A 45,878-nucleotide genomic window follows, 5' to 3' on the forward strand; every position below is an offset into this window, starting at 1 on the left:
GGGCGCGGCGGCGGCTGCGGCCTTGATGGCGGGGAAGTCCAAGAGGGCTTCCCGTGCGGCCACATCCGCGCGGACCCCGTCGAGAATCGAGTCGAGTACCGTCATCTGGCTCGAATCCTTTCTGGGGAGACGGACTTGCTGCCTGAGAATCCCCCCAGGCGCTGTCTCACCGATGCTGACAAAGAATAAATGGCCTTACCTCTTGTCTTGCCGCCGGGGTTCAGCTCCGCGGCCGACCTGCGGTCGCACCATGCGGGGAACCCACGGGACGTGGTCTGGGCGGTCACGTCAGCCCGCACCGCCGTCCGCCGCACGGTCGCGCGGGTTCGACGCGGCGGTGTCGGGCGAATCGGGCTCGTCTCCCTCGCGCGCAATCGGATTCACGTTTTCGCGCGATTCGGACACCGCGCGGTCGCCCGAATCCGGCATCGCGCCGGGCGTGTCGTCCGTCGGATCGGTGCCCGCGTCCAGCGCGTCCCACAGCACCCGCTCGGAGAGTTGCCCGGAGTCGTCCGCGGCGCGCCGCTTGGTCACCTCTTCGGTGGCGGCCTCGCGACGGACCACCGGACTCTCGTACTTGCCGGAGAGCCTGCCCGACTCCCTCGGCATCCTGGCGAGCAGGACACCGGCGGCGAATGCGGCGAACGCGGCGGCCAACGTGAGCACCGCGGGCAACGGGGCGGTGGTCACCTCGGTGACCGTAGCGCGGCCGGGCAACTCGGCCAGCGCGGCGGCGCGTTCCGACGTCGCGCCCTGTCCGGTGAGCAATGCGAAGGCGGGCACGGCGGTCACCGCGGCGACGAGCGCGACGAGCACACCGACCATCCGGCGCAGCCATCCCTTGGTGGCGAGCAGCGCGGCGATGGCCGCGAGCAGCACCAGTGCCAGCGGGGTGAGCGCCCCGAACCAGACGCTGCCGTTCAGCTCGTCGGTGCGCGGTTCGGTGAGCCCGTCCGAGGACGACACCGTCACCCAGGTCAGCCTCGACGAGCCCCACATCAGCGCCGCGGCGAGCGCGAGAAGCACGATGGCCCCGACCGGGTACCGACGTCCTTCGGCGCGTCCGGGGGGCGCGACCGCCTCGGCCGCGGACGACTCGTCGGGTTCGGCCGAGGCGCGCGGATGTCGGTCGGGTTCGTTGCTCATAGGGTTCCGCCGTCTCGGTTCGCCGCATCGGCATCGCCCGTGGGCGCGGCATCGGCTTCGGAGGCGGAACCCGCGGCGCCGTACGCGCGCACGGTCTCGGCGGCGGCGACGGCCTTCAGCACCGCCATCGCCTTGTTGCGCGATTCCACGTCCTCGTAGTCCGGGTCGGAGTCGGCGACCACGCCCGCGCCCGCCTGGACGTAGGCGACGCCGTCCTTGAGCAGGGCGGTGCGGATGGCGATCGCGGTGTCGGCGTCGCCCGCGAAGTCGAGGTAGCCCACGACACCGCCGTAGACGCCGCGCCGCGTCGGCTCGAGTTCCTCGATGAGTTCCATCGCGCGCACCTTCGGCGCACCCGAGAGCGTGCCCGCCGGGAAGCAGGCGCTCACCGCGTCCAACGCGACCTTGCCCGGCTTCAGCCGTCCCGACACCGTCGACACCAAGTGCATGACGTGGCTGTAGCGCTCGATATGCCGGTACTCGGTGACGCGCACCGTGCCCGGCTGGCAGACCCGCCCGAGATCGTTGCGCCCGAGATCGACGAGCATCAGGTGCTCGGCGTTCTCCTTCTCGTCGGCGAGCAGGCCCTTCTCCAGCAGCAGGTCGTCCTCCTCGGTGACGCCGCGCCAGCGAGTGCCCGCGATCGGGTGCGTGGTCGCCACGCCCTCCTTCACGGTCACCAGCGATTCCGGGCTGGAGCCGACGATGGAGAAGGCGGTGCCACCCTCGCCGTCGGGGACGTGGATCAGGTACATGTACGGACTCGGGTTGGAGGCCCGCAGCATCCGATACAGGTCGAGCGGCTCACCGTGGTAATCCATCTCGAACCGCTGGGAGAGCACGACCTGGAACGCCTCGCCCGCCTCGATCTCCTTGACCAACCTGCGCACGCCCGCGCCGAATTCGTCGGAGGTGCGCTGGCGGCGGTACTGCGGCTCGGGCTGGTCGAAGACCGAGACGGTGGACTGGGCGGGCGCGGCGAGCGCCTCGGTCATCCGGTCCAGCCGCGCGACCGCGTCGTCGTAGGCCTCGTCGACCCGGTCGGCGGTGCCGTTCCAGTTCACGGCGTTGGCGATCAGGGTGATGGCGCCCTCGTGGTGGTCGAAGGCGGCCAGGTCGGTGGCCAGCAGCAGCACCATCTCGGGCAGTCGCAGGTCGTCGGCGGCCAGGTTGGGCAGCCGCTCGATGCGGCGCACCGCGTCGTAGCCGAGGTAGCCGACCATGCCGCCGGTCAGCGGCGGCAGATCGGGCAGCCGCTCGGTGCGCAACAGTTGCAGCGTCTCGCGCAGCGCGAGCAGCGGGTCGCCGCCGGAGGGAGCGTCCACCGGGATGTTGCCGAGCCAGGCCGCTTCGCCGTCCACCACGGTCAGCGCCGACGGGCTGCCCGCGCCGATGAACGACCAGCGCGACCAGGACCGTCCGTTCTCGGCGGACTCGAACAGGAAGGTGCCCGCCCGATCGGCGGCCAGCTTGCGATAGGCCGACAGCGGAGTTTCGGAGTCCGCCAGCACCTTTCGGGTCACGGGGACCACCCGGTGTTCCGCGGCGAGCAGATGGAACTGTTCGCGGGTCGTGGTGGTGGGAGTGGACGCGCCAGGCATTCCTCCATCATCCCAGGGCGGACGCTCGGACTTCGTCCGGCCCGGTCCAAGGCCGCCATCGGCGCGTCGCCGGCGACTCGCGCACCCGTGAGCCGTGGGCGCGCGCGTCCCTACTCTCGCCGCGTCGGCTTCGAGCGACCCACCTCCCGGCCCGGCGATCGGCGGCCGAACGGACAGTACCGAGCGTCCAGTACGCCCGGTACTGTTCTGATCTATGCGCAAAGGCCAGCTCGCCCCACAGTTCGAGCTCCCCGATCAGTCCGGCACCGTCCGCTCCCTCGACGAATTGCTCACCGAGGGACCGCTGGTGCTGTTCTTCTACCCGGGCGCCAATACCCCGATCTGCACCGCGGAGGCATGCCACTTCCGTGATCTGTCCGCGGAATTCACCGCGCTCGGGGCGTCCTGCGTCGGCATCAGCACCGACGCCGTGGACACCCAGGCGGGCTTCGCCACCAAGCAAAGACTCGACTATCCCCTGCTATCCGACCGCGACGGCGCGGTGGCCGCGCAGTTCGGCGTCAAGCGCGGACTGCTCGGCAAACTCGCGCCGGTGAAGCGGCAGACTTTCGTCATCGACACCGACCGCACCGTGCTCGAAGTGATCACTGGAGAGTTGCGGGCCGACGCGCACGCCGACGAAGCGCTGGCCTTCCTGCGCGAGCGCGTCCGCTGAGCGTTTTTCCTCCTTCGCTCCGGCCGTGCGCGGCCGGAGCGGACACCGTCCGGTAGCGCCGACGAGGCGAAACGCCGACGCGCACCGCCGTCCGGAGACCGACCGGTCGGCCTACGCTGAACCCATGACTTCGAGCGAGGTTCGGCCGGACGGCAAATCCAGCGCGTCCGTCTGGCGCAATCGGATCATCGGCGGCGTGGTCCTGTTCGTGGCCCTCGTCGTCACCTACCTCATCCTGGCCGCCTTCATCCCGCGGTGGTGGGCCCAGCGGCTCGCCGAGATGGTGAACGGCAGTTTCGCCAAGGGCATCGGCTGGGGACTGCTCCTCGGCGGCATGTGCACCCTCGTCCCGCTGTTGTTGCTGCTGTTCGCGGTGCTGATGTGGCGCAAGCGGGCCGGCAAGTTCCTGGCGGGCGCGGCGGCGGTGCTGGCCGTCCTCGTGGCGATACCGAATCTGATGACACTGACCATCGTGCTCGGCGGCAACAACGCCGCCCACGCGGGCGAGCGCATCCTGGACGTCGACGCGCCCGCGTTCCGCGGCGCGTGTCTCGTCGGCGCGGTGCTCGCGGTGCTGTTCTTCCTCGGCGCTGTGTACCTCGCCACGCGCCGCGGAATGCGGCGCAGGAAGGCCGCGTCCGCGACCGCCCCCGCGCCGGACACGACCCCGACACACCACGACCACCTGTGAATGAACTCACGACATCGGTGATCTGTATGACCCTCGAGCGAAGTCGTGGCAAACTCGTCGACGCGAGTGACCGTGACTACGCTTCTCAATAATCGATAGGCTCCCTAACTACCCCCACGTCACTTGGCTCGAAAGAAGGCGCATAGTGACGAAGTGGCTGGATCCCGTGGAACAACGGGCTTGGCGCGCGGTCGTGGCGCTGATGACGCGGCTGCCGAGCGCCTTGGATACCCAATTGCAGCGCGAATCCGGAGTCACTCATTTCGAGTATTGGGTTCTGACGTTGCTTTCCGAGGAACCGGGACATCGGCTCCAAATGAGTGACCTTGCCCACAAAGCAAATGCCTCGCTATCGCGGCTGTCCCATGTGGTTTCCAAGCTGGAGCGATTGGGCTGGGCGCAACGCTCGTCGACGGTGGGTCGCCGCGGCGTCCAAGCGGTCCTCACCGACGACGGCTATCTCAAGGTCGTGGAGGCGGCGCCCGGCTATCTGGACGCGGTGCGGCGCTTGGTTTTCGACGGGTTGGACGCCACGCAGAAGGCGCAGCTCGCCGATCTCAGCGAGATCCTCGCGCAGCGGCTCACCGAGGTGATCGGTCAGCTCGCCTCGACCGACGGCGCCGCCCGAGGTGACCGGTCGACCGAGTGAACGCCTGATCCGTCAGCTGGGTTCGCCGAGCAGCACGTCCGAATCGAAGCAGGTGTGGGTGCCGGTGTGGCACGCCGCGCCCTCCTGGTCCACGACGAGCAGGACGGTGTCGCCGTCGCAGTCCAGCCGCACCTCGTGCACGTACTGGGTGTGACCGGAGGTCTCGCCCTTGACCCAGTACTGCTGGCGCGAGCGCGAATAGTACGTCGCCTTGCGCGATTCCAAGGTGCGAGCCAGGGCCTCGTCGTCCATCCAGGCGACCATCAGCACATCCCCGGTGCCGCGCTCCTGCGCGACGGCCGCGACGAGCCCCGCGTCGTTGCGCTTGAGGCGGGCGGCGATGGCGGGGTCCAATGTCATGTCACCGTTATAACAGGGCCGTCGCGGCGTCGGTCCGGCGCGTGCGGCGCAGCGCTGCGAGTACCTTGCGCCGCTGGTCCTCCGGCCACCAACACCCGAACGTCCTCGCCGGCTCGCGTCCGGCGGGACCGTGCACTCAGCGAACGACGATCTTCTCCGCGCGCATGGAGTCCTTGACCTGGCCGATGGTGAGGTCACCGAAGTGGAAGACGCTGGCGGCGAGGACGGCGTCCGCGCCAGCCTGCACCGCGGGGGCGAAGTGTTCGACGGCCCCGGCGCCACCGCTGGCGATGACCGGCACCGAGACGGCGGCCCGGACCGCGCGGATCATCGGCAGGTCGAAGCCGGTCTTCGTGCCGTCGGCGTCCATCGAGTTCAGCAGGATCTCGCCGACCCCGAGTTCGGCGCCGCGCACGGCCCATTCGACGGCGTCGATGCCGGTGCCGCGCTTGCCGCCATGCGTGGTGACCTCCCAGCCGGAGGTGGTGTCGGGCTGGCCGTCGGGCACGGTGCGGGCGTCGACGGAGAGCACGATGCACTGCGAACCGAATCGCTCCGACATCTCCCGCAGCACCTCGGGCCTGGCGATCGCGGCGGTGTTCACCGAGACCTTGTCCGCGCCCGCGCGCAGCAGCCGGTCCACGTCCTCGACGGTGCGCACGCCGCCGCCGACGGTGAGCGGGATGAAGATCTGCTCGGCGGTGCGGGTCACCACGTCGATCATGGTGCCTCGGTCGCCGGTGGAGGCGGTGACGTCGAGGAAGGTCAGTTCGTCGGCGCCCTGGGCGTCGTAGAGCGCGGCCAACTCGACGGGATCGCCCGCGTCGCGCAGGTTCTCGAAGTTGACGCCCTTGACCACCCGGCCCGCGTCCACGTCCAGACACGGGATCACGCGTACGGCCAACGTCATCGGCTCATCCTTCCTCGGCGGTCGACGGATCGGCGACCGTGCAGATCATCTCGAGCAGTTCTTCGTGCACCCCGGGCGCCGCCGCGAGCACGGAGCCGGAGGTGATGGTCCACGGCTCGCCCGCCAGGTCGGTCACCACGCCGCCCGCCGCGCGGACCAGCGCGACGCCCGCCGCGTTGTCCCACGGGTGATGGCCGAACACGATCGCGCCGCCGAGCACCCCGGCGGCGGTGAAGGCCAAGTCGATGCCGGTGGAGCCGTGCATGCGCACCCGGGAGGACAGCCTGCTGAGCGGACCGAGCAGATCGAAGCGGAAGCGGCCGGGGATGCGTCCGTCGGAATCGACGTTGAAGGCGCCGAATCCGATCATCGAGTCGGCCAGCTTCGCGGACGGCAGCGGCGCGAGCGGTTTGCCGTTGAGCAGCACCGGCCCGCCGCGCATCGCGGCGTAGCGCTGCCCGAGGATCGGCAGCCAGGTCAGTCCGAGCACCGGTTCGCCGTCGCGCACCAGCGCGAGCAGCATGCCGGAGAGCGGGTGACCGGAGGAGTAGTTGAAGGTGCCGTCGATCGGGTCGAGCACCCACGCGGTGCCGGCGGTGAGCTGCGGACCGCCGAATTCCTCGCCGTGCACCTCGATTCCGGTGCGCAGCGCCAGGCCCTCGGAGACGGTCCGTTCCAGCTCCAGGTCGAGTTCGGTGGCGAAGTCGTTGCGGCCCTTGGTGACCGCGCTCGGCGCGCCGAGCCCCTCGACGAAACGCCCACTGGCGTCGTCGAGGATCTCGCTCGCCACGGCGAGCAGTTCGGGAAGCTCCGCGATCAGGTTGGCAGCCATCGGTTTTCGGATCAGCGCACCGCGGCGAGCGCCTCGGGCAGGGTGAACCGGCCCGCGTACAGCGCCTTGCCGACGATCGCGCCTTCGACGCCGTCGGGCACCAGCCCGGCGATGGCGACCAGATCCTCGACGGTGGAGACGCCGCCGGAGGCGACCACCGGGGCGTCGGTCGCCGCGCACACGTCGCGGAGCAGGTCCAGGTTCGGGCCGGTCAGGGTGCCGTCCTTGGTGACGTCGGTGACCACGTAGCGCGAGCAGCCGTCGCGCTCCAGACGTTCGAGCACCTCCCACAGGTCGCCGCCGTCGCTGACCCAACCGCGGCCGCGCAGCCGGTGCTCGCCGTCGATGATGCGCACGTCGAGGCCGACGGCGATGCGCTCGCCGTGCCTGGCGACGGCGCTGGCGCACCACACCGGATCCTCCAGCGCGGCGGTGCCGAGGTTGACGCGGGCGCAGCCGGTGGCCAGCGCCGCCTCGAGGGATTCGTCGTCACGGATGCCGCCGGACAGCTCGACTCGCACGTCGAGTTCGCCGACCACCTCGGCGAGCAGTTCACGGTTGGAGCCGCGGCCGAACGCCGCGTCCAGGTCGACCAGGTGCACCCACTCGGCGCCCGCCTCCTGCCAGGCCAGTGCGGCGTCGCGGGGCGAGCCGTAGCTGGTCTCGCTGCCCGCCTCCCCCTGGACCAGGCGCACGGCTTCTCCATTGGCGACATCGACGGCAGGCAGCAGCACAAGACTCACTCCGAGCAGCATAGTCGGCCACTCCCCGCGCCCTACCTCCGGCCTGCGGAAACGCACCGGGTTCGGCGGCGGTCAAGATCGCGAGTGATCGTCCAGTATCCGGGTGAGCAGGCCGACCAGCTGGCGGCGCTCGGCGGCGGACAGCGCGGCGAGCAACTCGTCCTGCGCGATGTCGAGGCGCCCGTCCAGGTCGTCGAGATGGCGAGCGCCGGGGCGGGTCAGGGTGACGATGTTGCGGCGGCGATCACCGGGGTCGGGGCTGCGTTCCACGAAACCGCGGTCGGCCAGGTCGTTGAGCGCCGCGACGATGTCGCTGCGGTCGATGCGGGTGCGGCGGCCGAGATCGGCTTGGCTCGCTGGACCGAATTCGCGCAGCGTGGTGAGCAGGGCGTAGTGGTGTCGGCGCGATCCGGTGTCTTCCAGCGCCCGTTCCGTCGCCCGGTCGGCCACGATGGCGACCTGGTTGATCAGCCGGGTGGGCAGCGCGCGCAGCCTGCCCGCGACGCCATTGTGCGCGATCTCCATGGCACCAATCTAGCAACCCACTTGTTGGCGGGACCCACATTCGATATCGTTGGCCATGCCAACGTTGGAGTCGCCAACATTTGATACGAAAGGCCATCGACATGAAGAAGATCCGCCTCGTCCTCCCCCTCGCCCTGTTGCCGATCGCGGCGCTCGCCGCCTGCTCGTCCACCGCGACGGCCGCCGACGCCGAGCGGCGGGAAATCCGAGAATTGTTGGACCGCAGCCACATCACCGCACTCGTCGACCGCCTCGGCCACGCGCTGGACGAAGGCGCGTTCGAGGACTTCCGGCAGATCTACACCGCCGACGCCAGCGCCACCACGCCCGGCGGTACGGCGCAGGGGGTCGACGCGATGATCGCGCAGGCGGGACGAAGTCACTCCGCGGACAAGAAGGTTCAGCACTTCATCAGCAATGTGATCGTCGATCTGCGCGGCGACACTGCCGCCGTCCGCGCCAATCTGCTGGCCACCTTCGCACCGGTGGTCGAGGGCGCGCTCACCGAACCGAAGTACACCCTGGGTGAGATCTACAGTTTCGACGCCATGCGAACTGCGGAGGGATGGCGGCTTTCCCGGATACGAAGCACGCCGCAGTGGGCGATCGGTACGCGGTTCTAGCTCCGCAGCCCCGCGAAGCGCCCCACCGCAGGGTTGCCCGTCCTCGGGTCAGAGCGCCCGAAGTCGACGGTAGTCGAATGGTTGCGATTCGATCTTGAAAAGCCGCCATATGACTACCGTCGAATCCATTTCACTATCGACGGTAGTCAATCGAAGGTCAGCGCTTACGGCTCACAACGAGTCGATCCAGTTACGCAACAGATGAGCTCCCGCGTCGCCGGACTTCTCCGGGTGGAACTGCGTGGCGGACAAGGCACCGTTCTCCACCGCGGCGAGGAACGGCACCCCGTGCTCGGCCCAGGTGAGCTTCGGCGACGCGAAGTGCTCGCTCGGCGGAAGGTCCCAGGTCTGCGCGGCGTAGGAGTGGACGAAGTAGAACCGGGTATCGGCGTCCATGCCCTTGAACAGCACGCTGTCGGAAGGCGCCGACACGGTGTTCCACCCCATGTGCGGCAGCACCGGCGCGGACAACCGCTCCACCACGCCCGGCCATTCGGCGCACCCGTCGGTCTCCACGCCGAACTCCACGCCGCGCTCGAACAGGATCTGCATGCCGACGCAGATGCCGAGCACCGGACGCCCACCGGCCAGGCGCTGGCCGATGATGCGTTCGCCGCGCACCTCGCGCAGCCCCGCCATGCAAGCCGCGAACGCGCCGACGCCGGGCACCACGAGACCGTCTGCGGCCAGCGCGATCTGCGGGTCGGCGGTCACCTCGACGCGCGCACCAGCGCGCACCAGCGCCCGCTCCGCGGAGTGCAGGTTGCCGGAGCCGTAGTCCAGCAGGGCGACGGATTTCGTTGTCACAGCGTTCCCTTCGTCGACGGCACACCGCTCACCCGCGGGTCGAGCTCGACGGCGGCGCGCAGCGCCCGCGCCACGGCCTTGAACTCGGCCTCGGTGACGTGGTGCTGGTCGCGGCCGTAGAGCACCCGCACGTGCAGGGCGATCCGGGCGTTGAGCGCGATCGACTCGAAGACGTGGCGGTTGAGCACCGTGGAGTACGGCGCGCCCGGCTCGGAGCGCCCGCGCACCGGGCTGCCCGGGATCACCGCGTGCAGCAGGTGTTCCGGCTCGCCGGTGTGCACGCAGTACGGCCGACCCGACACGTCGACCGCCGCGTGCGCGAGGGTCTCGTCCATCGGGATGAAGGCGTCGCCGAAGCGGCGGATGCCGGACTTGTCACCCAGCGCCTTGCCGAGCGCCTGCCCGAACACGATGGCGGTGTCCTCCACCGTGTGGTGCGCCTCGATCTCGATGTCGCCCTCCGCGCGCACGGTCAGGTCGAAGCTGGCGTGCGCGCCGAGCGCGGTCAGCATGTGGTCGTAGAACGGGACGCCGGTGGAGATCTCGGTCTTGCCGGTGCCGTCCAGATCCAGTTCGACGACGATGCTGGATTCCTTGGTGATGCGCTCGACCCGCGCGGTCCTTGTCATCGGTGCTTCCTCCACGGGGTTCATCGGGGCGTGAGTTCGCTGCCTGCCAGCTCGCCGCTGACGCGCAGGAACTCGTCGTTCTCGGCGGCGAGGCCGATGGTCGCGCGCAGGTAGCCGGGGATGCCGACGTCGCGGATCAGCACGCCGCGGTCCAGGTATCGCTGCCAGGCCCGGCCCGCGTCGGCGAACCGGCCGAACAGCACGAAATTGGCGTCGCTGGGTACCACCTCGAAGCCCAGCTGGCCGAGCGCGGCCGCGACCCGGTCGCGCTGCGCCGCCAATTCCGCGACGCTGCCGAGAGTTTCGTCCGCGTGCCGCAGGGCCGCGCGCGCGGCGGCCTGGGTGACCACCGACAGGTGATAGGGCAGCCGCACCAGCAGCATCGCGTCGATCACCGCGGGCGCGGCGACGAGGTAGCCCAGGCGGCCGCCCGCGAACGCGAAGGCCTTGCTCATGGTGCGGCTCACCACCAGCTTCGCCGGGAATCGGTCGATCAGCGCGATCGCACTCGGCGCCGCCGAGAATTCGCCGTAGGCCTCGTCGACCACGACGATGCCGGGCGCCGCGTCGAGGATCCGCACCAGGTCGTCCTGCGGAATGCTGTGTCCGGTGGGGTTGTTCGGGCTGGTCACGAAGACCACGTCCGGCCTGCGTTCGGCGATGGCCGCCAGCGCGTAGTCGATGTCGAGGGAGAAATCGGCGTTGCGCTTGGCCTCGACCCACTCGGTGTCGATGCCCTCGGAGATGATCGGGTGCATCGAGTAGGAAGGCACGAAACCCAGTGCGCTGCGGCCCGGTCCGCCGAAGGCCTGGAGCAGCTGCTGCAGGATCTCGTTGGAACCGTTGGCCGCCCAGACGTTCGCCGTATCCACCGTGACGCCGGTCTGGCGGGTGAGGTAGTTCGCCAGGTCGGTGCGCAGCGCCACCGCGTCGCGATCCGGGTAGCGGTGCAGATCCGCGGCGGCGGCGCGGATGGACTCGGCCACGTCGTCGATGAGCGCGCGGCTCGGCGGGTGCGGGTTCTCGTTGGTGTTCAACTGCACCGGAACGGTCAATTGCGGTGCGCCATAAGGCTTCTTGCCGCGCAGGTTCTCGCGCAGCGGCAGATCGTCCAGGCCGATCGCGGACCCGGGCGCAGTGAGCTGACCGGTCATGACAGGGTCTCGAATCGCACCGTGACGGCCTGGCCGTGCGCCGGAAGATCCTCGGCGTTGGCCAGCGCGACCACGTGCCCGGCGACATCCTTCAGCGCCGCCTCGGTGTACTCGACGACGTGGATGCCGCGCAGGAAGGTCTGCACGCTGAGTCCGGACGAGTGCCGCGCGCAGCCCGCGGTGGGCAGCACGTGGTTCGAGCCCGCGCAGTAGTCGCCGAGGCTGACCGGCGCGTACGGGCCGACGAAGATCGCGCCCGCGCTGCGCACCCGGGCCGCGACCGCGGACGCGTCGGCGGTCTGGATCTCCAGGTGCTCGGCCGCGTAGGCGTCGACCACGCGCAGGCCCTGGTCGATGTCGTCGACGAGCACGGTGCCGGACTGCTTGCCGGTCAACGCCTCTCGCACCCGGTGCCCGTGCTTGACCACCGTCATCTGGGTGCTCAGCGCGGCGTCCACCGCGTCGGCGAGCTCGACGCTGTCGGTCACCAGCACGCTGGCCGCCAGCACGTCGTGCTCGGCCTGGCTGATCAGGTCGGCCGCGACGTGCGACGGATCGGCGGTGGCGTCGGCCAGGATGGCGATCTCGGTGGGACCCGCTTCGGCGTCGATGCCGACCAAGCCGCGGCACAGCCGCTTGGCCGCGGTGACGTAGATGTTGCCCGGGCCGGTGATCAGGTCGACCGGCTCGAGTTCCGCGCCGTCGGTGTCGACGCCGCCGTAGGTGAGCAGCGCGACGCCCTGCGCGCCGCCGACCGCCCACACCTCCTCGACGCCGAGCAGTTGCGCGGCGGCCAGGATGGTCGGGTGCGGGAGCCCGCCGAACTGGGCCTGCGGCGGCGAGGCGACCACCAGCGAACCGACGCCCGCGGTCTGCGCGGGCACCACGTTCATCACCACGCTGGACGGGTAGACGGCGTTGCCGCCGGGCACGTACAGCCCGACCCGCTCCACCGGCACCCACCGTTCGGTGACCGTGCCGCCGGGCACCACCTCGGTGGTGGTGTCGGTGCGGCGCTGATCGGCGTGCACCGCGCGAGCCCGCGCGATCGACTCCTCCAGCGCGGCGCGCACCGCGGGGTCCAGCTCGTCGAGCGCCTTGACCAGCTCGGACCGCGGGACGCGGACGGTCGCCGGAATCACACCGTCGAACCGCTCACCGAACTCCAGCGCCGCCGAGACACCATGGTCGCGGACCGCCTCCACCACCGGACGCACCTGATGCAGCACCGAGTCCACGTCGACTCCCCCGCGCGGCAGCGCGGAGCGCAGCTCGGCAGCGGAAGGAGTACGACCGCGCAAGTCGACGCGGGCGAGCTCGATGCGGGATGTCATGTCGGTGTCGATCCTTGTCTGGAGCTGGTCACAACAGGAAAGTTGCCGCTACCAGCCTAGTGGACGCCGCCGGACGCCAGTCCGCCGCTAGCCCGCGCACGGCCGGAGCGAAGGCGGAGATACACCGGTGGGATCGCCGAACGCGACGCTCACCCGCAGCGGCGGCGCAGCTCGGCGACTCCCTCACCTTCGAGATCGTCGAGCGCCGCCACGCGCCCGACCACCGCGAGAGTGAGCGCCTCCGCGGGCCCGCGTACCTCCGGCCCGCTGCCGTCGGCCCAGTCCAGGTCCGTGGCCACCAACCGCAAGCCCTTCCTGCGTTGCCCCGGCCGGACGAACGGGTCGGGATGTTCGACCAGGTAACGCAACCGTTCGGCCGGGATCGCACGGGTGCGGCCGAGCGGGCGGCGAATGTCCTGCTGGTGCACGAACAGGTCGGCAAGCACCAGGGCGGGACCGGACCGGGACAGCTTGCCCGCGGCGTTCTCGAACTTGTCCATCAGCTGGTCGGTCGACAGCGTCCGCGCCTTCCGGACGAGCCGATCGTTGACGCGGTCGATCGAGAGCCCGCACCGGATGACGATGCCCCCGTAGGTCAGCGGTGCGATCGTGTCGTACAGCAGATGCCCGACCACGTCCCGCACCGTCCACCCCGCGCACAGCGACGGCGTCTCCCATTCCTCCGCGCGCAGATCGCGCAGCAACGCGATGAGTTCGGCGCGTTCCTCCGCCAGCATCCCCCTGATCGTCATGCCGGAAGCCTACTCGGCCGCGAGCCTGCGGAGCTATAGGCAACCGCGCCAAGCCCTTTCAGGCGACCAGCCGTTTCACCCGATCGGCTCGGCCGAGATCCAGCCGAGCACCCGCACCGAAACCTCGCTGCGCGGCGAACGCGGCTGACGCGTTGCGACTCAGCGGGTTTCGCTGTCGATGAGCAGTCGCCCGCCGCTGTCCACGACACGCAGCACCAGCTGCTTGGACTCGCCCTCCACCGTCAGGTTGCCCAGTCGCATGTCCACCGAGCCGTCGGCGTTGTTGGAGCCGGTGGCCGCCTGGATGCTGGAGAACGTGTCGACGATGCGCGAGCCCCAGTAGTCGCGGAACGCCTGTTCACCGCCGTAGGCCTTCTGCGCCGCCGGGGTGAGCAGCGACCAGGACCCGCCGGGGTTGCTGTAGAAGTCGACGATCAGCTGACCGGCCGGTCCCCACTCGACGGTGCCCGCGCTCGGCGTGCGGCCCAGCGCCGGTGCCGTCGTGGTCGTCTTGCCGGAGGCCGTGGCGCTCGCCGACGGCGGAGTCGCCTGCGCCGCGGGAGAATTCGAGTCCGACTGGTTCAGGCTGCCGATCAGCAGCGCGGCGACGGCCACCACCGCGCCGACGACGCCGCCGATGAGCACCGCGCGGCGCTTGCCCGCCGAGGAGCCGGACGCCGGACGCGGCTGGGCCGCCGTCCTAGGATGCGCGGCCGTGTTCGGGTGGGCGGCGGCGCGCTGCGGCGGAGGCAGCGGACGGACATGCCGTTCGGTCGGCTGGTGGGTGGGCTGCGGCACGGGTGTGCGCAGCGCGCGCGTCGCCGCCTCCGAGGCCGACTGGCGCGCGAAAGTCTCACTGGCCGGGACGAATCCGACGGGCACCGGGTTGGCGCCGGAATCGGCGAAGGCGGCCAGCGTGTCGCGCGAGACGCGCATGCTCGGCCGTTCCTCCGGGTCCGGGTTCAGCAGCGCGAGCAGGAAATCGGTGGCAGGCCCCGCGTTACGCGGCTGGCTGACCTGACCGTTCGCCGCCGCGTAGAGCACCGCGAGCGGATTCGCGCTCGCGCCGTAGGGCGGTTCGCCCTCCAGCGCGTGAAAGAGTGTGGCGCCGAGCGAGAACACGTCGGCGGCGGGCGTCGGATCGGCGCCGCGGGCCACCTCGGGCGCGAGATAGGCGGCGGTGCCGCAGATCAGGCCGGTCTCGGTGAGCGTGACGTCGCCGGTGGCGCGGGAGATGCCGAAGTCGGTGATCTTGACCGTGCCGTGGTCGTCGAGCAGCACATTGCCCGGCTTCACGTCGCGGTGCACGATGCCCGCCTGGTGCGCGGCGATCAGCGCCGAGGCGACCTGCTCGCCGATGCGCGCGACCTGGGTCAGCGGCAGCGTGCCCTGTGCGGAGAGCACCGCGGCCAGGCTGCGCGACTTCAGGTACTCCATCACCAGGCACGGGTCGCCCTCGTGCTCGGTGATGTCGAACACCACGATCGCGTTGGGATGCTGGAAGCGCGCCGCGTTCCGGGCCTCGCGGGTCGCGCGCTGGCGCACGATGTCGCGTTCGGCCTCCGGCAGGCTCGCTTTTATGTGGATCTGCTTGATCGCCACGGAACGCCGGAGTCGCTCGTCGGTGGCACGCCAGACGACACCTGTGCCGCCGCTACCAATCCGCTCGACCAGGCGGTAATGCTCCGCGATCAACTGACCGGTATCGATGGCGCCTACTCCGAACCTTCTCGAAATCGTGACATCCCGCATATTGACCGCTGACGCGGCCCGCCGACGAGTGTAGCGGGCGCACCGAGCGCGGTCCGCGCCAGCCGGGATATATCCGCCGCCCAAATCACCCGAACGGCGGATGCCGAAGGTTACCGCGCCGCACGCAGCATCCGACCGGCGGCCTCCACCGCCGGACCCGAGCTGCCCGCGTCGCTGACGAACACCGCGAACGCCAGGTCACCGTCGATTCCGACGAACCAGCCGTGCGCGTGGGTGTCATCGATGTATTCCGCGGTGCCGGTCTTGCCGAGCAGGCCGGGGATGTCGCGCAACTGCGTCGCGGTGCCGCCGGTGACGGTCTCGCGCATCATGGTCTTCAGCTGGTCGTCGACGGTCCCGGACAGCGGCTCCGGCTGCCGGTCGGCCACGCCGGGTCTGCCCTGCACCACGGTCGGCGTCGGCACCGAGCCGCGCGCGATCGACGCGGCGACCAACGCCATGCCGAACGGCGAGGCTGTCACCTGTCCTTGACCGATGCTGGACTCGACGCGCTCGGCCGGGGTGTGGGCGGTGGGCACCTTGCCGGTGACCGTGGTCAAGCCGGGTGTGACGTAGTCGATGCCGAGTCCGAGCTGGGCGGCCGCCTTCGTCAGCCCGTCCGGCGGCAGCCGCACGCCGAGCATGCCCATGGTGGTGTTGCAGGAGCGGGCGAAGGCGGTGTGCAGCGGGACCTGGCCGAGATCGAAGTTGTCGTCGTTGGGGATTCGGCGGCCCTCGATGTCCGCGCTACCGGGGCAGGGCAACACCGTGTCGGGATTCACCTCACCCGCCTGGAGCGCGGCCGAGACGGTCACGGTCTTGAAGGTCGAGCCCGGCGGATACAGGCCGGTCAGCGCGATCGGGCCCTGCGCGTCCGCGGCGGCGTTCTGCGCCATGGCGAGCACGTTGCCGGTGGAGGGCTGTAGCGCGACGATCGCCGCGGGCTGGGCGATCGGCGCGAGCGCGTCCTCGGCGGAGCGCTGCAAACCGGTGCTCAACGTGGTGGCGATGTCGGCGGCCTGGCGCGGATCCTCGCCCGCGACGCGTTCGGTGCCGGTGGGCGTCTTGGCCCGCACCGCCCAGCCCGCCGCCTCGTCAGCGTTCTGCTGCCACAGCTCGGTGATGCCGGTCATGGTCGGTGAGGAGAGTGCCTTGTCGACGGTCAGCAGCCGGGTCTGCGGTGCGAGAGTGACGCCGGGCAGCGCGGCCAGCGCGTCGTTGATCGGGGCGATGTCGGCGGCGCGCAGCGTGATCGCAGTGACCGGCTTGCCCTGCGCGAGTTCCGTCTCCAGGGACTGCGCGGTGATGCCAGGAGCCAGCGGGGCGAGCAGGGCCGCGACGGCGCCGGTGTCCACGCCGGGCGCGAGGTTCACCAGGGTGACGATCTGTTCGGTCATGAGATCGCCGCCCGCGCCGTCGAGAACGCGAGCGGGCTTGGCGAAGGCGGGTCCGTAGGTCAACGGGCCAGCGGCCAGGCCGGGCGCGACGGTGGCGGGATCCCAGCGGATCTTCCATCCGTCGTTCTCGGTGGCCTCGCCCACGGTGGTGTAGCTCCACTCGTCCCGGCCGCCCTTGCCCAGCTGCCAGGTGGCGGCGAGGGTGAAACCGTTCCCGTCGGTCGAGTTCACCTCGAAGGTGACTTCCTTGCCGAGACCGTCGTAGAGCTGATTCAACGTGGCGGTCGCCTCGGCGGGGTCGTCGGTGAGCGCGGCCGCCGCGGCGATGTCGTCGCGGTTCAGCGCGTCGGCGAACTGACCGGCCACGGTGTCCGGCTGTTCGGGCCCGGAACCGCACGCGGCGAGGGCGAGCACGGGCGCTGCGGACAGAACCAGGATCTTCCGGTGGATGCGCACCCAGCCGACGGTAACCGAATCGTCCGTCGGCGCGGCGTACCCGCGCCGACGGTGTCGCGCTCAGCGGTCGAGCCAGGGCGCTGTGCTCAGCGTGGCGGCGTCGGCCGGATCGAGTTCGATGTCGAAGAACTCCTCCAGGATCTTGGGCAGTTCCCCCGGCTCCAGCGCACGGGTTTCGCTCGATCCGTCGGGGCGTTCGGTGACGAGGGTCAGGCCGTCGAGCACGTGGTGGACGTCGGGCAGGAAGCGTTGGACGAACGGGCGCGCGGTGAACGGCGAGCGCGCCGAGGTGGACACGAAGTGGTTGCCCACCTCGAAGTCGATGCGGTACTGCGGTTCGGTCGTGAAGGTGTAGCGGTCGATCCAGCCGTCGCGGCCGAACTGGTGCAGCACCCAGACGTCGGTGTCCAGCTCGCCGACAGTGCGTTCGAGGCGGAATCGCCACTGGCCCAAGGCGAACTCGCCGGGGCGTTCGACCAGCTCGTACGGCTCGAGCGGGCCGGAACCGAACCCGACGTCGCAGAGCCAGACGCGGTCGTCGTCCGCGGTCGTCACGCGCAGCAGGGCGTGCGTCGCCGGGCGCAATCCGCCGGAGCCCATCGTCACCCGGCCGCTGAGTCCGGTGACCCCGAATCCGAGGCGTTCCAGCGCGGCGGCGAAGAGTCCGACGTTCTCGTAGCAGTAGCCGCCGCGACGGCGGCGCACCAGCTTGTCCTGCAAGGTGGCCAGATCCAGCGGGATCGGGCGACCGAGCACCGGCTCCAGGTTCTCGAACGGAATGGAAGTGGTGTGCAGGTAGACGAGTTCGCGCAGCGTCGCGAGGGTGGGGGCACGTTCGCCGTCGAAGCCGATCCTGGCCAGATAGGCGTCCAGGTCCAACTCCGCGCCGTTCCAGTGATATGCGGCATCCGCCGGCTTGCTCATCTCACGCCTCTCTTCGTCGGTGTCGAACCGAACAACCGGCGCGTGGTGCTATGTGTTCCGCCGCGTTTCGGGCAAGCCCGCCGAGGCGCAGGCCGTCGTGCAGATCGGCATCATGATCGGCAATGCCGACGGGTCCTTCGACCAGGCCGAGGTCGCGGCGGCGCGCGAGGCTTGTCAGGCGCTGCGGCTGGACCCGAGCCAGTTCGGGCTCTGAGCGCCGCAACGAGTCGACGGTGGATGTCGGAGGCGGCGATTAGTATTCGCCTATGCGTTCGATAGATGCCGCCGAGCGGCGCGCGCGACTGGGAGTGCGGCACCGGCTGGCGGACGCGCACCGCACCGACGACATCGCGAATATCGCGAGGTCGCTGGTCGTTTTGCATGCCACCGATCCGGCCACGGTGTTCCTTTCCCTCGGCGCGCGCAGCCTCTACGCGACGCCCGCCGACGTGGAGCGCGCGCTGTACGACGAGCGGACGCTGCTGCGCATGCTCGCGATGCGCCGGACCATGTTCGTCGCGCCCGTCGAGCTGGTTCCGGTGCTCCAGGCCGCGTGCGCGAACGCGTTGGCGGACAAGCAACGCAAGACCTACGGACGTTTTCTCGAGCAGGCCGGTATCGGCGACGGCGATGTCGCGAGCTGGTGGGCCGAGGTCGAAGAGAAGACCCACCGCGCGTTGCTCGCTCGCGGCGCCGCCACCGGCGCGCAGCTCGGCAAGGACGTGCCGCGGCTGCGCACCCAGGTGAATACCGCACCGGACAAGGCGTATTCGAAGCCGACCAATATCACGACCTGGGTACTCGTCACCCTGGGCTGCGAGGGTCGCATCGTGCGCGGGCGGCCGAACGGCAGCTGGGCGAGCAGCCAGTACCTGTGGGCGCCGGTGGAATCGTGGCTGCCCGAGGGCGTCGCGGAACTGCCCGCCGAGGAGGCGCGCGCCGAACTGGTGCGGAAGTGGTTGGCCGCCTTCGGCCCGGCCCCGCTCAGCGACCTCAAATGGTGGACGGGCTGGTCACTGGCCGAGGTGCGCAAGGCGCTGGCCCGGTTGGAGGTGGCGGAGGTCGACTTGGACGGCACCCCCGGCCTCGTCCTCGCCGACGACGTCGAACCCGTTGCGCCGCCCGAGGATTGGGCCGCCCTCCTCCCGGCCCTCGATCCGACCCCGATGGGCTGGCAGTCCCGCGACTGGTACCTCGGCCCGCACGCCGCGTCCCTCTTCGACCGCAACGGCAACATCGGCCCCACCCTCTGGTGGAACGGCCGCATCGTCGGCGGCTGGGCGCAGCGCAAAGACGGCGAGATCGTCTGGCGCCTCCTGGAAGACGTCGGCTCCGAAGCGAAGTCGCGCATCGAAGCCGAAGCCGCCCGCACCGCGAAGTGGTTCGGCCCCGTTCGCACCATCCCTCGCTTCCGCACCCCGCTGGAACGCGAACTCACCGCCTGATACCCACCACTTCGCCGACCCCGGCGTCGCTGCTCGCGACCACACGTGCGGGCCGAACGTCTCCGCACCGCGACCAGCCGCACCTTCCCTCGCCTGGCGTCCCGAGCGTTCTCGGCCTCGCACACCTCGGCACGCCGTGCAAGATCCGATTGCCTGTAAAGCGCGCAAAGTCTGCGAAGCCACCAGCCCCACAGGGCACGCCGCATAGCAAGCGCTGGCACTGTTGCGCGCGGACGGCACTGGCAACTCCGAGCCGCTAGGAGCCGCGCCCGGATCCGACAAACAAGCACCGCGGCTCGACCCGGCACCCGCGTGTGGAGACGCATCGCCACCCAGCGTGCACCCGCCTCACCAGGCTTGCCGCCCTGCGAGGCGGGTGACGAGTATGTGCCGAACTCAGGGGGCGGCGGCTTCGTCGACCGCAGGTGTCGAGACCGGCTCTGCGCGCTTGCGGATGGATGCGGTCGTGGCCAAGGCCACGAGGAGCAGCCCCGCGCAGGCATAGGCGGTGAGCGCGAGACCGGAGGACATGGACTCGCGGGCGGCCTCGGCGATCGGGGCGGTGGCGGGGTCGGCGGCCAGCGCGGGGATGGCCGATCCGGCGCTGGCCGTGACCGCGTCGGTCAGGCTGTCGGCGGCGGGCGTGTCCACCAGACGGTCACGCAGGTCGCTGCCGAGCACGCTGAAGAAGAGCGTGGTGAGCACGGCGATGCCGAGCGCGGAGCCGAGTTCCCTCGCCGCGCTTTGGATGCCCGACCCTTGGCCAGCGCGTTCGCCGGGCACTTCGGCGAGCACCACGTTCGTCACTTGCGCGGTCGCGAAGCCGACGCCCACGCCGTAGACGAACAGCGCGAGGACGATGGCCCACCATCGCGTGTCCGTGGCCGCGACGAGCGCGAGCAAGGCCAGCCCCGCGGCCTCCAGCACCAGGCCGATGCGCACCTGCGCCATCGCCGACGCGGTCATCCCGAAACTGGCCCCGCTGGCGACGAAACTGCCGACCGCCAGCGCGGCGAGGGCGAGCCCGGTCTGGAAGGCCGTATAGCCGAGGGTGAACTGCATCCACAACGGCAGCACCGCGATGATCCCGAATTCACCGACGCCCACCACGAGCGTGACCACATTGCCGTTGCGGAACGAGACGATCCCGAACAGCCGGACGTCCAGCAGGGGTTCACCACCCGTCCGCACCAGCCTCCGCTGCCGCCGCCAGAAGAGCGCCAGCGTGCCCATCGCCACGAGGAACGCGACGAGCACCGGCGACGGCCCACCGCGCCAGGCCACCCCACCGACGACGAGCGGCTCGATCGTGCGCACCCACCCGTAGTGGCGCCCCTCGATCAACGCGAACGACAGCAGACCGAGGCCGAGCACCGACAGCGCCGCACCGCGCAGATCCGCACCTCCGCCGACCCGCGGCGCACGTCCGCGCCGGTCGTGCGCGGGACCGTCGACGGACTGCGCCAGTCCGTGCCGATCAGGCACGAACCGCAGCACCGCAGCCACTATGACGAGCACCAGCGGAATATTGATGCCGAACGCCCACCGCCACGAGAAGTCGGCCAGCCAGCCACCGAGCAGCGGACCAACCGCCGCCGCGGCGCCGATCGTCGAACCCCAGATCGCGAACGCCTTGGCGCGCGCCGGACCCGCGAAGCCCGCGTTCACCAAGGCCAGCGAGGTCGGCAGGATCAGCGCGCCGCCGACGCCCTGGAGGAAGCGCGCGGCGATGAGCGCGCCGCCGTTCGGCGCCGCGGCGGCCAGCAGGCTGGTAACGCCGAAGATCACCAGTCCGATCACGAAAAGCCTTCGCGCACCGTACAAGTCGGCGAGGCGACCGGTGACCAACAGCAGCGCCGCGAAGACGATGGCGTAGGACTCCTGGATCCATTGCGCCTCGATCGAGGTGATGCCCAGGTCGTCGATGATCGGGGCGACGATCACGTTGACGATCGTCAGGTCCACGACGATCAGCGCGACACCCAACGAGACTGCGATCAGCCCGAACCAGTGCCGGGCGGGAGGTGTATCGGTTTCGGTTGGCAATTTACCTCCATCATCAAGTTACTTTATGATGAAGGTATTCCGCGCCGGGGTAAGTTGTCAATTTGTGCGGGCGCGCTCGTGCCCATCGAGGGAAGGAGTGCCGGTGTCGAACGACCCTGCGGCGCAACGCGAACGACTCGCCGACGTCCTGCTGTCCTACGGCGCGAGCTTCGCCGAGCTCGGCCGCCGGTTCGCCGCGGAACTCGGCGTGCATTCCACCGACGCTTTCGCGCTGCGGGAGATCACCTCCGCGGAGACGCTCGGCACGCCGATCTCACCGGCATTGCTGAGCAAGCGCATCGCGCTGACCTCGGGCGCGATGAGTTCACTGCTCAACCGGCTGGAAGACGCCGGATACATCACCCGCACCCGCGAGCACACCGACCGGCGCGTGGTCACGCTGCGCACGAGCGGGCAGGTCAAGGAGCGGGCCGACGAATTCTTCCGCCCGTGCAACGAACGCCAGGACGCGATCCTCGCCGAGTACCCGCCCGAGATCCTGGATCAGTTCGAGACACTGCTGCGGCGACTGACCACGAGCTTGACGAGCTGACGCACGCCGATCCACCGACCGCAGGCTCGACAAGCCGACGCCCACGCCGATCCGCCGACCCCGCACCCGGCACCCCGCACCCCGCACCCCGCACCCCGCACCCGGCGAGCCGATACCCGCGCCGATCCGCCGACGGCGAGCAGACACCGCGCGGCGGTACGTTGAATGCCGTGGAGATTCGCCGGTTCACCGAGCCCGATCGCGACGAACTACGCGCTTTGGCCCGCCGCGCCGGTTCCGGAGCGCCGACCGAATCACTCTGGGGGCACGCGGAATCCGAGGCGGCGGTGTACCTCGACCCCTATCTGGACATCGAACCGCGCTCGCTGTTCGTCGCGGTGCGAGACGGCGCGCTGGTCGGCTATCTCGCGGGCTGCGTGGACAGCGCGGCGTTCCCCACCGAAGACGAGCGCATCGAAGCGGCGATTCGCCGGTACCGCTTGGTGTTCCGGCGTGGGCCCGCCGCGTTCTTCGTGCGCGCCGCACTCGACGCGTTGGGCGCGAAGCTGCGCCGCCGACCCACCGCGGGCGACTTCACCGACCCGCGCTGGCCCTCACACCTGCACATCAACGTGGCCGAGGAGGGCCGGGGCACCGGCGCGGCCGACGAACTGATCGAGCGCTTCCTCGAGCACGCCGCCGCGGCCGGATCCCCCGGCTGCCACCTGCAAACTCTCGTCGAGAACACCCGCGCCGTAAGGTTTTTCGAGCGGATGGGCTTCACCGAGCACGGTACGGCGCCGCTGGTCCCCGGCCTCCGCTATCAGGGCAAGCGGGTGTATCAGCGAACGATGGTCCGCGCCCTCTGATCAGCGCGGGCCGACCAGGGCCTAGCCGACCGGACGCGCGAGGTTCACTCCGGAGGCCCGCCGCCACGCTTGGAGAAGTGCGCCTTCTCCGCCCGCTCCATCAGCCGCATGAACTGATCCGTACGCAGGTGGACGAGTTCCTCGTGGTCCCCGGCCTCGAAATAGACGTCGGGCACTGTGGTGAGACTTTCGTCCATCAGCGTCTGCACGCCGTACGCGGTGCAGACGGCCGGGATCGCGCCGACCTCGCAGTCCTTGAAGACCGAGCGAAGTTCGGACTCCTTGGCGAGGACCAGATGCCGTCCGGTCTGCGCCCAGAGCTTCGACAGGCGCAGGTGATGGGTCGATGGCAGCACCGCGCCGACGTAGCCCTGATCGTCCTCGAGCATGATCGTCTTGGCGAGACGATCGGCGGGGATATTGGCCACCGACGCGGTATGGGCGCTGGTGTAGCTGTGCGGATGACGCACGACCTCGTATTCGACGCCCGCGTCGCGCAGGCATTCCTCCACCGTCGATGACATGGACATTGCGGACCTCCACTCGTTAGCTGGCGCGCCACCGCGTCCCGGTGACAATGGCAGTCGGATGAACCGCGTCAAGCTGTTCTACGAGTAAGTTTGCGCCTTTTGCCGACGAATGCCGACCCCCATTTGCGATCGGATTGCTGGCGAGCGCTCAGCGACGGTCGGCACGCGCCTCTCGGCGCGGCCGTACCCCGCTCACATATCCAAACCGAGGTCCAGCACCCGCACCGAGTGCGTCAACGCCCCCACCGCGAGGTAGTCGACGCCGGTGCGCGCGTAGTCCGCCGCCATCTCCAAGGTCAGCCCACCCGAGGACTCCAGCTTGGTCTCCGGCGCGACGGCATTGCGCCGCTGCACGGCCGCCTGGGTCTGCCAGAGCGGAAAGTTGTCCAGCAGCACCAGTTCCACGTTCTCGGCGAGCACGGCGTCGAGCTGCTCCAGGCTGTCGACCTCCACTTCGCAGGGCAGATCCGGCGCCAGTTCACGCACCGCGCGCAGCGCGTCGACCACCGAACCCGCCGCGACGACGTGGTTGTCCTTGATCAGCGCCGCGTCGCCCAGCCCCATCCGGTGGTTCACCCCGCCGCCGACCCGCACCGCGTACTTCTGCAGGCCGCGCAGGCCGGGCAGCGTCTTGCGGCTGTCGCGAATCGCGCACCTGGTGCCCTCGACCTCGTCGACCCACGCCGCGGTGGCGGTGGCGATGCCGGACAGGTGGCACATCAGATTGAGCATGGTGCGCTCGGCCGTCAGCAGCCCGCGCGTCGGCGCGACGACGCCGAGGACTACGTCACCCGCATGTACCCGGGTCCCGTCGGCCACCCGCTCGGTGATCTCGTATTCGCTCGCGCCGATCACCTCGTCGAGCACGAGCAGCCCCACGTCGATGCCCGCGACGGTGCCCGGCTGACGGGAGACCACCGAGGCCTTCACCGCCGCGTCGGCGGGCACGGTCGCCATCGTGGTGACGTCCGGTCCGTAGCGCAGATCCTCGTCCAGCGCGGTGCGGATGAGCGCGAGCACCTCGTCACGGTCCAGTGCGGCGTCCAGCGCCATCAGCGCACTCCTACTCTGTCGGCCCGCGACGGGCGCGGGCGAAAGTCGATATCGGGGTTCACGGAATCGCCAGGGTCAGCGCCGGGGCCTCGGGGTCGTCGGCCAGGCGGGAAGCCAGCGACTCCCCTTCCGGTGAGCCGCCGACCAGGAAGACGTCCGGTCGCCCGTCGGCGTCCAGGCGAATCGGAATGCTGTGCCGCAGCGCCTCGTTCGACTCCGGATGATCGGATCGCGTGTGACAGCCGCGGCTTTCGGTGCGGGCCGCCGCGGCGAGCAGCAGCACGCGGGCGGTGAGCGTCAGCGCGCCGTCCTCCAGTTCGGCGATTCGGCGAGCGGCCAGGTCCTCCGGCGCGGGCGGCACGACGACACTGTCACCGGCGAACCGGCTCGACATGCCGCGCAGCACAGCGCGTTCCAAGGTCGCCGTCGCGCTCGCGAGCCCGTCCCGGTCCCGCACCACGGCGGCGTGCGCGGTCATCGCCTGCTGTAGCGCCGCGCGCGGCGCCCGCGGCATGGTGCGTGGCCGCACGTCGGTGACCTCCGCGGGCGCGCCGAGGCGCTCCACGGCCGCCGCACCGACCCGTTCGCCGACGACCAGACCCTCGAGAAGACTGTTGGACGCCAACCGATTCGCGCCGTGCAACCCGGTCCGCGCCACTTCTCCCGCGGCGTACAGCCCGGGCACCCCGGTCCGGCCGTGCGCATCGGTGACAACGCCTCCGCACTGATAGTGCGCCGCGGGCGCGACGGGAATCAGACCAGCGCGCGGGTCGATCCCCGCGGCGAGGCAGGAGGCGGTGATCGTCGGAAAACGTTGCGCGAAACCATCGATCGAGCGCGCGTCGAGGAAGACGTGATCCGTGCCCAGCTCGCGCATCCGCTCGGCGATAGCCCTGGAGACCACGTCGCGCGGCGCGAGATCGCCGCGCGGATGCACCCCCGCGGTCACCGGATTGCCCTCGGCGTCGACGAGAGTCGCGCCCTCACCGCGCACCGCCTCGCTGATCAGCGGCCGCCGCCCCAGCCCGCCGGGCGTGTACAGCACGGTCGGGTGGAACTGCACGAATTCCAGATCCGCGACCGCCGCACCGGCCCACAGCGCGAGCGCGACGCCGTCGGCGGTCGCGCCGGCCGGATTCGTGCTCAGCGCGTAGAGCTGGCCGAGCCCGCCGGTGGCGAGCAGCACGGCCGGAGTGTGCACCACGCCGAAACCCTTGTCGGACACCGCGATCACACCCTGCACCCCGCCCGGGCCGGTGACCACCTCGCAGGCCGCCGCGCCGAACAGCACGGGCAGACCCGCCGCGTTGAGCGCGCGCTGCACCTCCGCGCCGGTCGCGTCGCCGCCCGCGTGGATGATGCGGCGGGTGCTGTGCCCGCCCTCCCTGGTGCGCGAGATCTGGCCGTCGCGACCGAGATCGAACACCGCGCCGAGGTCGGTCAGCGCCGCGACGGCCGCCTGCCCGCCCGCGACGATGGCGCGCACCGCGCTCGTCTCGCACAGCCCGGCGCCCGCCTCCACCGTGTCCCGTACGTGCGATTCGATCGAATCACCGTGCGGCGCTACGACGGCGATGCCGCCCTGTGCGTACTGGGTGGAGGTGTCGATCGGGCCGCCCTTGCTGAGCGCGAGGACCCGCAGCCCGCGCAGCGACGCGGTGCGGGCCGCCGTCAGTCCGGCGACGCCGCCGCCGACCACCACCAGGTCGGCCGAGGCCTCCCACTCGATTACCGGAGCATTCATCTCCGCCAGCCTCTCGTTCCGAGCTCGGACGCGAACATCGCCGCGCCCGCCGAGGTCATGCGGCGCCGCTACACGCCCGCCGCATGTCGTCGGCGTCGGCTCACTCGCCGCCGCCCGGATTGCCGATCGCGATCATCCGCTGCACCGAACTACGGCCGAGCGCCGCGGTTTCCAGATCCACGTGCACCTCGTCGGCGCCCTCCACCAGGCAGCGCAGCAGCGCGGCGGGGGTGATCATCTTCATGTACTTGCAGGAGGCGCGGTCGTTGACGGCCTGGAAGTCGATGCCGGGCGCGGCCTTGCGCAGCTGGTGCAGCATGCCGACCTCGGTGGCGACCAGAACCTGACTCGACTTGGCGGCCTTCGCGGCGTCGATCATGCCGCCGGTGGACAGGATGTGCACCCGGTCGGCCGGGAACGCGCCCTCGCCCGCCAGGTACAGCGCCGAGGTGGCGCAGCCGCACTCGGGGTGCACGAACAACTCGGCGTCCGGGTGGCTGCGCGCCTGCTCGGTGAGCTCGTCGCCGTTGATGCCCGCGTGCACGTGGCACTCGCCCGCCCAGATCTGCATGTTCTCCCGGCCGGTCACGCGCTTGACGTGCGCGCCGAGGAACTGGTCGGGCAGGAACAGCACCTCGCGGTCGGGGTCGATGGAGGCGACCACGTCCACGGCGTTGGAGGAGGTGCAGCAGATGTCGGTGAGCGCCTTCACCTCGGCGGTGGTGTTCACGTAGGACACCACGACCGCGTTCGGGTGCTCGGCCTTCCAGGCGCGCAGCTCGGCGGCGCTGATCGAGTCGGCCAGCGAGCAGCCCGCGCGCTGATCCGGGATCAGCACGGTCTTCTCCGGGCTGAGGATCTTCGCGGTCTCGGCCATGAAGTGCACGCCGCAGAAGACGATGGTGTCCTCGGGCGCCTCGGCCGCGATCCGCGACAGCGCCAGCGAGTCGCCGACGTGATCGGCCACGTCCTGGATCTCGGGCAGCTGGTAGTTGTGCGCGAGAATGGTCGCGTTGCGCTCCCGCGCCAGACGCTTGACCTCCTGCGCCCACTCGGGCGTCGCCGCGACACCCGTGTAGCCCGAGGGCCCGTCGAATACCTGCCCCATCAGCGGAGGCGCCAGTTTCGCACCCGTCGTCGCCATGATGGCTCCCTTCCTCGTGCGGCCGGCAACACCGCCGATTCGCACTCAACCAGGTTTTCGACTTACAATCGAAAACGTGGCCCATAGTAGCACCATCCACGAATCGCTCACCGCGGTGTTCCAGGTTCGCCGCTTCCCCACAAATAAAGGCGCAGGTCAGAGCGCTGCGAGCGGTGTCATGGGCCCGTGCCCGCCCGATCAGCGCACCGAGCTCGCGGTGTTGCTGTGGGAGCGCGCGCTCGACCCGCAGAAGGACACTTGGTCGCTGCCGGGCGGGCGATTGGGCGACGACGAGGATCTGGACGCCTCCGCGCGCCGCCAGCTGGCCGAGAAGGTCGACGTGCGCGAGCTGACGCATCTGGAGCAGCTCTCGGTCTTCAGCAATCCCGAGCGCGTGCCGGGCCCGCGCCGCATCGCGTCGGCCTATCTCGGCCTCGTCCCGCTGACCGCCGAACCGGAACTGCCCGCCGACACCGCGTGGCACCCGGTCTCGGCGCTGCCCGCGATGTCCTTCGATCACGGCACGGTCGTCGACCACGCCCGTACCCGGCTGGCCGCCAAGCTCTCCTACACCAACATCGCCTTCGCACTCGCCCCGTCCGCGTTCACCATGTCGACCCTGCGCGAAATCTACTGCGCGGCATTGGGTTACGACGTCGACACCACCAACCTCCAGCGCGTCCTCGCGCGCCGCAAGGTGATCACCCCCACCGGCGCCACCGCCGCCCCCGGCCGCGCGGGCGGCCGCCCCGCCGCCGTCTACCGCTTCAGCGACTCCGGCCTCCGCGTCACCGACGAATTCGCCGCCCTCCGCCCCCGAGCCGAGTGAGCTTTAATTCATCGCACTAATCTAAGTTAGAATCAATCTAAGTATGATTTCATCTATGTTTATCCGCTGGAGGATTAGTGGAGTTCACGGGAAGAGCCGCCGACCTCGACATTCTCGCTCGACAGCGCGAGCTCGTCACCGAGAAGGCCGGGGCCACACGCGGTCGAGCGGTCATCCTGACCGGCCGTCGGCGGGTCGGGAAGTCGAGGCTGGTCCAGGAGTTCTGCGATCGCTCGAAGCTCCCTTACGTCGTCTTCCAGGCCACCCGCGCGCGCAACCCGGTAGCCGAGCGCGCCGACTTCATCTCCACCGTCGCCCACTCCACACTCGGTGACGCGGAACTGGTATCCGGCCTGCAGGCCACCGACTGGAACCAAGCGCTGCGCGCCCTGGCCATTGCGATCCCCGACGACTCTCCCACCATCGCGGTGATCGACGAGGTGCCATGGCTGGTCGAGCAGGACGGCGAGTACGAGGGTGCGCTGCAGACCGTGTGGGACCGCCACCTGTCGGCCAAGCCCGTTCTCCTGATTCTGGTCGGCAGCGATATCTCGGTGATGGAGGCGTTGCAGTCCCGCGAGCGCCCGTTCTTCGGGCGAGCCGCCAAAATGACCGTCGAACCTCTCCATCTGGCCGACGTTCAGGCGATGACCGAACTCGACGCGGCCGGTGCCGTCGACGCTCTGCTGATCACCGGCGGCTTCCCAGAGATCGTTCAGTCGTGGCGGCCCGGCATGAGCAGGGTCGACTTCCTACGTGCTTCGACGGACAACCCGCTGTCACCGCTGCTCGTGGCAGGCGAACTGACGCTGCTCGGCGAATTTCCGGAAGCCTCGCGATCGCGCGCGGTGCTCGAGGCGGTCGGCAGCGGCGAGCGCACTTTCAGCACCATCGCGGCGCAGGCAGGCGGAGTGGGCGCACTGCCCGCCGGAACCTTGACGCCGCTGCTCACTACCTTGCGATCCAAACGAATCGTCGCGGCCGATATCCCGCTGTCGACCAAACCCGACAGCAAGAACAAGCGCTACCGCATCGCCGATTCGTACCTTCGATTCTGGCTTGCCTTCCTACAGCGCGGAATCCCTCTGATCGAACGAGGCCGCGGCGATCTCGCTCGCACGCGTATCGAACGATCCTGGACGGCCTGGCGTGGACGTGCCGTCGAACCACTGATTCGCGAATCGCTACTGCGCCTGCTGCCCGATGAGCGTTGGCCCGATGCCGAGGCGGTCGGTGGGTGGTGGAACCGGCAGAACAATCCGGAGATCGATCTCGTCGGCGCTGATCGTGAGCCGGTCGCCGGTGCGGTCCACTTCCTCGGATCGATCAAGTGGCTGGAGGATCGCCCGTTCGATCGCCACGACTACGACGCCCTCGCCCGGGCGATACTGTCGGTGCCTGGAGCCGACCCTCGCACCCCGCTCGTCGCGGTATCCCGCGCAGGTCTCGGAGCCGAACTCCCGTTGGCGATGCATTGGGGTCCCGAAGATCTCGTCGCCGCTTGGCGCTGAAGCGCCCCGAGCTGCCGACCATGAACCGGTCATCCAGCCGCGAACTTCGCTACGCCGAGGCGAATCACGCGTCGTGGGAACGGTTTCGGTGTTTCGGGGTGCGGCGGTACCGGCTGTTGCCGGGGATCGGCTGGGCGGCGTTGGAGCGGCGCAGTTCGTGGCGGCGGCGCCAAGCGGTGAGATCCGGGCGTTCCGAAGGGGTTCGGGACGTGTCGGGGTGTGGTGCGGTGTGCGGCTGGGCGTGCATGGTCGTCACCTCCTCCCCTGGGCTCGCCCGTTCGGTTGCCGGATCACGGTAACCACGGCGACGTTCGTGCTCCACCCATTTTTCGACCTTGTACTGCCGCAGCGGGCGGCGCATGGAGCGCGATCGCGAGCCCGCCGCAGCGAATCCGCGAATCGGGCGGCGCATGGAGCAGGATCGCGCGTGAGCTTGCCGCCCGCATGTGATGCACCGAAAAGCGTTCAGGCCGTTTTCATCTGCGGCCTGGGCGGCGGCGCGGGTGTGCGGGTGGCGAGCCGCCCACCGGCCCAGAACGCCAGCTCCACCAGCCAGAACAACCACAGGAACAGCGTCACCACGATCACCGGCAGCGCCAGGAACAGCACCGAGGGCACCGCGATCAGCAGGAATAGGACCCAGTCGCGCGGGCTCGCGCCGTCCAACCGGTTCGCCGAGCGCACCGCCGCCCACATCATCCAGCGCCGCGGCACCGAAATGCCGAATTCGCGCAGGCAGCGCCGGAAGAGTCCGTCGGCGTCGGCGCTGCTCACCTCCTGCGAGCGCAGCAGATAGTCGTGCAGGATGGCGGCGCGGGTGTAGGCGCCGTAGCGGGGAATGAGCCAGACCAGCGCGCGCGGCACCGAGGCGAAGTCCGTACGGAAGCCCGTGGGCACGGTGAATTCCTGAACGTCACCCCGATAGACGAGCGGCTCGGACAGCCGCCAGAACTTCGCGTCGATCTCCTCGACGACCGGACCGCCACCGATGAACGCCACGACCCGTTCCTCTCCGAATGCCATGCTTTCCACCATTTTACGTGGTAGAGGCACCAAAACAGCGCGGAGAGGCAACGGTTGGGTGACGTGTCAGCGAGCCGGGCGGGGCACCGAATCCGTCCCGCCCTCGGCGGCCGGATCGTAACCGCCGTAGGAGCTCCCGTACGGCGGGAACGCCCCCGCGGTGTCGAACCCGATCGGCGTGAACGGCTCGCTCGGGCGCGAACGACCGAATGCGCTGCCGTAGCCGGTGCCCAGATCCTCCGACGGATTGAGCGCCGCGAGGAACAACAGCACCAGCGAGGCCACCAGCGGCTGCACGACCAACGCGAGCGCCGTGCCGACTTGCGTTGGCAGCTCGATGATCTGGCCGACGGGCGGGTCGTCCGGACGCGGGTGCAGCAGCTCCGCGACCGTCTCCCCCACCAGCGCCATGAAATACGCGCCGATCAGCGAGCCGGACACCAGCCCGAGTTGCAGCAGCGGCCCGCGCACCGTGCGCAGCCGCCAGGCCGCCACGGCGGTGAGCAGTCCGGTCACCGCGCCCGCGCAGACGAACAGCGCGACGGCGTCGAACTGATGGGTGCTCTCGCCGGTCAGCGGCGCGCCGCGTCCCGGTTCGGTGACGAGCAGCTGTTCGGTCGGCGCCAGGAAGCCCCACAGCACGCCGACGAGCACGCTGAACACCGCGACGGCGGCCAAGACGAGCAGCGCGACGCCCGCCTCGGTCCGCACACCCCGCGCCCGCACGGCCGCCACTAGCGGTGTTCCAGACTCTTCGAGTCGATCACGCCGTGCCGCGAGCACTTGGCCCACCAGCCGTCGGGACTCACCTGCACGATCATCCGGCGCCCGCACTGCTCGCAGAACCGCGGCGGCTCGAGGCCGAGCGCGGCCGCGGCGGGCACCGCGTCGTCGAGACCCGGCACGATCCGTTTGCCGGTGAACGGGTTGTAGCGCTCGTCCATATCCATGACAGTACTCATGGCCCGGCCCTACAGCGTTTCGTTGAGCGCCTTGATCGGCATCTTCAACTCACCGAGCAGATCCAGGTCCGCTTCGGCGGGGCGACCGAGGGTGGTCAGGTAGTTGCCGACGATGACGGCGTTGATGCCGCCGAGGATGCCTTGCTTGGCGCCCAGATCACCGAGGGTGATCTCACGGCCGCCCGCGAAGCGGAGGATGGTGCGCGGCAGCGCGAGACGGAACGCGGCGACGGCGCGCAGCGCGTCGGCGGCGGGCAGCACCTCGAGGTCGCCGAACGGGGTGCCGGGGCGCGGGTTGAGGAAGTTCAGCGGCACCTCGTCGGGCTCCAATTCGGAGAGCTGCGCGGCGAATTCGGCGCGCTGCTCCAGGGTCTCGCCCATGCCGAGGATGCCGCCGCAGCACACCTCCATGCCCGCCTCGCGCACCATGCGCAGGGTGTCCCAGCGCTCCTCCCAGGTGTGCGTGGTGACGACCTGCGGGAAGTGCGACTTGGCGGTCTCCAGGTTGTGGTTGTAGCGGTGCACGCCCATGGCGGCCAGCTGGTCGACCTGCTCCTGGGTCAGCATGCCCAGCGAGCAGGCGACCTGGATGTCGACCTCGTTGCGGATCGCCTCGACGCCCGCGGCGACCTGCGCCATCAGCCGCTCGTCCGGTCCGCGCACCGCGGCGACGATGCAGAACTCGGTGGCGCCGGTCTTGGCGGTCTGCTTGGCGGCCTCGACCAGGCTCGGGATGTCGAGCCAGGCGGCGCGCACCGGCGACTGGAACAGACCGGACTGCGAGCAGAAGTGGCAGTCCTCGGGGCAGCCGCCGGTCTTGAGGCTGATGATGCCCTCGACCTCGACCTCCGGACCGCACCACTTCATGCGCACGTCGTGGGCCAGCGACAGCAGCTCCTCGAGCCGGTCGTCGCCGAGGCGCAGCACCGCGAGTGTCTGCTCCTGGGTCAGGCCTTTGCCACGCTCGAGCACCTGCTCGCGGGCGATCGAGAGAATATCGGTGTCAACGGGTGCCTGCGTCACTGGACGGATCCCTTCGGCTGAACTGCCTGTCGGCGACGACGCGCCTCGCGCCCGAGGTGGCCGTGCAACTTGAACGGTGTTCAGGCTAGGGTAGCGGTAGGAGTGAGTCAAAACACGACGGGGAGGAATTCGGGTGCAACTGCACAGGGCGGACGTGGTCGACGGCGCCATCGCCATTCTCGACCAGTACGGCCTCGCCGATCTGACGATGCGCAGGCTGGCGAGCTCGCTTCAGGTACAGCCCGGCGCGCTGTACTGGCATTTCCCCAACAAGCAGGCGCTGCTGGGCGCCGTCGCCGACCGCATACTCGCGCCGATGGAGGATCCGGTGACCGCCGACGAGTGGTCCGGCCAGATCTCCGAGCTCGCGCACCGGCTGCGCGACTGCCTGCTCGCCTACCGCGACGGCGCCGAACTGGTCTCGTCCACCTACGCCTCCCGACTGACCACGAGCAAGGGCCGCGAACGCCTCGCCAGCGCCGCCATTCGCGCGGGCATGCCGCGCCAGGAGGCCGAGCTGGCCGCGTTCACCCTGTTGTACTACGTGCTCGGTCAGACCGTCGACGAACAGTCCCGCATGCAGATGGATTCGGCGGGCGCGCTGCCCGAGGACGGCACTCCGATCGACGAAACCCCGGACGCGACGGCCCGTTTCGACTTCGGCCTGCAACTGTTCGTCGCGGGCGTTCGGCACCTGCTGGGCAGTCGCATCCGCTGAGCGGGGCAAGCGTCCGACGCCACCCGATCCGACCGAAGGCCACCGTCACCGGCCCACCACGAGGAAGGTCGCCCTCGGTCGGTGCACTGGGCGGGTGAATGAAGGTCGCTTCCAGTTGGTCTGACCGGATGAAGGTGACCTTCGGTCGGCTGTCGCGCCGACCATTCTGGACGCGGCACTGGTCGCCAGCGGTGTCGCACCCGCGGACGTCACTTCGTCCGCAGTCGACCTGCTACCCCGGGAAACCAGCGGTGCATCGCGACCGCGCCCGCCGCCGCGGAGAACGCCAGTGCGAGAGCCGCCGCGCCGAGCACGGCCACCGAGCTGATCACCCCGACTGCGATCGGCCCCGCGAACATGCCGACGTCGTGGGTGAGCCGCCACGCGCCGAGAAACTCCGCGCGACGCCCTTCCGGTGCGACATCCGCGCCGACGGTCATGATCAGGCCGTTGCTGATCCCGTTGGCCAGCCCGAGCAGCAACGCCGCGACCCCCATGGTGAGCGCGGTGTCCGTCCACGGCAGCACGGCGTAGCCCGCCGCGAAGCAGAGCATGGACGGCACCCCGGTGGCACGGCGGCCACGCCGGTCCAGCCACACACCGGCCGGGTACGACATCAGCACGTCCACCGCACCGGCGACGCCGAAGATGAGGCTGGTGGTCGCTGGACTGAGTCCGATGTGCGCCGCCCACAGCGGCAGCAGTGCCTGGCGGGAGGCGCGCGCCGCGCCGGTCAACAACGCCGCCGACCCCAAAGTCCCTAGCAGCCTGCGGTTTTCGACGACGACGGACCGTAGGGTGTGCGCGCCCGCGTCCTGTTCCCCGTCGACACCGCGGATGCCGACCATCGCCAGACCCGAGAGCACCGTCGTCGCGCACTGCAACCACAGCGCCCCGTTCGGTCCCATCCCGTGCACGAGCCCCGCCCCGAGGAACGGTCCGCAGAAGAACCCGAGCCGGTGCGCGCCCGCCAGCGTCGACAGCGCGCGCCCACGATCGGCGGACGGCACCACCGCCACGATGTAGGACTGACGGGCCAGCCCCCATACCGCGCCCGCGGCGCCGTTGAGCAGCATGCCCGCGGCCAGCACCACCAGATTCGGCGCGAAGATGGCGGCGAGTACGCCGAGCAGTCCGAGCAGCGAACCGAGACCGACCGCGCCGCGCTCACCGATCCGCGCGACGATGCGCCCGGCGGGCAGGTCGGTGAGCACCATTCCGAGCCCACCGAGCGCGACGATCACACCGGCCAGCCCGACCGACGCTCCGAGGTCCAGCGCACGCAACGCGTACATGGGCGCGGCCGCACCGAAGCCGGTGCCGTACAACGCCATGGGCACGAACACGGACCAGGTCAGGCTGCGCAGCCGCACCGGATCCGAGGCGAGCGAGGGCTTTTCGGCTAGTTCCCCGCTCACCGCCCCGACCGCCGAGCATCCACGCGGACACCGCATCGACACGCCACCACACCCAGCGTAACCCTCTGCCGCCCAATGGATTCGAAACGTGCCGAGACGGCACGACGCAGCCCGCCGGTGGTGACGCGGCGCAGCTCGTCACCGGCGCGGCGCAGCTCACCCGCCGACGAGTCGCGTGCCGCGCGACCGAAACGAATCCGCTTGCGCACCGGGGCTGTCGAGTGCGTCCACGATCCCGCGACAACCGCCGTCCCGACGGTCGGACGATGCTCGGAACAGTCGCTGTCCGCCCCGCTCACCGGGCGAGCGCCGGGCGACGGGCGAACCGGCTCTCCGGCCGCGCGAGACCGAAGTGGTCGCGCAACGTGGTTCCGCTGTATTCGGTGCGAAACAGCCCGCGCTCCTGCAGGATCGGCACCACGGTCGAGGTGAAGACCTCGAGTCCGCCGGGGTAGTACGGCGGCATCACGTTGAATCCGTCGGCGGCGCCATTGCGGAACCACTCCTCGATGGTGTCGGCGACCTGCTCGGGGGTTCCGGCGAAGACCCGGTGCCCGCGCGCGCCCGCCAACCTGTGCAGCAACCCGCGCAGCGTCGGACGGTCCCGCTGCACGATGCCCGCCACCACCTGAAGCCGCGATTGCCCGTTGTCGGTGACGTCGCCCGCGCCGTCGAACTCCTCGACCGGCACCAGCTCGTCCAGCGCCAGGTGCCGCAGGCTCTTGCCCGCGATGCTCTCCAGTTGGGCAAGGCCATATTCCGGCACGGTGAGCTCGTTGAACTCGCGCTCGAGCCGTTTGGCATCGGCCTCGGTGTCGCCGATGAACGGGCTGATTCCCGGCAGGATCTTCACCTGGTCGGGGTCGCGGCCGAATTCCCGTGCCTTGGCCTTGATGTCGGCGTAGAAGGCTTGGGCGTCGGTGAGCCGCTGGTGCGCGGTGAAGATGGCTTCGGCGTAGCGGCCCGCGAAGGACCGGCCGTCATTGGACGCGCCCGCCTGCACCAGCACCGGGTAGCCCTGCGGCGTACGCGCCGCGTTGAACGGTCCACGCACCTTGAGGTATTCGCCCTCGAAGTCGATGCGGTGGATCTTGTCCGGATCGGCGTAGACGCCCGCGGCCTGGTCGAGCAGGATCGCATCGTCCTCCCAGCTGTCCCACAGCGCTACCACGGCGTCGACGAATTCCCGTGCGCGGGCGTATCTTTCCGCGTGGCCGGGATGCCGGTCGAGGCCGAAGTTGGCCGCCGCCAGGTCTGTTCCGGTGGTGACGATGTTCCAGCCCGCGCGCCCGCCGGAGATGTGGTCGAGGCTGGAGAACAGCCTTGCCAGGTTGTAGGGCTCGTAGTAGGTGGTGGACGCGGTGGCGATGAGGCCGAGATGCGTTGTGGCCGCGGCGATCGCGGTCAGCAGCGTGATCGGCTCCAGGCCGGGCGCCGCGTTGTGCGCGACATTGGTGCGCAGGGCCGGTCCGTCGGCGAAGAACACCGCGTCGAGTTTCGCGGCCTCGGCGGTGCGGCCGATCTCCTGGTAGTAGGTGACGTCGTAGATCCGGTCGGGACGGCTCTGCGGGTGCCGCCAGGCCGCCTCGTGGTGGCCGGACGGGTAGATGAACGCGTTCAGGCTCAGCTGGCGCGGTCGCTCGGTCATGAGGCTTGCTTCTCTTCCTCGTGAAGATGGGAGGCGGCCGCGTCACCGGCCGCGCTGACAAGGGGGTCGACACCGAGCCCGGCGAGCAGCTGCTCGCGCGCCGCGATGAACTCCGGATCGCTGTGGCGGCGCGGACGTTCCAGCTCGATGCGCAGGTCGATGGCGATGCGGCCGGCGTCGAGGACGAGCACGCGGTCGGCGAGCAACACCGCCTCGTCGACATCGTGGGTGACCAGCAGCACCGCGGGCTTGTGCTTGGCGCACAGCTCCTGCAGCAGCGCGTGCATCCGAATCCGGGTCAGCGCGTCGAGCGCGCCGAACGGTTCGTCGGCAAGCAGCAGCTCGGGTTCGCGCACCAGCGAGCGGGCCAGCGCCACGCGCTGCTGTTCGCCGCCGGAAAGCTCCTTGGGCCAGGCCTTCTCGCGGCCACCGAGGCCGACCTCGGCGAGCGCCGCGCGGCCGCGATCCGCCGAACCCGCACCGCTGAGGCCCAGTGTCACGTTGTCGAGCACCCGCACCCACGGCAGCAACCGCGAGTCCTGGAACACCACGGCCCGTTCCGAGGGCACCGCGAGATCGCCGGAACCCGGCACGTCGTCGTCCAATTCGGCCAGCGCGCGCAGCAGGGTGCTCTTGCCAGAGCCGCTGCGACCGAGCAGCGCGACGAATTCGCCGCGAGCGATGTCGAGGTCGATGCCGCGCAACACCACCCGGTCACCGAAGCCGCGGCTGAGGTTTCGGGCACGGACCACGTTCAGTCCGCGAGTGTCTGGCGCCATGCCAGCGTCCTCCTTTCCAGTGCGCGCACGGCGATGTCGCCGAACAACCCGAGCAGGCCGTAGATCACCAGACCGACCACGATGACGTCGATCTGGCCGTAGGTACGCGCCTGCGTCATCAGGTAGCCGATGCCGCTGGTGGCATTGACCTGTTCGACCACGACCAGCGCCAGCCACGAGATGGTGACCGCGAGGCGAAGGCCGATGAAGAAACCGGGCAGCGAGCCGGGCAGTGCGATGCGGCGGATGAAGCCCCACCGTGAAAGCTGAACGGTCTCGGCGAGTTCCACGTATCGGGCGTCCACGCTGCGCAGGTGCGCGTGCGTGTTGATGTACACCGGCACCAGCACACTGGTGGTGATGACAATGAGCTTCATCTCCTCGCCGATGCCGAACCACACGATGAACAGCGGGATCAGCGCCAGCGTCGGAATCGCGCGCTTGATCTGAATCGGACCGTCCAGCACCGCCTCTCCGATGCGGCTCAGCCCCGCGGCCAGCGCGAGCACCACGCCGATGGCGACGCCGAGGCCCAAACCGAGACCGGCGCGCTGCACCGAGGTCAGCAGATTGGACTGCAAGCGACCGTCGGCGATGAGGTCCCCTGCCGTCTGCGCCACCGTCCACGGCGCGGGCAGCGTGTCCGGATCCAGTGTGCCCGTGGCGGATCCGATCACCCACGCCGCCACCAGCAGCGTCGGACCGAGGGCGATGCCGAACGGAATCGGCTTGCCGGGACCGAGCCTGCGCCGCGACACCTTGCCGCGCGCCTGGAGTTCGACGGGCGCTGTCGCCGCCCTGCCGAATCGGCCGAGTACGCCCGCTTCGAGTGTCGCCATCACCGCTCCTTCGGTTCGTGGGAAGCGCCGGATTCGGCGACCGCGCGCGTCACGACGGCGTCGTAGCGCAGGTGGAAACCGCTGCTGGCGCTGACTCTCTCGGGCAGTTCGCCCGCGGCGTCGATGGCGTCGATGGTGGACTGCTGCCGGTCGACGAGCCGCTGGTCCAGGTGCGGGAAGGTGTAGGTGCCCAGCGATTCCACGATGCGCCGCGCGTCCTCGGGGCTGACCTTCTGGTTGTCCACGTAGTACTTCTGCGCCCACTCCTCGCGATGGGTGTTCACCCACTGGTAGGCCCGGACATAAGCGCCGACCAGTGCGCCGACCGCGGCCGACTTGGCCGGATCCTGCGTCACCGCGCGCCGCGCGTACAGGTAGGCCAGTCCGCCGTAGATGCCCGCGGTCTCGGAGTCCGAGATCACCGACGTGCCGGGCGTGCGCAGCAGGCGGGTCACATTCGGCTCGATCAGCGGGGCGATGTCGACCTGGCCGGTGCGCACCGCGTCGAGGAACTCGGCCAGCTGCAACCGGACCAGCTGCACGTCGCCGATCTTCAGCCCGGCCTTGTCCAGCGCGCGCAACACCGCGGCCTGCTGTGCCGTGCCCTCGGCGTAGGCGATCTTCTTGCCCTTCAGATCGGCCAGCGTGGTCGCGGTGCGGCCGGGCGCGACCGCCAATTTCAATGCGGCGGGGCTCGTTTGCTGCGCGCCGACGATCGGCACGTCCTGACCCGCGACCAGCGCGTGGATCGGCGGCACGTCGCCGACCGGCGCCACGTCGGCCGCGCCCGCGCGGAACGCCTCCAGAATGGCGGGACCGCCGACGAAGTTGGCGAACTCCACCTGGAACGGCAGCTTGTCCAGTTCACCGGAGAAGCGCAGCACGCTCTGCAGGCGCTCCTGCTGATCGGCGACGATCAGCTTGGTGCCAGCGGGCACCTCGGTAGGCAGCGGCGAATTGGCGGTGTCGACGACCGGTGTGTCGTCCTTCGCGCAACCGGTCAGCCCGAGGGTCGCAGCGGTCGCCACGGCGAGCAAGGCGGCGGTGGTGCGGCCACGGAGGCCGGGTAAGAACGTACTCGGTCGAAACATGCTGGGTAGTCAAGCAGGACGAAACAGGCCCGAACACGGTTAACGGCAGCATGATTCGAACCGGTGTCAGACCGCGCGCCGCAGCGCTGTGCTCAATTCGCGCCACCGCGCTATCCGACCACCGCGACGCTGTGCCGTCCGACCACCGCCGCACTCTGCCGGCCCGGCTCCCGCGGGACTGTGCCAGCGCGCCACCGCGGTGCCTTACTCGACCCGGAGCCGCCGCGCTGCGACAGCCGCCGACCACCGCGCGGCGCTGTGCCAGCCCGCCACCGACGCGCTGGGTCAACCTAGTGCCGCGGCGCTGGATCAACCTGGCGCCGCAGCACTGGATCAACCCGCCACCGACGCGCTGGGTCAACCCGCCACCGACGCGCTGGGTCAACCCGCCACCGACGCGCTGGGTCAACCCGCCACCGACGCGCTGGGTCAACCTGGTGCCGCGGCGCTCGGTCAACCCGGCGCCGCAGCACCGGATCAACCCGGCGCCACCACTGGATCAACCCGGCGCCGCAGCACTACGCACCCCACGCACCTGATCCAGATACCGCTGTAAGAACGGCATGACCTGCTGGTCGATGACCTTGTTGTACTCCTGCGGCGCCTGCCTCGGGTTGGCGTGACCGGTGTTGCGTGGCAGCACGACGAGCAGGCTGCCGTCCACTCCGCCCGCGCGCTCGACCAGCACCTGGTGCGAGTACTCGACATCGACGACGCGGTCCCGCTCGGCGTCGCGCGGCCGGATGAACACGATGGCCGGGCGCGGTTTGCCGTCGACCGGACGGGACAGCGCGCGCAGATTGTCGATCGCGCCGCCACCGACGATGGCGAGGAACTGCGACTCGATGAGCCCGTTGCTCGCGGCGTTGCGCGACAAGACCTTCTCGGTCGCGACCTCGGCCAGCACGTCGCCCAGTTCGCCGAACCGGATCGTCGGCACCGGATCGGCGGCGCGAACGACGAACCGCTCCCGGCGCGCGTAGGTCTCCACGGCGAGTCGCAAGGCCCGGCTCTCGCGCGCCCCTGGCAACCAGCCCATCCAGCGCAGCATGTCCTCGCCGCGGCCGCGACTCTCCGGGCGCACCGCGTTCAGATCGACGGGGGTGCAGTCCAACAGCACGCCGGCCAGCCGCCGATCGCTGCCCAGATGGATGTGCTGCCCGACCTCCAGCGCGATGACCCCGCCCATGCTGTGCCCGACGAGCACGATGTTCCGCACGCCCGACATCTGCGCGGCGCGGACGACGAGCTCGGCGATCACCTTGCTGTCGATGCCCTGATTGTCGTATTTGATGGCCCAGACCACGCCCATCCGCCGCAGCGCGGGCAACGACGCCGCCGTGTCGGAGGCGTTCAGGCCGCCCAGTCCGACCAGATCGACGACCGCGGTGTCCCAGTTCTCCTCCCGCGCGGGCGTCGCGACGGGGAGCAGCGCGGGCTCGGTCAGCGCGAGTCTGGCGCGCTCGGGGGCGACATCGTGCACCCAGTACTGGATGAACACGGTGAGTACGAGTATCAGCAGTGCGGCGACCCGCAGCAGTGTCAACCTGGTGCGGCGCAACGTCGTCCACCGGTGCCCGAGGCGGGTCTCCCGGAGCCGAGCCTTCCGTCGCGCATCATCCCAGTCGGTGACGGTGGACGGGTGCCGATCGTCCAACGGCGACATCTCTTCACGGTATCGACGGATGCGAAGGGCTGCCACGTAGTCGCCGCCGAAGACCCGACCGCCAGGAAAAGCCGACTGACCGGTAGAATTCTAGCGTCATCCCCGGCGGGTGCGGGAATCCGGTGAGAATCCGGAACGGTCGCGCCACTGTGATCGCCAACACGGCGAAAGTCAGACCTCCCCTGCCGAGCCATCTCTGGAAGGGCCGCGACTTGCCTGTGGAGCACCGCCGATGATCCGTGTCCGGACATCGATCGCCATCCCGACGCTGTGCGCGCTGCTCACCGTCGCGATGATCATCGCCACCGGTTTCGGCGCCGAGACACTGCCCGTCTCCTCGGTGACCGAGGTCCTGCGCATGCGCCTCGTCGGCGGGACTCCCACCGACCTCGCGCTGGACACCATCGTGTGGCAGCTGCGCGTGCCGAGGACGCTGCTGGCGGCCGTGGTCGGCGCGGGACTGGCCTTGGCAGGCGCCGCGATGCAGACGCTCGTGCGCAACCCGCTGGCCGATCCATTCCTCCTCGGTGTGTCCTCCGGCGCGGGCGTCGGCGCCGCGGCGGTGATCACCTCCGGGCTGTTCGCCGGCGCGGGGGTGTGGGCGCTGTCCGGCGGCGCGCTGATCGGCGCATTGGCGGCGGCCGCGCTGGTCTTCCTGATCGCCGTCGCACAGGGCGGTCTGACACCGCTGCGCCTGGTACTCACCGGCACCGTCCTCGGTTCCGCGTTCGCCGCGCTCAGCAGCTATCTCGTGTTCCGCAGCTCGGATCCCGCTGCCGCGCAGTCGGTTCTGTTCTGGCTGCTCGGCAGCCTGGCGGGCGCGGACTGGACCACCCTCGGACTGCCCCTCGCCGTCGTACTGGCCTGCGGGGCCGCGCTGCTGGCCGCCGCGGGGTGGCTGGACGCGCTCACCCTCGGCGCCGACACCGCGGTGTCGGTGGGAGTTCCGGTGAAGCAGTTACGGATCGCGCTGTTCGTTCTGCTCGCCGTGCTCGTCGGCGTGCTCGTCGCGGTATCGGGCGGTATCGGGTTCGTCGGCTTGGTCGTGCCGCACGCCGCCCGCCTCCTCGTCGGCCCGCGCCACCGGGGTCTGCTGCCGGTCTGCGCGCTGTGCGGCGCGCTGTTCCTCGTCGTCGCCGACGCCGCGACCCGGATCCTGGTGCCGCCCACCGAAATCCCGGTCGGCGTGCTGACCGGCCTGATCGGCGCGCCCACGTTCCTGCTGCTCCTCGGTCGTCGGCGCTACCGGTTCGGTGACGCGTGAGCGCGGAGGGTAGATACGAGGTCGGCGAAGACCTCACGCCGCTGAGCACCGACGCGAACCGCGCCACCGTCGGCGAGCCGCAACCGCGCGGCGCAGGTCGGCCCGCCCCGCATCGAGACGGCGAACCGCGCCCTGCCACCGCCATAGCCGACGACCGAACTCAGTGCAGCACATCACCGATATCGGAGTCGACACCGGACGGCGGGCTGTCAGGCGAGACGATCGCGGCCCGGGTGCCGCCGTCCCCAGGCGGCGGGCATCACCCCGGCCGGGCTTTCCGCCTCGAGCCGGTCAGCCCGCACCTCACGGCGATAGCGGACCGCGATCGACTCGGTGCCTGGCGACGACTGTTTCGACGCCGAGCTCGTCCGGGGTCGACGGGCGAGATGGGCGACGCGACGGAGAACAGCAACGGATCGCCGTACGCGACGGCCCATTCACCGTCGCCTGATCCGGCACAGCGGACAACCGGCGGCAAAGACACGGCCACCGGTTCGCGGGCGGAGGCATGGGCGACGGCCCAATTCGACGCATCGGCAGGAAGCCCGCGCGTGACACCAGGAAGCGACGACTTGGACACCTCCGCGACAAGCCCGAACGTGGCAGCAGGTGCCGACAACTTGGACACCTCCGCGACAAGCCCGCGTATGGCACCAGGAGCCGACAACTTGGACACCTCCGCGACAAGCCCGCGCGTGACGGTAGGAAGCGACAACTTGGACGCCTCGACGACAAGCCCGCCTGTGGCAGCAGGAGCCGACACCGACGTGGACGCCACCGCACCGAGCCCGCACAGGAGAGCAGGAGCCGATATCGACGCCGCCGGGTTGACGTGCGCGGTCGGGCGGCGGGATGTCGTGGTGGACGCGTCGTTCACGATCCGGACCGGGGAAGTCGTGGGGATCGTCGGTCCCAATGGGAGCGGCAAGACGACATTGCTGCATGTGCTCGCGGGCGTGCGGCGGCCGACGGCGGGGCGAGTCCACGTGGGTGGTCGCGCGCTGCACGAGCTGTCGCCGCGCGAGCGTGCCAAGACCGTGGCGCTGGTCGCCCAAGACGAACGGCCGCCCGCCGATCTGCTCGCGGGCGAAGTGGTAGCGCTCGGGCGCACACCTTATCTACCGCCGTGGGGCGTCGGGTCACCGCGCGAGCGGCATGTGATCGAGGAGGCGCTGGCAGCGGTCGACCTGGCGGGCTTCGCCGAGCGGCCAGTGCACCGGCTCTCCGGAGGCGAACGGCAGCGGGTCCTGTTGGCGCGGGCGCTCGTACAGGACACGCCGGTGCTGATATTGGACGAGCCGACCAACCACCTGGACATCACCCATCGGCTGGAGCTGTTGGCCTTGGTCCGCACCCTGAACCGCACCGTGGTCATGGCCCTGCACGAGCTCGCTCTTGCCGACCGCTATTGCGACCGAATCCTGGTGCTGCACAACGGCCGCGCGCGTCCGCCGGAACCGCCCGAGACGGCGCTGCGGCCCGAGGTGGTCGCATCCGTCTTCGGTGTGCGCGCGACCCGCGTCGCGCATCCCGACACCGGCGAAACCCATCTGTTGATCACCCCGCGAGAGGCGACACCATGAAGAACACGTCCCGAATGCTGGCCGCGGCCACGCTCGCCGCCACCTTGGCGGCCTGTAGCAACCAGTCCCCCGCGGCGGGCGCGCTCACCGTCCGCAACTGCGACCGAGACGTCCAGTTCCCCGCGCCCGCGCAGCGGATGTTCGTCAACGACGGCAACCTCATCTCCATGGCGCTGGCACTCGGCGCCCAAGACCAGGTCGTAGCCGTCTCCAGTCTGCAGCGCGACGCCGACACACTGCGCCGCCACTACGGACCCATGGTCGACTCACTGAAATCCGTCGCCCCCGAATATCCCGCGCGCGAGACCGTCCTCGCCCAGCGCCCGGACGTCATGATCGCGGGCTGGAGCTACGGCTACGACGAGGCGAAGAACCTCACTCCCGACTCGTTGGGCAAGGACGGCGTCGCCGCGTACGTGCTCACCGAGAGCTGCCGCCAGCGCGAGGGCGAACGCCAGCGCGGAATCGTGGAACCGTGGACGGCGCTGCGCACCGATCTCACCAACCTGGGCGCGATCACCGGACGCGCCGACCGCGCCACCGAACTCACCGCAGACCTGGATGCCAGGCTCGCCGCCCTGCGTTCCGCACCGCAGCCCGAGCACAGGCCGACCGTCTTCCTGTTCGACAGCGCCAGCGACACGGTGTTCTCCAGCGGCAAATTCGGTGCGCCGCAGGCGATCCTGGACGCGGCGGGTGCGCGCAACATCCTCGACGACGTAGAGGACACCTGGACCAGAGTCTCCTGGGAGCGGCTGGCCGCGGCCGACCCGGACGCCATCATGTTCGTGGACTACCCGAAGCAGTCGTTCGAGCAGAAGGTCGAGATGCTGCGCGCCAAGCCCGGCATCAATCAGCTGCGCGCGGTGACCGAAGGTCGCTTCCTCAACCTGCCGTATGCGTTGTGGACGAGTGGGCCGCTCAATATCGACGCCGCCGAGCAGATCCGTAAGCAGTTGGAGCGGTGGAACATGCTGCCGCCCTCCGGAATCGAGCCCCGCGTGGACGACGCGGTGCGCTGACCGAAAGCACCGACTCGGTCGGTCCAGTGAACCGGCTCGCTCAGTCGAGCGAGCCGGTTTCCGCGAGCGTGGCGAGTTTGGCCAGCGCGAGGCGCCAGCCCAGTTCGTTGTCCTCCGGTTTCACCGCGCTGGGCAGGCCCTCGTGGATCGCCACCAGATCCGTGCCGCCGTCGGCCGCGTCGGAAAGGGTGACGGCGACGGTCATCTCGCCACCGGCGGCCGGGTCGTCGGTCTCGAATTCGAGAATCTCCACGACCTGTTCGCCAGGGATCAAGGTGACGAAACGCCCCTGATAGGTGTCCGATCGGTCGGTGGTCTTGCCGGTGTCGGTCGGGCCGTCGTAGGTGAGGGTGATGCGGAACCGGCCGCCCTCGCGCGGCTCGAATTCATGGACGTGGCTGGTCATTCCAGTGGGAACCCGCCACCGCGCCACCGCGTCGGCGTCCAGCAGCAAGTCGTAGACCGTCGACCGCGGTGCGCGAATATGCTTGCCGATCCTGGTGCTGGACATGTGCACCACGGTAGTCCGAGACTTCGGCGCGCAGGAGCCTTGCCGCGCAGGAGGTCTTCCGTGCCCTGAAAACGCCGAAAGCCCCCGACCGAAGTCGGGGGCTTTCGCGAATGATGTTCCGGCGGTGTCCTACTCTCCCACACCCTGTCGAGTGCAGTACCATCGGCGCAGGTGGCCTTAGCTTCCGGGTTCGGAATGGGACCGGGCGTTTCCCCACCGCTATAGCCGCCGTAACTCTATGAAACTATCCACACACCATGCACCCGAGCAGGAAGATCCTCGAGGGCTTGGCCCTCGAGCTCCCCGATCACGGTTCGACGGAATCGGTTAAACGATTCGATCGAATACCGGTGACACGGTGTCTGTGTGTTGTTTCAGATACCGCACAGTGGACGCGTAGCTTCTTTGTTGGTAAGTCCTCGGCCGATTAGTACCAGTCACCTCCACACGTTACCGTGCTTCCAGTTCTGGCCTATCAACCCCATGGTCTGTGGGGGGCCTTACCCCCTCGAGGGGGTGAGAAACCTCATCTTGGAACAGGCTTCCCGCTTAGATGCTTTCAGCGGTTATCCCTTCCGAACGTAGCTAACCAGCGGTGCCCTTGGCAGGACAACTGGCACACCAGAGGTTCGTCCGTCCCGGTCCTCTCGTACTAGGGACAGCCTTCCTCAAGTTTCTGACGCGCGCGGCGGATAGAGACCGAACT

47 protein-coding genes and 2 rRNA genes (1 of these 49 cut by a window edge) are annotated in these 45,878 nt (G+C 69.9%); 14 read left to right on the plus strand and 35 right to left on the minus strand.

Annotated features, from left to right (window positions below; all coding sequences use genetic code 11):
* The 3 genes from trpC to T333_RS33110 form a co-directional block, all read right to left on the minus strand.
* On the minus strand, nucleotides 1-105 hold the start of the coding sequence (gene trpC, locus T333_RS33100; RefSeq protein ID WP_067846729.1) for an indole-3-glycerol phosphate synthase TrpC. It extends 714 nt beyond the left edge of the window; 105 of the gene's 819 nt are visible here — the first part of the coding sequence; its start codon is at nucleotides 103-105; its stop codon lies beyond the left edge, outside the window.
* Nucleotides 106-288: 183 nt separating this feature from the next.
* Nucleotides 289-1,146 (minus strand): TIGR02234 family membrane protein, encoded by an 858-nt coding sequence (locus tag T333_RS33105; protein ID WP_496426933.1) that lies wholly within the window; start codon nucleotides 1,144-1,146, stop codon nucleotides 289-291.
* Nucleotides 1,143-2,747 (minus strand): anthranilate synthase component I, encoded by a 1,605-nt coding sequence (locus T333_RS33110; RefSeq protein ID WP_355004122.1) that lies wholly within the window; start codon nucleotides 2,745-2,747, stop codon nucleotides 1,143-1,145. Before T333_RS33110 ends, T333_RS33105 begins: the two co-directional genes overlap by 4 nt.
* Nucleotides 2,748-2,961: 214 nt before the next feature.
* Here T333_RS33110 and T333_RS33115 point away from each other — a divergent pair, with 214 nt between their 5' ends.
* From T333_RS33115 to T333_RS33125, 3 genes are all read left to right on the plus strand, one after another.
* A complete protein-coding gene (locus tag T333_RS33115; protein ID WP_355004123.1) occupies nucleotides 2,962-3,423 on the plus strand; it encodes a peroxiredoxin in 462 nt (153 codons plus the stop codon).
* A 124-nt stretch (nucleotides 3,424-3,547) separates the two neighbouring features.
* The gene (locus tag T333_RS33120) at nucleotides 3,548-4,114 is read left to right on the plus strand and encodes a permease (RefSeq protein WP_496426934.1); all 567 of its coding nucleotides are present in this window, start codon (nucleotides 3,548-3,550) and stop codon (nucleotides 4,112-4,114) included.
* Between the two features lie 202 nt (nucleotides 4,115-4,316).
* Nucleotides 4,317-4,763 (plus strand): MarR family winged helix-turn-helix transcriptional regulator, encoded by a 447-nt coding sequence (locus tag T333_RS33125; RefSeq protein WP_357256768.1) that lies wholly within the window; start codon nucleotides 4,317-4,319, stop codon nucleotides 4,761-4,763.
* Nucleotides 4,764-4,775: 12 nt separating this feature from the next.
* On the opposite strand, the gene hisI is transcribed toward T333_RS33125, so the two are convergent.
* The 5 genes from hisI to T333_RS33150 form a co-directional block, all read right to left on the minus strand.
* A complete protein-coding gene (hisI, locus tag T333_RS33130) occupies nucleotides 4,776-5,123 on the minus strand; it encodes a phosphoribosyl-AMP cyclohydrolase (RefSeq protein WP_097248387.1) in 348 nt (115 codons plus the stop codon).
* A 136-nt stretch (nucleotides 5,124-5,259) separates the two neighbouring features.
* A complete protein-coding gene (hisF, locus tag T333_RS33135; RefSeq protein WP_357256743.1) occupies nucleotides 5,260-6,033 on the minus strand; it encodes an imidazole glycerol phosphate synthase subunit HisF in 774 nt (257 codons plus the stop codon).
* Between the two features lie 4 nt (nucleotides 6,034-6,037).
* On the minus strand, nucleotides 6,038-6,865 hold the full coding sequence (locus T333_RS33140; RefSeq protein WP_496426935.1) for an inositol monophosphatase family protein: 828 nt from the start codon (nucleotides 6,863-6,865) through the stop codon (nucleotides 6,038-6,040).
* Nucleotides 6,866-6,876: 11 nt separating this feature from the next.
* Nucleotides 6,877-7,608, minus strand: a complete 732-nt coding sequence (gene priA, locus T333_RS33145) for a bifunctional 1-(5-phosphoribosyl)-5-((5-phosphoribosylamino)methylideneamino)imidazole-4-carboxamide isomerase/phosphoribosylanthranilate isomerase PriA (RefSeq protein WP_496426936.1) — start codon at nucleotides 7,606-7,608, stop codon at nucleotides 6,877-6,879.
* 72 nt (nucleotides 7,609-7,680) lie between these two features.
* A complete protein-coding gene (locus T333_RS33150; RefSeq protein WP_355004128.1) occupies nucleotides 7,681-8,133 on the minus strand; it encodes a MarR family winged helix-turn-helix transcriptional regulator in 453 nt (150 codons plus the stop codon).
* Between the two features lie 101 nt (nucleotides 8,134-8,234).
* Here T333_RS33150 and T333_RS33155 point away from each other — a divergent pair, with 101 nt between their 5' ends.
* On the plus strand, nucleotides 8,235-8,756 hold the full coding sequence (locus T333_RS33155) for a nuclear transport factor 2 family protein (RefSeq protein WP_496426937.1): 522 nt from the start codon (nucleotides 8,235-8,237) through the stop codon (nucleotides 8,754-8,756).
* Nucleotides 8,757-8,927: 171 nt separating this feature from the next.
* On the opposite strand, the gene hisH is transcribed toward T333_RS33155, so the two are convergent.
* From hisH to T333_RS33195, 8 genes are all read right to left on the minus strand, one after another.
* Nucleotides 8,928-9,563: an imidazole glycerol phosphate synthase subunit HisH gene (gene hisH / locus T333_RS33160; protein ID WP_355004130.1), complete on the minus strand. Its 636-nt coding sequence runs from the start codon at nucleotides 9,561-9,563 to the stop codon at nucleotides 8,928-8,930.
* On the minus strand, nucleotides 9,560-10,192 hold the full coding sequence (hisB, locus tag T333_RS33165) for an imidazoleglycerol-phosphate dehydratase HisB (RefSeq protein ID WP_141812686.1): 633 nt from the start codon (nucleotides 10,190-10,192) through the stop codon (nucleotides 9,560-9,562). The genes hisH and hisB overlap by 4 nt, the downstream gene beginning before the upstream one ends.
* 20 nt (nucleotides 10,193-10,212) lie before the next feature.
* Nucleotides 10,213-11,346, minus strand: a complete 1,134-nt coding sequence (locus tag T333_RS33170) for a histidinol-phosphate transaminase (RefSeq protein ID WP_355004132.1) — start codon at nucleotides 11,344-11,346, stop codon at nucleotides 10,213-10,215.
* A complete protein-coding gene (gene hisD / locus T333_RS33175; protein ID WP_357256735.1) occupies nucleotides 11,343-12,680 on the minus strand; it encodes a histidinol dehydrogenase in 1,338 nt (445 codons plus the stop codon). The genes T333_RS33170 and hisD overlap by 4 nt, the downstream gene beginning before the upstream one ends.
* Before the next feature lie 149 nt (nucleotides 12,681-12,829).
* Complete coding sequence (locus T333_RS33180) at nucleotides 12,830-13,432, minus strand: maleylpyruvate isomerase family mycothiol-dependent enzyme (protein ID WP_496426938.1); 603 nt, start codon at nucleotides 13,430-13,432, stop codon at nucleotides 12,830-12,832.
* 159 nt (nucleotides 13,433-13,591) lie between these two features.
* Complete coding sequence (locus T333_RS33185) at nucleotides 13,592-15,127, minus strand: serine/threonine-protein kinase (protein WP_355004134.1); 1,536 nt, start codon at nucleotides 15,125-15,127, stop codon at nucleotides 13,592-13,594.
* Between the two features lie 167 nt (nucleotides 15,128-15,294).
* Nucleotides 15,295-17,037 (minus strand): penicillin-binding transpeptidase domain-containing protein, encoded by a 1,743-nt coding sequence (locus T333_RS33190; protein ID WP_496426939.1) that lies wholly within the window; start codon nucleotides 17,035-17,037, stop codon nucleotides 15,295-15,297.
* Between the two features lie 60 nt (nucleotides 17,038-17,097).
* The gene (locus T333_RS33195; protein WP_355004136.1) at nucleotides 17,098-17,961 is read right to left on the minus strand and encodes an arylamine N-acetyltransferase family protein; all 864 of its coding nucleotides are present in this window, start codon (nucleotides 17,959-17,961) and stop codon (nucleotides 17,098-17,100) included.
* A 19-nt stretch (nucleotides 17,962-17,980) separates the two neighbouring features.
* Between T333_RS33195 and T333_RS33200 the strand changes: the two genes are divergently transcribed.
* Complete coding sequence (locus T333_RS33200; RefSeq protein WP_496426940.1) at nucleotides 17,981-18,175, plus strand: TerB family tellurite resistance protein; 195 nt, start codon at nucleotides 17,981-17,983, stop codon at nucleotides 18,173-18,175.
* Between the two features lie 52 nt (nucleotides 18,176-18,227).
* Nucleotides 18,228-19,406 (plus strand): winged helix DNA-binding domain-containing protein, encoded by a 1,179-nt coding sequence (locus tag T333_RS33205; protein ID WP_355004137.1) that lies wholly within the window; start codon nucleotides 18,228-18,230, stop codon nucleotides 19,404-19,406.
* 396 nt (nucleotides 19,407-19,802) lie between these two features.
* On the opposite strand, the gene T333_RS33210 is transcribed toward T333_RS33205, so the two are convergent.
* Nucleotides 19,803-21,452, minus strand: coding sequence for an MFS transporter (locus T333_RS33210; protein WP_496426941.1), 1,650 nt, complete (start codon nucleotides 21,450-21,452; stop codon nucleotides 19,803-19,805).
* A 103-nt stretch (nucleotides 21,453-21,555) separates the two neighbouring features.
* Between T333_RS33210 and T333_RS33215 the strand changes: the two genes are divergently transcribed.
* Together T333_RS33215 and T333_RS33220 are read left to right on the plus strand one after the other, a co-directional pair.
* Nucleotides 21,556-22,005 (plus strand): MarR family winged helix-turn-helix transcriptional regulator, encoded by a 450-nt coding sequence (locus tag T333_RS33215; RefSeq protein ID WP_355004139.1) that lies wholly within the window; start codon nucleotides 21,556-21,558, stop codon nucleotides 22,003-22,005.
* 170 nt (nucleotides 22,006-22,175) lie between these two features.
* A complete protein-coding gene (locus T333_RS33220; protein ID WP_496426942.1) occupies nucleotides 22,176-22,814 on the plus strand; it encodes a GNAT family N-acetyltransferase in 639 nt (212 codons plus the stop codon).
* A gap of 44 nt (nucleotides 22,815-22,858) precedes the next feature.
* On the opposite strand, the gene T333_RS33225 is transcribed toward T333_RS33220, so the two are convergent.
* The 4 genes from T333_RS33225 to nadA form a co-directional block, all read right to left on the minus strand.
* Nucleotides 22,859-23,344, minus strand: coding sequence for an aminoacyl-tRNA deacylase (locus T333_RS33225; protein WP_355004141.1), 486 nt, complete (start codon nucleotides 23,342-23,344; stop codon nucleotides 22,859-22,861).
* 192 nt (nucleotides 23,345-23,536) lie between these two features.
* Nucleotides 23,537-24,397: a carboxylating nicotinate-nucleotide diphosphorylase gene (nadC, locus tag T333_RS33230; RefSeq protein ID WP_496426943.1), complete on the minus strand. Its 861-nt coding sequence runs from the start codon at nucleotides 24,395-24,397 to the stop codon at nucleotides 23,537-23,539.
* Between the two features lie 58 nt (nucleotides 24,398-24,455).
* Entirely contained in the window at nucleotides 24,456-26,141 is a 1,686-nt protein-coding gene (locus tag T333_RS33235; protein ID WP_496426944.1) for an L-aspartate oxidase, read from the minus strand.
* A gap of 100 nt (nucleotides 26,142-26,241) precedes the next feature.
* Nucleotides 26,242-27,285: a quinolinate synthase NadA gene (gene nadA, locus T333_RS33240; protein ID WP_355004144.1), complete on the minus strand. Its 1,044-nt coding sequence runs from the start codon at nucleotides 27,283-27,285 to the stop codon at nucleotides 26,242-26,244.
* A gap of 76 nt (nucleotides 27,286-27,361) precedes the next feature.
* On the opposite strand from nadA, the gene T333_RS33245 reads away from it, so the two are divergent.
* Nucleotides 27,362-28,114, plus strand: a complete 753-nt coding sequence (locus T333_RS33245) for an NUDIX hydrolase (RefSeq protein WP_357256712.1) — start codon at nucleotides 27,362-27,364, stop codon at nucleotides 28,112-28,114.
* A 77-nt stretch (nucleotides 28,115-28,191) separates the two neighbouring features.
* Nucleotides 28,192-29,625, plus strand: coding sequence for an ATP-binding protein (locus T333_RS33250; protein WP_496426945.1), 1,434 nt, complete (start codon nucleotides 28,192-28,194; stop codon nucleotides 29,623-29,625).
* Between the two features lie 64 nt (nucleotides 29,626-29,689).
* On the opposite strand, the gene T333_RS33255 is transcribed toward T333_RS33250, so the two are convergent.
* From T333_RS33255 to bioB, 5 genes are all read right to left on the minus strand, one after another.
* Nucleotides 29,690-29,872 (minus strand): hypothetical protein, encoded by a 183-nt coding sequence (locus T333_RS33255; protein WP_496426958.1) that lies wholly within the window; start codon nucleotides 29,870-29,872, stop codon nucleotides 29,690-29,692.
* A 218-nt stretch (nucleotides 29,873-30,090) separates the two neighbouring features.
* Nucleotides 30,091-30,648, minus strand: coding sequence for a DUF1353 domain-containing protein (locus tag T333_RS33260; protein ID WP_496426946.1), 558 nt, complete (start codon nucleotides 30,646-30,648; stop codon nucleotides 30,091-30,093).
* Nucleotides 30,649-30,714: 66 nt separating this feature from the next.
* A complete protein-coding gene (locus T333_RS33265; RefSeq protein WP_357256706.1) occupies nucleotides 30,715-31,359 on the minus strand; it encodes a DUF2567 domain-containing protein in 645 nt (214 codons plus the stop codon).
* A gap of 23 nt (nucleotides 31,360-31,382) precedes the next feature.
* Nucleotides 31,383-31,610 (minus strand): biotin synthase auxiliary protein BsaP, encoded by a 228-nt coding sequence (bsaP, locus tag T333_RS33270; protein ID WP_097248370.1) that lies wholly within the window; start codon nucleotides 31,608-31,610, stop codon nucleotides 31,383-31,385.
* Nucleotides 31,611-31,619: 9 nt separating this feature from the next.
* Nucleotides 31,620-32,633, minus strand: coding sequence for a biotin synthase BioB (gene bioB, locus T333_RS33275; RefSeq protein ID WP_496426947.1), 1,014 nt, complete (start codon nucleotides 32,631-32,633; stop codon nucleotides 31,620-31,622).
* 133 nt (nucleotides 32,634-32,766) lie between these two features.
* Between bioB and T333_RS33280 the strand changes: the two genes are divergently transcribed.
* On the plus strand, nucleotides 32,767-33,351 hold the full coding sequence (locus tag T333_RS33280; RefSeq protein WP_355004150.1) for a TetR/AcrR family transcriptional regulator C-terminal domain-containing protein: 585 nt from the start codon (nucleotides 32,767-32,769) through the stop codon (nucleotides 33,349-33,351).
* 209 nt (nucleotides 33,352-33,560) lie between these two features.
* Here the strand turns inward: T333_RS33280 and T333_RS33285 are convergent, their stop codons facing one another.
* The 6 genes from T333_RS33285 to T333_RS33310 form a co-directional block, all read right to left on the minus strand.
* Nucleotides 33,561-34,769 (minus strand): MFS transporter, encoded by a 1,209-nt coding sequence (locus T333_RS33285; RefSeq protein WP_496426948.1) that lies wholly within the window; start codon nucleotides 34,767-34,769, stop codon nucleotides 33,561-33,563.
* 295 nt (nucleotides 34,770-35,064) lie between these two features.
* Nucleotides 35,065-36,417: an LLM class flavin-dependent oxidoreductase gene (locus tag T333_RS33290; protein WP_496426949.1), complete on the minus strand. Its 1,353-nt coding sequence runs from the start codon at nucleotides 36,415-36,417 to the stop codon at nucleotides 35,065-35,067.
* Nucleotides 36,414-37,196: an ABC transporter ATP-binding protein gene (locus T333_RS33295; protein WP_355004153.1), complete on the minus strand. Its 783-nt coding sequence runs from the start codon at nucleotides 37,194-37,196 to the stop codon at nucleotides 36,414-36,416. The genes T333_RS33290 and T333_RS33295 overlap by 4 nt, the downstream gene beginning before the upstream one ends.
* Nucleotides 37,172-38,035 (minus strand): ABC transporter permease, encoded by an 864-nt coding sequence (locus T333_RS33300; RefSeq protein ID WP_496426950.1) that lies wholly within the window; start codon nucleotides 38,033-38,035, stop codon nucleotides 37,172-37,174. Before T333_RS33300 ends, T333_RS33295 begins: the two co-directional genes overlap by 25 nt.
* Nucleotides 38,035-39,126 carry an ABC transporter substrate-binding protein gene (locus tag T333_RS33305; protein ID WP_496426951.1) on the minus strand — a complete coding sequence of 364 codons (1,092 nt, stop codon included), beginning with the start codon at nucleotides 39,124-39,126 and terminating at the stop codon, nucleotides 38,035-38,037. Before T333_RS33305 ends, T333_RS33300 begins: the two co-directional genes overlap by 1 nt.
* 499 nt (nucleotides 39,127-39,625) lie before the next feature.
* Nucleotides 39,626-40,792, minus strand: coding sequence for an alpha/beta fold hydrolase (locus T333_RS33310; RefSeq protein WP_357256694.1), 1,167 nt, complete (start codon nucleotides 40,790-40,792; stop codon nucleotides 39,626-39,628).
* A gap of 232 nt (nucleotides 40,793-41,024) precedes the next feature.
* Here T333_RS33310 and T333_RS33315 point away from each other — a divergent pair, with 232 nt between their 5' ends.
* From T333_RS33315 to T333_RS33325, 3 genes are all read left to right on the plus strand, one after another.
* Entirely contained in the window at nucleotides 41,025-42,056 is a 1,032-nt protein-coding gene (locus T333_RS33315) for a FecCD family ABC transporter permease (protein ID WP_496426952.1), read from the plus strand.
* A 743-nt stretch (nucleotides 42,057-42,799) separates the two neighbouring features.
* Nucleotides 42,800-43,639: an ABC transporter ATP-binding protein gene (locus tag T333_RS33320; protein ID WP_496426953.1), complete on the plus strand. Its 840-nt coding sequence runs from the start codon at nucleotides 42,800-42,802 to the stop codon at nucleotides 43,637-43,639.
* The gene (locus T333_RS33325) at nucleotides 43,636-44,661 is read left to right on the plus strand and encodes an ABC transporter substrate-binding protein (protein ID WP_496426954.1); all 1,026 of its coding nucleotides are present in this window, start codon (nucleotides 43,636-43,638) and stop codon (nucleotides 44,659-44,661) included. The genes T333_RS33320 and T333_RS33325 overlap by 4 nt, the downstream gene beginning before the upstream one ends.
* A 40-nt stretch (nucleotides 44,662-44,701) precedes the next feature.
* On the opposite strand, the gene T333_RS33330 is transcribed toward T333_RS33325, so the two are convergent.
* From T333_RS33330 to T333_RS33340, 3 genes are all read right to left on the minus strand, one after another.
* The gene (locus T333_RS33330; protein ID WP_496426955.1) at nucleotides 44,702-45,172 is read right to left on the minus strand and encodes an SRPBCC domain-containing protein; all 471 of its coding nucleotides are present in this window, start codon (nucleotides 45,170-45,172) and stop codon (nucleotides 44,702-44,704) included.
* A gap of 116 nt (nucleotides 45,173-45,288) precedes the next feature.
* Nucleotides 45,289-45,405 (minus strand): 5S ribosomal RNA (rrf, locus tag T333_RS33335).
* 174 nt (nucleotides 45,406-45,579) lie between these two features.
* Nucleotides 45,580-45,878 (minus strand): 23S ribosomal RNA (locus T333_RS33340); the annotation flags it as partial.

This window comes from Nocardia sp. CNS-044 (genome assembly GCF_059570515.1).

What these genes read in the sequence shown, in the direction of transcription:
- T333_RS33105 (WP_496426933.1), bottom strand. Translation starts at nt 1,146, where the DNA reads ATGAGCAACGAACCCGACCGACATCCGCGCGCCTCGGCCGAACCCGAC.
- T333_RS33110 (WP_355004122.1), bottom strand. Translation starts at nt 2,747, where the DNA reads ATGCCTGGCGCGTCCACTCCCACCACCACGACCCGCGAACAGTTCCAT.
- T333_RS33115 (WP_355004123.1), top strand. Translation starts at nt 2,962, where the DNA reads ATGCGCAAAGGCCAGCTCGCCCCACAGTTCGAGCTCCCCGATCAGTCC.
- T333_RS33120 (WP_496426934.1), top strand. Translation starts at nt 3,548, where the DNA reads ATGACTTCGAGCGAGGTTCGGCCGGACGGCAAATCCAGCGCGTCCGTC.
- T333_RS33125 (WP_357256768.1), top strand. Translation starts at nt 4,317, where the DNA reads ATGACGCGGCTGCCGAGCGCCTTGGATACCCAATTGCAGCGCGAATCC.
- hisI (WP_097248387.1), bottom strand. Translation starts at nt 5,123, where the DNA reads ATGACATTGGACCCCGCCATCGCCGCCCGCCTCAAGCGCAACGACGCG.
- hisF (WP_357256743.1), bottom strand. Translation starts at nt 6,033, where the DNA reads ATGACGTTGGCCGTACGCGTGATCCCGTGTCTGGACGTGGACGCGGGC.
- T333_RS33140 (WP_496426935.1), bottom strand. Translation starts at nt 6,865, where the DNA reads ATGGCTGCCAACCTGATCGCGGAGCTTCCCGAACTGCTCGCCGTGGCG.
- T333_RS33150 (WP_355004128.1), bottom strand. Translation starts at nt 8,133, where the DNA reads ATGGAGATCGCGCACAATGGCGTCGCGGGCAGGCTGCGCGCGCTGCCC.
- T333_RS33155 (WP_496426937.1), top strand. Translation starts at nt 8,235, where the DNA reads ATGAAGAAGATCCGCCTCGTCCTCCCCCTCGCCCTGTTGCCGATCGCG.
- hisB (WP_141812686.1), bottom strand. Translation starts at nt 10,192, where the DNA reads ATGACAAGGACCGCGCGGGTCGAGCGCATCACCAAGGAATCCAGCATC.
- T333_RS33170 (WP_355004132.1), bottom strand. Translation starts at nt 11,346, where the DNA reads ATGACCGGTCAGCTCACTGCGCCCGGGTCCGCGATCGGCCTGGACGAT.
- hisD (WP_357256735.1), bottom strand. Translation starts at nt 12,680, where the DNA reads ATGACATCCCGCATCGAGCTCGCCCGCGTCGACTTGCGCGGTCGTACT.
- T333_RS33180 (WP_496426938.1), bottom strand. Translation starts at nt 13,432, where the DNA reads ATGACGATCAGGGGGATGCTGGCGGAGGAACGCGCCGAACTCATCGCG.
- T333_RS33195 (WP_355004136.1), bottom strand. Translation starts at nt 17,961, where the DNA reads ATGAGCAAGCCGGCGGATGCCGCATATCACTGGAACGGCGCGGAGTTG.
- T333_RS33205 (WP_355004137.1), top strand. Translation starts at nt 18,228, where the DNA reads ATGCGTTCGATAGATGCCGCCGAGCGGCGCGCGCGACTGGGAGTGCGG.
- T333_RS33225 (WP_355004141.1), bottom strand. Translation starts at nt 23,344, where the DNA reads ATGTCCATGTCATCGACGGTGGAGGAATGCCTGCGCGACGCGGGCGTC.
- nadC (WP_496426943.1), bottom strand. Translation starts at nt 24,397, where the DNA reads ATGGCGCTGGACGCCGCACTGGACCGTGACGAGGTGCTCGCGCTCATC.
- T333_RS33235 (WP_496426944.1), bottom strand. Translation starts at nt 26,141, where the DNA reads ATGAATGCTCCGGTAATCGAGTGGGAGGCCTCGGCCGACCTGGTGGTG.
- nadA (WP_355004144.1), bottom strand. Translation starts at nt 27,285, where the DNA reads ATGGCGACGACGGGTGCGAAACTGGCGCCTCCGCTGATGGGGCAGGTA.
- T333_RS33255 (WP_496426958.1), bottom strand. Translation starts at nt 29,872, where the DNA reads ATGCACGCCCAGCCGCACACCGCACCACACCCCGACACGTCCCGAACC.
- T333_RS33260 (WP_496426946.1), bottom strand. Translation starts at nt 30,648, where the DNA reads ATGGCATTCGGAGAGGAACGGGTCGTGGCGTTCATCGGTGGCGGTCCG.
- bsaP (WP_097248370.1), bottom strand. Translation starts at nt 31,610, where the DNA reads ATGAGTACTGTCATGGATATGGACGAGCGCTACAACCCGTTCACCGGC.
- T333_RS33290 (WP_496426949.1), bottom strand. Translation starts at nt 36,417, where the DNA reads ATGACCGAGCGACCGCGCCAGCTGAGCCTGAACGCGTTCATCTACCCG.
- T333_RS33295 (WP_355004153.1), bottom strand. Translation starts at nt 37,196, where the DNA reads ATGGCGCCAGACACTCGCGGACTGAACGTGGTCCGTGCCCGAAACCTC.
- T333_RS33300 (WP_496426950.1), bottom strand. Translation starts at nt 38,035, where the DNA reads ATGGCGACACTCGAAGCGGGCGTACTCGGCCGATTCGGCAGGGCGGCG.
- T333_RS33305 (WP_496426951.1), bottom strand. Translation starts at nt 39,126, where the DNA reads ATGTTTCGACCGAGTACGTTCTTACCCGGCCTCCGTGGCCGCACCACC.
- T333_RS33310 (WP_357256694.1), bottom strand. Translation starts at nt 40,792, where the DNA reads ATGTCGCCGTTGGACGATCGGCACCCGTCCACCGTCACCGACTGGGAT.
- T333_RS33315 (WP_496426952.1), top strand. Translation starts at nt 41,025, where the DNA reads ATGATCCGTGTCCGGACATCGATCGCCATCCCGACGCTGTGCGCGCTG.
- T333_RS33325 (WP_496426954.1), top strand. Translation starts at nt 43,636, where the DNA reads ATGAAGAACACGTCCCGAATGCTGGCCGCGGCCACGCTCGCCGCCACC.
- T333_RS33330 (WP_496426955.1), bottom strand. Translation starts at nt 45,172, where the DNA reads ATGTCCAGCACCAGGATCGGCAAGCATATTCGCGCACCGCGGTCGACG.